This is a genomic window from Demequina sp. NBRC 110053 (assembly GCF_002090095.1).
Taxonomy (GTDB): domain Bacteria; phylum Actinomycetota; class Actinomycetes; order Actinomycetales; family Demequinaceae; genus Demequina.
Genome location: NZ_BBRJ01000002.1, coordinates 1287731 through 1343597 on the forward strand (window position 1 = coordinate 1287731; position 55867 = coordinate 1343597).

At 71.3% G+C, this 55867-nt stretch carries 54 protein-coding genes and 1 tRNA gene (2 of these 55 cut by a window edge); 17 read left to right on the plus strand and 38 right to left on the minus strand.

The window, feature by feature from the left end; translation table 11 throughout:
• Positions 1-229: the 5' portion of a hypothetical protein gene (locus B7K22_RS06110; RefSeq protein ID WP_084039071.1), read on the minus strand. The gene continues 44 nt to the left of window position 1, outside the view; 229 of the gene's 273 nt are visible here — the first part of the coding sequence; it begins with the start codon at positions 227-229; the stop codon falls past the left edge of the window.
• Between the two features lie 127 nt (positions 230-356).
• Here B7K22_RS06110 and gcvP point away from each other — a divergent pair, with 127 nt between their 5' ends.
• From gcvP to B7K22_RS06140, 6 genes are all read left to right on the plus strand, one after another.
• Entirely contained in the window at positions 357-3224 is a 2868-nt protein-coding gene (gcvP, locus tag B7K22_RS06115; protein ID WP_084039072.1) for an aminomethyl-transferring glycine dehydrogenase, read from the plus strand.
• Positions 3225-3368: 144 nt separating this feature from the next.
• Positions 3369-5216: an FHA domain-containing protein gene (locus B7K22_RS06120; RefSeq protein WP_144276263.1), complete on the plus strand. Its 1848-nt coding sequence runs from the start codon at positions 3369-3371 to the stop codon at positions 5214-5216.
• Positions 5216-6019, plus strand: coding sequence for a PP2C family serine/threonine-protein phosphatase (locus B7K22_RS06125; RefSeq protein ID WP_084039074.1), 804 nt, complete (start codon positions 5216-5218; stop codon positions 6017-6019). The genes B7K22_RS06120 and B7K22_RS06125 overlap by 1 nt, the downstream gene beginning before the upstream one ends.
• Positions 6020-6076: 57 nt before the next feature.
• Entirely contained in the window at positions 6077-7210 is a 1134-nt protein-coding gene (gene gcvT / locus B7K22_RS06130) for a glycine cleavage system aminomethyltransferase GcvT (protein WP_144276264.1), read from the plus strand.
• Between the two features lie 53 nt (positions 7211-7263).
• Complete coding sequence (gene gcvH / locus B7K22_RS06135; RefSeq protein WP_084039076.1) at positions 7264-7647, plus strand: glycine cleavage system protein GcvH; 384 nt, start codon at positions 7264-7266, stop codon at positions 7645-7647.
• A 73-nt stretch (positions 7648-7720) separates the two neighbouring features.
• The gene (locus B7K22_RS06140) at positions 7721-8239 is read left to right on the plus strand and encodes a (deoxy)nucleoside triphosphate pyrophosphohydrolase (protein WP_084039077.1); all 519 of its coding nucleotides are present in this window, start codon (positions 7721-7723) and stop codon (positions 8237-8239) included.
• On the opposite strand, the gene B7K22_RS06145 is transcribed toward B7K22_RS06140, so the two are convergent.
• Both B7K22_RS06145 and B7K22_RS06150 read right to left on the minus strand, forming a co-directional pair.
• Entirely contained in the window at positions 8236-9876 is a 1641-nt protein-coding gene (locus tag B7K22_RS06145; RefSeq protein ID WP_084039078.1) for an HNH endonuclease signature motif containing protein, read from the minus strand. The genes B7K22_RS06140 and B7K22_RS06145 overlap by 4 nt on opposite strands.
• Positions 9877-9933: 57 nt before the next feature.
• Positions 9934-10497, minus strand: a complete 564-nt coding sequence (locus B7K22_RS06150) for a DNA-3-methyladenine glycosylase I (protein WP_084039079.1) — start codon at positions 10495-10497, stop codon at positions 9934-9936.
• A 134-nt stretch (positions 10498-10631) separates the two neighbouring features.
• On the opposite strand from B7K22_RS06150, the gene B7K22_RS06155 reads away from it, so the two are divergent.
• Positions 10632-11516, plus strand: a complete 885-nt coding sequence (locus B7K22_RS06155) for a methylenetetrahydrofolate reductase (RefSeq protein WP_084039080.1) — start codon at positions 10632-10634, stop codon at positions 11514-11516.
• Between the two features lie 3 nt (positions 11517-11519).
• Here B7K22_RS06155 and B7K22_RS06160 read toward each other — a convergent pair whose 3' ends face one another.
• Positions 11520-11945, minus strand: coding sequence for an OsmC family protein (locus tag B7K22_RS06160; protein ID WP_159448781.1), 426 nt, complete (start codon positions 11943-11945; stop codon positions 11520-11522).
• A 236-nt stretch (positions 11946-12181) separates the two neighbouring features.
• On the opposite strand from B7K22_RS06160, the gene metE reads away from it, so the two are divergent.
• The gene (metE, locus tag B7K22_RS06165; RefSeq protein WP_084039082.1) at positions 12182-14509 is read left to right on the plus strand and encodes a 5-methyltetrahydropteroyltriglutamate--homocysteine S-methyltransferase; all 2328 of its coding nucleotides are present in this window, start codon (positions 12182-12184) and stop codon (positions 14507-14509) included.
• A gap of 137 nt (positions 14510-14646) precedes the next feature.
• On the opposite strand, the gene B7K22_RS06170 is transcribed toward metE, so the two are convergent.
• From B7K22_RS06170 to B7K22_RS06200, 7 genes are all read right to left on the minus strand, one after another.
• A complete protein-coding gene (locus B7K22_RS06170) occupies positions 14647-16245 on the minus strand; it encodes a leucine-rich repeat domain-containing protein (protein WP_144276265.1) in 1599 nt (532 codons plus the stop codon).
• Positions 16246-16345: 100 nt separating this feature from the next.
• Positions 16346-16711, minus strand: a complete 366-nt coding sequence (locus B7K22_RS06175) for a VOC family protein (protein WP_084039084.1) — start codon at positions 16709-16711, stop codon at positions 16346-16348.
• Positions 16712-16765: 54 nt separating this feature from the next.
• Positions 16766-17254, minus strand: coding sequence for a GNAT family N-acetyltransferase (locus B7K22_RS06180; RefSeq protein WP_084039085.1), 489 nt, complete (start codon positions 17252-17254; stop codon positions 16766-16768).
• Positions 17255-17314: 60 nt separating this feature from the next.
• Positions 17315-18577, minus strand: coding sequence for a cation:proton antiporter (locus B7K22_RS06185; RefSeq protein WP_084039086.1), 1263 nt, complete (start codon positions 18575-18577; stop codon positions 17315-17317).
• A 3-nt stretch (positions 18578-18580) separates the two neighbouring features.
• Positions 18581-19060: a cation:proton antiporter regulatory subunit gene (locus B7K22_RS06190; RefSeq protein ID WP_159448782.1), complete on the minus strand. Its 480-nt coding sequence runs from the start codon at positions 19058-19060 to the stop codon at positions 18581-18583.
• 127 nt (positions 19061-19187) lie between these two features.
• On the minus strand, positions 19188-20084 hold the full coding sequence (locus B7K22_RS06195) for a phosphotransferase (protein WP_144276266.1): 897 nt from the start codon (positions 20082-20084) through the stop codon (positions 19188-19190).
• A gap of 77 nt (positions 20085-20161) precedes the next feature.
• A complete protein-coding gene (locus B7K22_RS06200) occupies positions 20162-21844 on the minus strand; it encodes an ABC-F family ATP-binding cassette domain-containing protein (RefSeq protein WP_084039089.1) in 1683 nt (560 codons plus the stop codon).
• 65 nt (positions 21845-21909) lie between these two features.
• Between B7K22_RS06200 and B7K22_RS06205 the strand changes: the two genes are divergently transcribed.
• Positions 21910-22335, plus strand: coding sequence for a hypothetical protein (locus B7K22_RS06205; protein WP_084039090.1), 426 nt, complete (start codon positions 21910-21912; stop codon positions 22333-22335).
• Positions 22336-22339: 4 nt separating this feature from the next.
• Here B7K22_RS06205 and B7K22_RS06210 read toward each other — a convergent pair whose 3' ends face one another.
• The 3 genes from B7K22_RS06210 to B7K22_RS06220 are packed head-to-tail and all read right to left on the minus strand — an operon-like array spanning position 22340 to position 24338.
• On the minus strand, positions 22340-22906 hold the full coding sequence (locus tag B7K22_RS06210; RefSeq protein WP_084039091.1) for a GNAT family N-acetyltransferase: 567 nt from the start codon (positions 22904-22906) through the stop codon (positions 22340-22342).
• Between the two features lie 33 nt (positions 22907-22939).
• Positions 22940-23518: a TetR/AcrR family transcriptional regulator gene (locus B7K22_RS06215; RefSeq protein WP_159448783.1), complete on the minus strand. Its 579-nt coding sequence runs from the start codon at positions 23516-23518 to the stop codon at positions 22940-22942.
• Positions 23484-24338: a redoxin domain-containing protein gene (locus B7K22_RS06220; protein WP_084039093.1), complete on the minus strand. Its 855-nt coding sequence runs from the start codon at positions 24336-24338 to the stop codon at positions 23484-23486. The genes B7K22_RS06215 and B7K22_RS06220 overlap by 35 nt, the downstream gene beginning before the upstream one ends.
• A gap of 102 nt (positions 24339-24440) precedes the next feature.
• On the opposite strand from B7K22_RS06220, the gene B7K22_RS06225 reads away from it, so the two are divergent.
• Positions 24441-25553, plus strand: a complete 1113-nt coding sequence (locus B7K22_RS06225; protein WP_084039094.1) for a DNA topoisomerase IB — start codon at positions 24441-24443, stop codon at positions 25551-25553.
• 20 nt (positions 25554-25573) lie between these two features.
• Here B7K22_RS06225 and B7K22_RS06230 read toward each other — a convergent pair whose 3' ends face one another.
• Together B7K22_RS06230 and B7K22_RS06235 are read right to left on the minus strand one after the other, a co-directional pair.
• Entirely contained in the window at positions 25574-26488 is a 915-nt protein-coding gene (locus tag B7K22_RS06230) for a phosphotransferase (RefSeq protein WP_084039095.1), read from the minus strand.
• 246 nt (positions 26489-26734) lie between these two features.
• Positions 26735-27142, minus strand: coding sequence for a MerR family transcriptional regulator (locus B7K22_RS06235; protein ID WP_084039834.1), 408 nt, complete (start codon positions 27140-27142; stop codon positions 26735-26737).
• Positions 27143-27275: 133 nt separating this feature from the next.
• Here B7K22_RS06235 and B7K22_RS06240 point away from each other — a divergent pair, with 133 nt between their 5' ends.
• Positions 27276-28343: an aldo/keto reductase gene (locus B7K22_RS06240; protein WP_084039096.1), complete on the plus strand. Its 1068-nt coding sequence runs from the start codon at positions 27276-27278 to the stop codon at positions 28341-28343.
• A 101-nt stretch (positions 28344-28444) separates the two neighbouring features.
• Here B7K22_RS06240 and B7K22_RS06245 read toward each other — a convergent pair whose 3' ends face one another.
• The 4 genes from B7K22_RS06245 to B7K22_RS06260 all read right to left on the minus strand — a co-directional run bounded on the left by B7K22_RS06245 (position 28445) and on the right by B7K22_RS06260 (position 32182).
• On the minus strand, positions 28445-29677 hold the full coding sequence (locus B7K22_RS06245) for a Dyp-type peroxidase (protein WP_084039097.1): 1233 nt from the start codon (positions 29675-29677) through the stop codon (positions 28445-28447).
• A 6-nt stretch (positions 29678-29683) separates the two neighbouring features.
• Positions 29684-30253 carry a copper chaperone PCu(A)C gene (locus B7K22_RS06250; RefSeq protein ID WP_084039098.1) on the minus strand — a complete coding sequence of 190 codons (570 nt, stop codon included), beginning with the start codon at positions 30251-30253 and terminating at the stop codon, positions 29684-29686.
• A gap of 107 nt (positions 30254-30360) precedes the next feature.
• On the minus strand, positions 30361-30969 hold the full coding sequence (locus B7K22_RS06255; protein WP_084039836.1) for a hypothetical protein: 609 nt from the start codon (positions 30967-30969) through the stop codon (positions 30361-30363).
• Positions 30970-31003: 34 nt separating this feature from the next.
• Positions 31004-32182 carry a MalY/PatB family protein gene (locus B7K22_RS06260; RefSeq protein ID WP_084039099.1) on the minus strand — a complete coding sequence of 393 codons (1179 nt, stop codon included), beginning with the start codon at positions 32180-32182 and terminating at the stop codon, positions 31004-31006.
• 105 nt (positions 32183-32287) lie between these two features.
• Here B7K22_RS06260 and B7K22_RS06265 point away from each other — a divergent pair, with 105 nt between their 5' ends.
• Positions 32288-33331, plus strand: a complete 1044-nt coding sequence (locus tag B7K22_RS06265) for a hypothetical protein (RefSeq protein WP_144276269.1) — start codon at positions 32288-32290, stop codon at positions 33329-33331.
• Here B7K22_RS06265 and B7K22_RS06270 read toward each other — a convergent pair.
• From B7K22_RS06270 to B7K22_RS06295, 6 genes are all read right to left on the minus strand, one after another.
• Positions 33328-33711 carry a hypothetical protein gene (locus B7K22_RS06270; protein WP_084039101.1) on the minus strand — a complete coding sequence of 128 codons (384 nt, stop codon included), beginning with the start codon at positions 33709-33711 and terminating at the stop codon, positions 33328-33330. The two genes, B7K22_RS06265 and B7K22_RS06270, sit on opposite strands and share 4 nt — an antisense overlap.
• Before the next feature lie 35 nt (positions 33712-33746).
• On the minus strand, positions 33747-34589 hold the full coding sequence (locus B7K22_RS06275; RefSeq protein ID WP_084039102.1) for a RimK family alpha-L-glutamate ligase: 843 nt from the start codon (positions 34587-34589) through the stop codon (positions 33747-33749).
• Entirely contained in the window at positions 34586-35374 is a 789-nt protein-coding gene (locus tag B7K22_RS06280; RefSeq protein WP_084039103.1) for a phosphotransferase, read from the minus strand. Before B7K22_RS06280 ends, B7K22_RS06275 begins: the two co-directional genes overlap by 4 nt.
• A 282-nt stretch (positions 35375-35656) precedes the next feature.
• Entirely contained in the window at positions 35657-36934 is a 1278-nt protein-coding gene (locus B7K22_RS06285) for an MFS transporter (RefSeq protein ID WP_084039104.1), read from the minus strand.
• Positions 36935-36961: 27 nt separating this feature from the next.
• Positions 36962-37837 (minus strand): hypothetical protein, encoded by an 876-nt coding sequence (locus B7K22_RS06290; protein ID WP_084039105.1) that lies wholly within the window; start codon positions 37835-37837, stop codon positions 36962-36964.
• The gene (locus B7K22_RS06295; RefSeq protein ID WP_144276270.1) at positions 37834-38772 is read right to left on the minus strand and encodes a hypothetical protein; all 939 of its coding nucleotides are present in this window, start codon (positions 38770-38772) and stop codon (positions 37834-37836) included. The genes B7K22_RS06290 and B7K22_RS06295 overlap by 4 nt, the downstream gene beginning before the upstream one ends.
• A gap of 106 nt (positions 38773-38878) precedes the next feature.
• Between B7K22_RS06295 and B7K22_RS06300 the strand changes: the two genes are divergently transcribed.
• Positions 38879-40723 (plus strand): cytochrome c oxidase assembly protein, encoded by a 1845-nt coding sequence (locus B7K22_RS06300; RefSeq protein ID WP_084039107.1) that lies wholly within the window; start codon positions 38879-38881, stop codon positions 40721-40723.
• Between the two features lie 955 nt (positions 40724-41678).
• Positions 41679-42737 (plus strand): DUF4190 domain-containing protein, encoded by a 1059-nt coding sequence (locus B7K22_RS06305; protein ID WP_084039108.1) that lies wholly within the window; start codon positions 41679-41681, stop codon positions 42735-42737.
• A 3-nt stretch (positions 42738-42740) separates the two neighbouring features.
• Here the strand turns inward: B7K22_RS06305 and B7K22_RS06310 are convergent, their stop codons facing one another.
• The 4 genes from B7K22_RS06310 to B7K22_RS06325 all read right to left on the minus strand — a co-directional run bounded on the left by B7K22_RS06310 (position 42741) and on the right by B7K22_RS06325 (position 47919).
• The gene (locus B7K22_RS06310) at positions 42741-44123 is read right to left on the minus strand and encodes a UTP--glucose-1-phosphate uridylyltransferase (RefSeq protein WP_084039109.1); all 1383 of its coding nucleotides are present in this window, start codon (positions 44121-44123) and stop codon (positions 42741-42743) included.
• A 147-nt stretch (positions 44124-44270) separates the two neighbouring features.
• Positions 44271-44341 (minus strand) — tRNA-Gly (locus B7K22_RS06315).
• Positions 44342-44388: 47 nt separating this feature from the next.
• Positions 44389-47001: an alkaline phosphatase family protein gene (locus B7K22_RS06320; RefSeq protein WP_084039110.1), complete on the minus strand. Its 2613-nt coding sequence runs from the start codon at positions 46999-47001 to the stop codon at positions 44389-44391.
• A gap of 9 nt (positions 47002-47010) precedes the next feature.
• Complete coding sequence (locus B7K22_RS06325) at positions 47011-47919, minus strand: aldose epimerase (RefSeq protein ID WP_159448784.1); 909 nt, start codon at positions 47917-47919, stop codon at positions 47011-47013.
• A 179-nt stretch (positions 47920-48098) separates the two neighbouring features.
• Here B7K22_RS06325 and B7K22_RS06330 point away from each other — a divergent pair, with 179 nt between their 5' ends.
• Positions 48099-48440 carry a YciI family protein gene (locus B7K22_RS06330; protein WP_084039112.1) on the plus strand — a complete coding sequence of 114 codons (342 nt, stop codon included), beginning with the start codon at positions 48099-48101 and terminating at the stop codon, positions 48438-48440.
• Positions 48441-48586: 146 nt separating this feature from the next.
• The gene (locus tag B7K22_RS06335; RefSeq protein ID WP_084039113.1) at positions 48587-48850 is read left to right on the plus strand and encodes a DUF6458 family protein; all 264 of its coding nucleotides are present in this window, start codon (positions 48587-48589) and stop codon (positions 48848-48850) included.
• A 66-nt stretch (positions 48851-48916) separates the two neighbouring features.
• Here the strand turns inward: B7K22_RS06335 and B7K22_RS06340 are convergent, their stop codons facing one another.
• The 8 genes from B7K22_RS06340 to B7K22_RS06375 form a co-directional block, all read right to left on the minus strand.
• Positions 48917-50245, minus strand: coding sequence for an MFS transporter (locus B7K22_RS06340; RefSeq protein WP_084039114.1), 1329 nt, complete (start codon positions 50243-50245; stop codon positions 48917-48919).
• 113 nt (positions 50246-50358) lie between these two features.
• Entirely contained in the window at positions 50359-51339 is a 981-nt protein-coding gene (locus B7K22_RS06345) for an NAD(P)-dependent alcohol dehydrogenase (protein WP_084039115.1), read from the minus strand.
• On the minus strand, positions 51336-52343 hold the full coding sequence (locus B7K22_RS06350; RefSeq protein ID WP_084039116.1) for an NAD(P)-dependent alcohol dehydrogenase: 1008 nt from the start codon (positions 52341-52343) through the stop codon (positions 51336-51338). The genes B7K22_RS06345 and B7K22_RS06350 overlap by 4 nt, the downstream gene beginning before the upstream one ends.
• A 24-nt stretch (positions 52344-52367) precedes the next feature.
• A complete protein-coding gene (locus B7K22_RS06355) occupies positions 52368-53102 on the minus strand; it encodes a DUF4386 domain-containing protein (protein ID WP_084039117.1) in 735 nt (244 codons plus the stop codon).
• 95 nt (positions 53103-53197) lie between these two features.
• A complete protein-coding gene (locus B7K22_RS06360; RefSeq protein WP_084039118.1) occupies positions 53198-53440 on the minus strand; it encodes a helix-turn-helix transcriptional regulator in 243 nt (80 codons plus the stop codon).
• Positions 53440-53937 carry a hypothetical protein gene (locus B7K22_RS12065; RefSeq protein ID WP_159448785.1) on the minus strand — a complete coding sequence of 166 codons (498 nt, stop codon included), beginning with the start codon at positions 53935-53937 and terminating at the stop codon, positions 53440-53442. The genes B7K22_RS06360 and B7K22_RS12065 overlap by 1 nt, the downstream gene beginning before the upstream one ends.
• Complete coding sequence (locus tag B7K22_RS06370) at positions 53934-54371, minus strand: hypothetical protein (protein ID WP_144276271.1); 438 nt, start codon at positions 54369-54371, stop codon at positions 53934-53936. The genes B7K22_RS12065 and B7K22_RS06370 overlap by 4 nt, the downstream gene beginning before the upstream one ends.
• The gene (locus B7K22_RS06375) at positions 54368-54781 is read right to left on the minus strand and encodes a hypothetical protein (protein ID WP_084039120.1); all 414 of its coding nucleotides are present in this window, start codon (positions 54779-54781) and stop codon (positions 54368-54370) included. Before B7K22_RS06375 ends, B7K22_RS06370 begins: the two co-directional genes overlap by 4 nt.
• Before the next feature lie 254 nt (positions 54782-55035).
• On the opposite strand from B7K22_RS06375, the gene B7K22_RS06380 reads away from it, so the two are divergent.
• Positions 55036-55867 carry the 5' portion of a GMC family oxidoreductase gene (locus B7K22_RS06380; protein WP_084039121.1) on the plus strand. The gene runs 1196 nt beyond the window's last position, so 832 of the gene's 2028 nt are visible here — the first part of the coding sequence; its start codon is at positions 55036-55038; the stop codon falls past the right edge of the window.

Here is a 55867-nt window from a genome sequence, read left to right on the forward strand (position 1 = left end):
TGCCGGCGATCACGGCGAAGAGCATCGCGCCCACGGCCGCGCCGGCGACCGCGGCGGGCCTGGGGGACAGCGCCGCGGTGAAGAGCCCGTCGAACCAGCTCGACCCGGCCCACCCGCCCAGTGCGCCGGCGACGATGCCCGTGATCGCGCCGCCGTTGACGAACGCGTGCGTCTTGGCCACGCCGTAGCCCAGGATCGCGCCGAGCACGACGCTGATCAGCTCCACCATGGACGCACCTCCTGCGCCACAGGATGGCACAACGACAGTGCCCGGCGGGGCAGCACGAGGCGGCGCGGTGTCCTGCCCCGGGATGACCACGGACTCGCGGGTGGCTCACCTATCGAGACCAGGGCGCATGCGCCACAATGGGCGGGTGACCTCCTTCGCTGACCGCCACATCGGACCCGACGAGACCGGGATCGAGGCGATGCTGGACGCGATCGGAGTGCCGTCGCTCGCGGTGCTCGCGGAGCAGGCGGTCCCGGAGTCGATCCGCCAGGACGACGTCCTGGTGCTGCCCGACCCGCTCACGGAGCACGCCACCCTGGCTGCGCTGCAGAGGTTCGCGCAGCGCAACCAGGTGCACATCCAGATGATCGGCCAGGGCTACTTCGACACCATCACGCCCATGGTGATCCGCCGCAATGTGCTCGAGAATCCCGCCTGGTACACCGCCTACACGCCGTACCAGGCGGAGATCTCGCAGGGTCGCCTCGAGGCGATGCTGAACTTCCAGACCATGGTGTCCGACCTCACGGCGCTGCCGGTCGCCGGCGCGAGCCTGCTCGACGAGGCGACCGCCGTCGCGGAGGCCGTGCTGCTCATGCGCCGCGCGGTCAAGGGCAAGGACGGCGGCGTCGTGGTGCTCGACGCCGAGTGCCTGCCGCAGACCATCGCCGTGGTCGAGGCGCACGCGGAGGCGATCGGACTGCGCCTCGAGGTGCAGGAGCTTGGCGAGGACTGGACCGCGCCCGAGGACCTCGTGGGCCTGGTCATCCAGCAGCCTGGCGTGACCGGTGTGCTGCGCGAGCCGGAGCCGTTCATCGAGGCCGCGCACGCCGTGGGCGCGCAGGTCACCATTGCGTGCGACCTGCTCGCGCTCACCATGATCAAGGCTCCGGGCGAGGTGGGCGCCGACATCGCGGTCGGCTCTGCGCAGCGCTTTGGCGTGCCGCTGTTCTTCGGCGGCCCCCACGCCGCCTTCATGTCCGTGCGCGAGGGCCTCGAGCGCCAGCTGCCCGGCCGCCTGGTGGGCGTGAGCGTGGACGCCGACGGCCGCCGCGCCTACCGCCTCGCGCTGCAGACCCGCGAGCAGCACATCCGCCGCGACCGCGCGACGTCCAACATCTGCACCGCGCAGGCTCTGCTCGCGATCATCTCCGGTTTCTACGCGATCCACCACGGGCCCGACGGCCTGCGCGCCATCGCCCAGCAGGTGCACGCGACCGCTGTCACGCTGGCGGACGCGCTCGCGGCCGCCGGCGTGACCATCAAGCACGAGCACTTCTTCGACACCATCGTGGCCGAGGTGGCCGGAGGAGCGGACTCCGTCATCGCCCGCGCCGACGCCCAGGGCATCAATCTGCGCAAGGTCGACGACGACCACGTCGCGATGGCGTGCGACGAGGTCACGAGCCTCGACATCCTCGACGTCCTGGTCGAGTGCGTCACCGCGACCAAGCGCCACGCCGTCTACACCGCGCCGCGCGTGGCCATCCCCCGGTCGCAGCGCCGCACGAGCGAGTACCTCACCCACCCGATCTTCTCGATGTACCGCTCCGAGACGTCGCTGATGCGGTACATGCGCCGCCTCGCCGACCGCGACCTCGCGCTCGATCGGACCATGATCCCGCTGGGGTCGTGCACCATGAAGCTCAACGCGGCAGTCGAGATGGCCCCCATCAGCTGGCCCGGCTTCGCACGCATCCACCCCTTCGCGCCGTCGAGCCAGACCGCCGGCTACCGCGACATGGTCGCCCAGCTCGAGGGCTGGCTCGCGGACATCACCGGCTACGCCGCGGTGTCCGTGCAGCCCAACTCCGGCGCCCAGGGCGAGTACGCGGGACTGCTTGCGATCCGCGCCTACCACCGCGATAACGGCCATGCCGAGCGCGACGTGTGCCTGATCCCCGCATCGGCGCACGGCACGAATGCCGCGTCAGCGGCGCTCGCCGGCCTGCGCGTGGTCGTGGTCGCGACCGCCGAGAACGGCGAGGTCGACCTCGCCGACCTGAACGCGAAGCTCGAGGCCCACGAGGGCCGCGTCGCGTGCATGATGATCACCTATCCCTCGACGCATGGCGTCTACGAGGAGCACGTGGGCGAGGTGTGCGCGGCCGTGCACGACGCCGGCGGCCAGGTCTACATCGACGGCGCGAACCTCAACGCGCTCGTGGGCCTGGCGAAGCCCGGGCACTTTGGCGGCGACGTCAGCCACCTCAACCTTCACAAGACCTTCTGCATCCCGCACGGCGGTGGCGGCCCCGGAGTGGGGCCGGTCGCGGTGGCTGAGCACCTGGTCCCCTACCTGCCCGCCCTGCGCCAGACCATCCAGCGCCCTGCCGAATTGCGCCGCCGCGGCGCCCCGGTGAGCGCCGCTCCGTATGGATCCGCGGGCATCCTGCCCATCAGCTGGGCGTACATCGCCCTCATGGGCCACGAGGGCCTCACCCGCGCGACGCAGACCGCGGTGCTCGCCGCCAACTACGTGGCGACTCGCCTCGAGGATGCGTTCCCCGTCCTCTATCGCGGCCCGCACGGCCTGGTCGCGCACGAGTGCATCATCGACGTCCGGCCGCTGGCCAAGGCCACCGGCATCACCGCCGAGGACATCGCCAAGCGGCTCATCGACTTCGGCATCCACGCGCCCACCATGAGCTTCCCCGTCGCCGGGACCCTCATGATCGAGCCCACCGAGTCCGAGGACAAGGGCGAGATCGACCGCCTCATCGAGGCGCTGCTGACCATCCGTGAGGAGATCGCCGCCGTCGAGCGCGGCGAGATCGCGGCAGAGGACACCGCGCTGCGGCACGCGCCGCACACGGCCGATGCGGTGGTCGCCGACGACTGGGACCGCGCATATTCGCGCGAGCAGGCCGCGTTCCCCGTGCCCGGGCTGCGGCAGGACAAGTACTGGCCGCCCGTGTCGCGCATCGACAACGTTCACGGCGACCGCAACCTCGTGTGCGCGTGCCCGCCGCTCGAGGCCTACGAGGAGACCTGACCCGGCGCTGCCGGTCGCTCACGTGATGCGTTCCACACGCGAGGTCGCCCCACGGCACGCGTGCGTATGGCACGCTGTGGCGAGTCTGCACGGGCGAGCGTGCGCTGCGCCGCCGGGAGCAGACGCGCACGGAGGTGAGGGATCGTGACTGGAGTGGCGCCCGTGGTGGCCGCCGCCGCCCTCGTCGCCGTGGTGCTCGCGGGCGTCTGGATCTGGATGGCGCTCGCGCTCGGCGCGCTGCTGGACAAGCTTCACGCACGGCCCGGCCTCGCATGGGTGCCCGTCGCGCGCTGGGTCGAGGCGGCGCGTGCGGCGCGCATGCACCCTGCTCCGGTCGCCGTCGCCCGTTCCGTGGGCCTGCTCGGATTCGTCGCGCTCGCAGCCGGACTGCTCATCGCGCTCGCCTCCACCACGGCCGACGAGGCCGCGTCACGGCTGCTGCTCGTGGGAGGCGGAATCGCGTATGGGCTCGGCTCGCTGGTGGGCTGGATCCTGTGGATCTACGGCGCGGGCACCATCGAGATGCGCCTGCGCGCGCCCGCGGCGCTGTCGTGGCTCGCGGCCATCAGCCCCGTCATCTGGGCCTCCGTCATGGGCTGGGGTCGGTACGGCCGTCCCGGCCCCGCCGTGGGAGTGGCCGATGCGCGGGTCGTCGACGAGCGCTCGGCGCCGCCTCCTGCCGCCGACGGCGTGAGCGATCCACAGGAGCCCGACCCGGTCACCGCACCTATGCAAGGGTTGTGGGCACAGGTTGACTGGCCCGACGCTGCCCGAGCCGACGACGCCAACACAGCCGGAGGAGGAGCAGTCATGGACATCGATCCTGGCTCCGCCGCGGACAGCGCGCGCGGCGGCGACCCTCATTCGCGCGAGTCTGAGGCATGGCGCGAGGCGCAGGCCGCGATCGACGCGTCCACGCGCTCGGAGCGTGAGGCCGAGGCGGCGAGCCATGCGGAGCACGAGCCCTACACCGGTCCCGTCTCGCCGTACGCGAACGCGGCGCCCACGCCCCCCGAGGCCGCGCCGGCACCCGACCTGGGCGGCGAGCCGTCGCCGTTCGACACCCCCATCCCGGCCACGGCTGAGCTGCAGGAGATCCCGTGGATGGCGCCAGCACCCCGCCCGCCGTCCGCGCACACGCCCGCAGACCCCGCACCCGCCCACCACGCGCCTTCGCACGAGCCGTCAGCGGCCGACCCGGCTGCGCCGCGACCCAAGCCCAACCCGTGGGACTTCGTGCACGAGGACCCTCCCCCCGCGACCCCAGCCTCCCCCGTTGGCGCATCAGCACCCGCCGAGACTCCCGCGCCCCTGCCGCGGCGGCAGCCCCCGACCCCGCCGGAACCAGCCAGCGCATCGGCCGTCCCCGGCGACGTCGCGATCCCCGGCCAGCACTCCGCGGATGCGACTCCCCGCCCGGCTCCCGATACCGATCCGCCGCCTCACCTGCCGCCGTCCAGTGACCGTGTCAGCGTCAGTGCACGTGCCAGCGCATCGGCCCCCGAGACGGCCAGCCCTGCCGCAGCCGCACCGCCGTCACCGTGGGCCCCCGTCGAGCGGAAGGCTCCCAGCGAGCCCACGGCACCCATGACCGCGCCCACTCCGCGCGACACCGGCGATGCGGAGGACGCGGACGACCACACCGTGATGGTCCAGCGGGGGAGGCCCACGTGGATGCTCGAGACCGCGGACGGCGTGCGGTACGCACTGCGCGACGAGCGCATCACCATCGGCCGCGCCGCCTCGCGGATCACCGCGGGAGTCACCGGCATCCAGGACCAGACACGCACGATGTCAAAGGTGCATGCCGAGCTCACCCTGGTCGACGGGCGCTGGCATGCGCGCGACCTCGGCTCCACCAACGGCACCTATGTGCGCGTGGACGGCACCGAGCGCCAGGTGCCGCAGGAGTCGGCGAGCGCCGTCGACGGCGACCTGCTGCTCGGCGACCTGGTCGCGCGCATCGTGCTGGCCGAGGAGGTCGCGCGCTGATGGCCCGCTGGAGTGCCGGGGGCGGGTTCACGGCCATCGGACCTCGGGCGCAGAACCAGGACGCATTCCTCAGCGAGGGCGGCGTCCACGTGGTCGCCGATGGCATGGGCGGCCACGCCGGCGGCGCGGAGGCGGCCGCCGCGGTGGTCGACGCATTCCGCCCTCTCGTGGACGCCGACCCGATCACGCCAGCGGAGGTCTCCGACGCCGTCGCCCGCGCGCGCGAGCTGGTCGAGGAGGTGGCGCGCTCCACCGGCGGCTATTCCGGGTCCACCCTCACCGGAGCCATCGCCATCGAGTACGACGGCGAGCCGTGGTGGCTCGTCATCAACGTCGGCGACTCCCGCGCGTACGCGATCGACGGGACCCACGCCCACCAGATCACCGTCGACCACTCCCACGTGCAGGAGCTTGTCGACGCGGGGCGCATCACCCCCGAGCAGGCGCTGTGGCACCCCGACCGCAACCTCGTGACCCGTGCGATCGGCGACGGGCGTCCGGGCTTCGACGGCTGGCTGATCCGCGCGCGCCCCGGCCTGCGCCTGGTGCTCGCAAGCGACGGGCTCATGAAGTCGGTGCCGGACGCGAGCATCGGCGAGATCGCGGCGAACGCCGGGCGGCCGCTCGAGGCCGCGCAGATGCTCGTGGACCACGCGATCGCCGAGGGCACCAACGACAACGTGACCGTCGTGATCGCGGACACCCTCGATGCGCGGACGGACCCCGACGCGAGCGGCGAGCCGTGGATCGTGTGGGGCGATTTCCTGGAGGACGTGGACACGACGGTGGAGCGGTCGGCGTAGCGCTCCGCCCACGTCGCCTGACTCCTCGTGAGACGTGACTCGCGTACCGTTGCTGTCGTGAGCACTCTGCACTCGCCGTTGCATGACCAGCACGTCGCCCTGGGCGCGTCCCTCGTCGACTTCGCCGGCTGGGAGATGCCGCTGCGCTACGGCGGCGACGTCGCCGAGCACCATGCGGTGCGCCGGGCTGCGGGACTGTTCGACCTGTCGCACATGGGCGAGCTGATGGTGCGCGGAGCCGACGCGGCGGCGGCTCTCGACTATGCGCTCGTGGGTCATATGAGCCGGATGGCGCTGGGCCGCGCGAAGTACACGATGATGTGCGCCCCCGACGGCGGCGTGCTCGACGACCTGGTGGTCTACCGCCGGGACTGGGACCACTTCATGGTGGTCGCGAACGCCGCCAACCGGGTGCAGGTCGCCGCGGAGCTGCAGGCGCGATTCGACGCCGCTGCGCTCGACGCCACGGTCGAGGACGAGACGCAGTCGATCGCGCTCATCGCGGTGCAGGGGCCGGCCTCGGCCGGCATCGTCGCGCGCATGTGCGGGGGCGGCGCCGGCGACGTCGACCCTATGAGGTACTACTCGGGCGTCAACCTGCTGCTCGAGGGCGGGATCCACGCCTACGCCGCCCGCACGGGATACACCGGCGAGGACGGCTTCGAGCTGTTCGTCGCGGCGGACACCGCGGGCGATGTGTGGAGGCTGGCGCTGCGCGAAGGTGCTGCCGCCGGGTTGGAGCCGTGCGGGCTCGCGGCACGCGACTCGCTGCGGCTCGAGGCGGGCATGCCGCTCTACGGGCACGAGCTGAGCCATGACACCACGCCGTTCGAGGCGGGGCTGGGCCGGGTGGTGTCCTTCGGGGTCTCCGGTGGGCCGGACCGCGGCGACTTCGTGGGCCGCGAGGCGCTCGCGCGGTTGAGCGAGGAGGGCGTCGCGAAGACGCTGGTCGGCCTGGTGGGCGACGGCCGCCGCGCTGCGCGCACCGGTTACGCCGTCACGGACGGCGACGACAATCAGGTGGGGATCGTCACCTCTGGCCTGCCGTCTCCCACGCTCGGCCAGCTCATCGCCATGGCGTACGTGCCGACTGCGCTCGCGGAACCCGGCACCGTCGTGGGCGTCGACGTGCGCGGCAGGCGCGAGGAGATGCGTGTGGTCGCGCTACCGTTCTACCAGCGGGACGCGTGACCCGGGACTTCCGAGTCCAGGGTCCGAACCGACCGAGCGAGAGGCAGGCAGCGATGGCGAGCATCCCCGAGGATCTCAAGTACTCGAAGGAGCACGAGTGGGTGTCCGGCGACGTGGCGGCCGGCTCAGTCGTCACCGTGGGAATCACCGCGCACGCCGCGGAGGCGCTGGGCGACGTGGTGTTCGTCGAGGCACCCGCAGTGGGCAGCGAGGTCACGGCGGGCGCGGTGTGCGGCGAGCTGGAGTCGACCAAGGCGGTCTCCGAGCTGTACTCGCCGGTGACCGGCACCGTCACCGAGGTCAACGCCGGTCTCGAGAACGCGCCTGAGCAGATCAACGCTGAGCCCTACGGCGACGGATGGATCTTCAAGGTCGAGCTCAGCGCGGGCGCCGAGGATCTGCTCGACGCCGCGGGCTACGCGGACGTCTCGGAGTAGGGCCGATGCGCGGGCGGCCAGGCGAGCATCGCGGCACCTCTCGCGACGGTCGTCCTGGCTGGGAGGCCCGCTGATGGGCGGCCACGCGTCCACGCGACTGGTGGTGGCGGCGGCCATCACGGATGATCTGCTGGTCCCCCGCACTCTGCTGGCGGCGCGCAGGTCGGCGCCGTCGGCGCTCGCCGGCTTGTGGGAGTTCCCAGGCGGCAAGGTCGAGCGTGGCGAGAGCGCCGACCATGCTCTGCGTCGCGAGCTGCGGGAGGAGCTGGGCGTGGAGGTCGAGATCGGGGACGAGGTCCTCGGCCCCGACGACGGTCGCGGCGTGGAGGACCAGTGCGGTGACCATCCTGTGTGGATGCTGCGCCCAGGGGATGCGGATGTCGAACGGCTCGTGATGCGGGTGTGGTGGGCGCGGCTGCTGCCGGGCGCGGACGGCGCACGCGTGGAGCCTCGACCGCTCGAGGACCACGACGCCCTGCGCTGGCTCGAGCCGGGCGGGTGGCGCGACGTCGCCTGGCTGCCGGCGGACAAGCGCATCGTCGAGGCGTTGCTCGAGGACGCCAAGGACCGCCACCGCCGCGCGTACTGCTAGGCCGGTACCGCAGCCCGGGCCCGGGTGGTCGACCGCCCGTCCGCACAGGAGGCGTCAGTGCGGCGGCGCCGAGCGCGTGGCGCACGCCCAGCGCTGCGAGCCGGTCGAGCGATGCCGAAGAGCGTCGCACGGGCGCGGTCGGCCTCGAGGGTCGTAGGCGACTCCGTCGCCGTGGCCATCGGGTCCTCCGCAGATGCGAGTGCGGCGGACTCGCTCGATGCGTCCCGCGACCCGCCGGGCATGTCCTCCCCGCGCGGCCCGGCCGGGCTGGCGGCGGGCAGAGTTCTCCCCAGGTCATCTGGATTGGTTTCGATCTCGTCGAGCTGAGCCTTGCCGCCAACCCTGGGCGTACGGCTCGGGTCCATCGACGCGGGCGGCGTGAACCACACCTCGTTCCCGATCACCTCCACGGCCCAGCCGTCGTTGTGGATCCGGTGATGGCACGCCGTGCACAGGAGCACGCCGTTGGCGAGATCGGACGCGCCGCCCTTGGACCACCACTCGATGTGGTGGGCTTCGCAGTAGCTGGGCGGGGCATGGCACCAGGAGCAGCCGCCGTCGCGCTCCGCGAGGGCGAGCCGCTGTGCCGCCGTGAAGAGCCTGTGCGTGCGCCCGACGCCGAGCGGAAGGCTCGCGCCGCCCATGACGACCGGGATGACGCCTGCGTCGACCGCCATGGCGCGCAGCGTCTGGACCGCGATGCGACCGGCGAGCTGGTCGCACTCGGCGACGCCAACGCCGGCCTCCAAGTCCTTGACGTCGGCTCGCAGGACCACCGTCGTCTTGACGCCGGAGGTGGGAGCGGAGCAGTCGAGGCCATGCTGGGCGAGCATCACCAGAGCGTCGAGGCGCATCTGTCCTGCGTCACGGTCGTCGCCCCCGGGCTCGTCCCGCTTGCGTTGCAGCGCGTCGCGCACCTGCGCGTCGACCCAGGCACGGATGGGTGCCGCGCTGATGGGATCGAGTCGCCCGTGCATGATGACCATCCCGCTGGGGTCGTCGGAGAAGCTGAGGAACCGATCGCGTCGCAGCCGACGGTCGCGCGCCGCGAGGTCGCGAGGGGATCGGAAGGCGACCTGCCGCTGACAGGCGCGTCGCAGGTCCCTCAGCGAGAGCTTCTGAGCCTTGGCCACGAGTTGGCGCTCGAGTGCGTCCAGGTCGCCCGCCTCCGGTGTCGAGGGGTCGAGCGTGTCGAGGCACTCGGTGACCGTGCGTGCCGCCTCGATCCCGATGAGGCCCTCGCGCAGCGCAGCCGCGATGTGGGGATGTGGCACGACGTCCTCGGCGTGGAGGGCAGGCCTGCCCTGCTCGGCGTCCTCCGCCCGTCGAAGGGTCTCGCCGATCCTGATGAGGCGTCCGGCCTCGCCCGGTCCGACGCCCAGGTCCTCCGCGACCATCGACTCCGGGCGCCGGTGCCCCTCTCGACGGGCGAGGCCGTCCACGCCGAGGTTGGGATCCGAGCGCCGCGCGGCCTCGCCGGCGACGCAGGCGACGAGGGCGTCGAACGACCGCTTCGCCTGACCGACCGCCGTCCGCAGCGCGACGAAGTCCTCGGGCGACAGCTCTGCGACGTCTCTCCCATCGAACGCGCGCACCACCGCGGCATCGCGATCGAACGTGGCGGTCGAGAACGTCATGGCCCTAGTCCATCATCGAGGTCTGACAACGCGGCGAGGTATGGCGAGGCGCCATCATCACTGCGCCGCGACGCAGCCGACGATGTGGTCGTCGACGAGCCCGCAGGCCTGCATGAGGGCGTACATGGTCGTGGGACCCACGAACACGAAGCCCCGCGACTTCAGGTCCTTGGCGAGCGCGGTGGAGTCCTCCGTGGACGCCGGGACCGCCGTCCAGTCGGCGGGGCGCGCCGCGCGCGGCGGCTGGTGCGACCACACGACCTCGTCGAGTGAGCCACCGGACTGCTGCAGAGCGACGACGGCGCGCGCGTTGGTGATCGCCGCCGCGATCTTGAGGCGGTTGCGGACGATGCCCGCATCGCTCATCAGGCGCTCCACGTCGTCGTCGCCGAACTCCGCGACCGCGACCGGGTCGAACCCCGAGAACGCCACGCGGAAGGCCTCCCGCTTGCGCAGGATCGTGAGCCACGACAGCCCGGACTGGAAGCCTTCGAGCACCATGCGCTCGTAGAGGGCGGCGTCGCCATGCACCGGCAGACCCCACTCCTCGTCGTGATACCGCTCGTAGAGCGGGTCCCCGGTTCCGAAGCAGCGGAGGAGATCGTTGGTCTCGGTGATCATGATGCCCAGTGTGGCGGCAGACGGACCCAGCCCGCGCATCGGCCCTTCGGAGGCTGAGGAAGGCCCATGGCGGTGCGGTGCTGGGGACGACTGCCTCGCGCGCACGCGCGGCAAGACAGTAGGGTGGCCCCGCCATGACCATCCGTGACCTCCTGCGCGACAACGCGCCCACGCTGAGCTACGAGCTGTTCCCGCCGCGCACGCCCGCGGCCGAGGAGACGGTCGAGGCCACCATGCGCACGCTCGCCGCGACGGATCCGGACTTCATCTCCATCACCTATGGCGCGTCCGGGACCACGCGGAGCACGTCCCGCGGGGTCGTGCAGCGCCTCGCGGAGTCGCACACCATCCCCCCGCTCGCGCACCTCACCTGCGTGGACCAGTCGCGTGCCGAGCTCACCGAGGTCATCGAGGGCTACCTGGGCGAGGGCGTGCGCGACTTCCTCGCGCTGCGCGGCGACCCCCCCAAGGGCCAGACGGACTGGCGTCCCCACCCTGACGGGCTGCTGTACGCGAGCGAGCTGGTCATCCTGCTGCGCGAGGTCGCCCACGCGCACGGCGTCGACGACCTGAGCATCGGCGTCACCGCCTTTCCTGCCCAGCACGCGATGGAGCAGTGGCGACAGCAGGGCCTGGACGTCCTCGCAGCCAAGCAGGATGCCGGCGCGGACTTCGCGATCACCCAGGTGTTCTATGAGGTCGACCATTACGTGTCGCTGGTGCAGGATGCCGCGGATCAGGGGATCGGGCTGCCGATCATCCCCGAGGTGATGCCGCTGGTCAGCGCCCGCCGCGCCTCCCGCGCCGCGCAGCTCACGGGCGTCGCCACGCCAGAGGCGCTGGTCGCCGACCTCGAGGCGGCCGAGAACGACGATGCCGCGCGAGCAGCCGGCGTCGCGCACGCGGCCAGGCTGTCGCGCGACCTGCTCGACGATGGCGCGCCCGGCATCCACGTCATCACCTTCAACCGCCACGAGGCGGCGATGGAGCTCGTGTCGCAGCTGCCGCTGCGCGGCTGACGCTCAGGTGGTCTTGAGCGTCACCGGCACGCCGGCGGCGACGGTGCGCGACACGGTGCAGGTGCGCTCCTCGGCGGCCTTGAGCGCCGCGCCCACCCGCGCACGCGCCTTGTCGCCGGCCTCGCCCTCGGGGAACGCCACGTCGAACAGCACCTCGATGTCGCGCAGGATCGCGGGCGTCGAGCCGCCAACCTTCTCCGCTGTCGCGGTGACGTCGAACTTCGTGGGCTCCGCGCGGCGGGAGGTCATCATGTCGAGATCCGTCGCGGAGCAGCCCGCGATCGCGACCATCAGCAGCTCGACGGCGCCGAGCGCGCCGTCCACGTTGTAGCCGAACCGGTACTCGGCGCCATCCATGTTGCGGGCGACGTAGACGCCCTCGGCCTCGCGCGTGAGGGTGACCTGCTTGGGAGTGATCTCTTCAGCCATGGCTCCATTCTCCCATCGCCGCCGGGTGTCACCTCTCCGGCCACAGGTCGCAGCGCGCGACATCGCTCTCCGCGGCGGAGGGTGCGCCGTCTCACGATGTGGACGCAGCGTCTCAGGCGTCGGTGGTGACTGAACCGGCAACGCGCTAGAATCGCGAGAGCACGCATCGGCGCTGACTGCACGCGTCGACCAAGCGCAATGGCGAGCCCGCCGCGCACCAACCTCCATGAGGACTCATGACTGACACCACGAATGCTTCTGCCCCTGCGCCCGCCTTCCCCGGCGGCACCATTCTCGGTTACCCGCGCATCGGCCGAATGCGTGAGCTCAAGCGGGCACTCGAGCAGTTCTGGAAGGGCGCGACCTCCGAGGCCGACCTCGAGGCCGTCGCCGCCGAGCTGCGAGCGGCCAACCGCGACCGCCTCGCCGCGCTCGGCCTGGGCCGCACTGACTCGTCCATCCCGAGCAACTTCTCGTTCTACGACCACGTGCTCGACGCCGCCGTCGCCTTCGGCGCCGTGCCCACCCGCTTCGCTGACCTGCGCGACGAGGACGGCTCCGTCGACCTCGCGGGCTACTCGACCATCGCGCGCGGCGTGGGCGACAAGGCCCCGCTCGAGATGACCAAGTGGTTCGACTCGAACTACCACTACCTGGTGCCCGAAATCGGCCCCGAGACCCGCTTCGCGCTCTCCAGCACCCGCTGGGTCGACGAGTTCGTCGAGGCCAAGGATGCCGGCTTCGTCACGCGCCCGGTCATCACCGGCCCGCTGACGTTCCTCTACCTCTCCAAGCCCAGCGACGATGCGCCCACGGGCTTCCAGCCCATCGAGCGCCTCGACGACCTGGTCGCCGTGTACGTCGAGCTGCTCGCCGCGTTCAAGGCGGCGGGCGCGGAGTGGGTGCAGATCGACGAGCCCATCCTGGTTCAGGACATCGACGCCGACCGCGCGGACGTGCTCGCGAACGCCGCCAAGGTGTACGAGGCCCTGGTCTCGGCGGAGAGCCGCCCCGCGCTGTTCGTGGCCGCGCCCTACAACGACCTGGGCGACGCGCTCCCGGTCCTCAAGGACGCTGGGGTCGACGCGATCGGCATCGACCTGGTTCGCGGCGGAGTTCCGACGGGCATCGACCTCGCGGGCACCACGATCGTCGCCGGCGTGATCGACGGCCACAACATCTGGCGCGCCGACCTCGACGCCGCGCTCGCGAAGGCCGATGCGGTCGCCGCCCTGGGCGCGACCGTCACCGTGTCCTCGAGCACCAGCCTGTTCCACGTGCCGCACACGCTGCAGGGCGAGGAGCACCTGGGCGAGGAGCTGCTCAGCTGGCTCGCGTTCGCGGACGAGAAGGTCGCGGAGATCGTCACTCTCGCGACCGCGAGGGCCGAGGGCGAGGGTGCCGTCGCCGGCGCCCTCGGCGAGGCCCGCGCCGCGCTCAAGGCCCGTGCTGAGCACCCCGGCACCAACCGTGCCGACGTGCGCGAGGCGATCGACGGCGTCGAGCCGAGCCACTTCGAGCGCAGCCCGTACGCGGTGCGCGCCGCCGCTCAGGAGAACCGCTTCCACCTGCCCGAGCTCGCGACCACGACCATCGGCTCGTTCCCGCAGACTCCCGAGATCCGCAAGGCCCGCGCCGCGTGGGCGAAGGGTCAGATCTCGGACGCGGACTACGAGCAGGCGATGAAGGACGAGATCGCCTCCGTGGTGAAGCTGCAGGAGGACCTGGGCCTGGACGTCCTCGTCCACGGCGAGGCCGAGCGCAACGACATGGTGCAGTACTTCGCCGAGCTCCTCGAGGGCTTCGATGTGACCAAGAACGGCTGGGTCCAGTCGTACGGCTCGCGCTGCACGCGCCCGTCGATCCTGTGGGGCGACGTCGCTCGCCCCGAGCCCATGACGGTGCGCTGGGCGCAGTACGCGCAGTCGCTGTCGGACAAGCCGGTCAAGGGCATGCTCACGGGTCCGGTGACGATCCTCGCGTGGTCGTTCGTGCGCGACGACCAGCCGCTGGGCGACACCGCCAACCAGGTGGGCCTCGCGCTGCGCCAGGAGATCGCGGACCTCGAGGAGGCCGGCATCGGCATCATCCAGGTCGACGAGCCCGCGCTGCGCGAGCTGCTGCCGCTCAAGAAGGCGGACCAGGCCGCGTACCTCGACTGGTCGGTGAACTCGTTCCGCCTGGCCACGTCCGGCGCGAAGGACGACACGCAGGTCCACACGCACCTGTGCTACTCCGAGTTCGGCGAGATCATTGACGCGATCGACGGCCTGAACGCTGACGTGACCTCGATCGAGGCCGCCCGTTCGCGCATGGAGGTCCTGCCCGCCATCCGCAACCACGGCTACGAGCGCCAGGTGGGCCCCGGTGTGTGGGACATCCACTCGCCGCGCGTGCCCTCCACGCAGGAGGTCACCGAGCTGCTGCAGTTGGCCAAGGACTCGATCCCCGGCAAGCAGCTGTGGGTCAACCCGGACTGCGGCCTCAAGACCCGCGGCTACGAGGAGACCACGGCGTCGCTGACCAACATGCTCGAGGCCACTCGCGCGGTGCGCTCCGCGTAGCGCACGACGGCGTCATCAGGGCCCGGCTCCCCTTGGGGAGCCGGGCCCTGTCGTCGTCCATGGGGCCGATGCGCGGGCTGAGTACGGCGCGGCAGCGCCAGTCGAGCGGCGGGTCGCCGCCATGCGCGAGACCGCGCCTAGGCGTCAGCGCCGGCGCGGGAGCGGCGTCGGACCATCCACACCACGATCGCGACGGCCACGACGAGCGCGCCCACCCCGAGGAGCACGAGCTCGACGGTCTCGATGCCCGTGGCCGTCTGCTCGAACTCGCCGGAGAACACGAAGCCCTCGGGCGTGACGGTCTGCCATGCGCCGGTCGCCACGCCCCGCGACGTGTACGTGGCGGTGTTGGCGGACGGGTCGTACTCTTCGTCGGTCGTCGACAGCGGAACCGTGGATCCGTCGATGCTCGTGACGGGATTGGCGAACTCCGTGCGCAGGGGCACGTCCTCCCAGGTCACCGCCTGGAGCTCGAACTCGGCCGTGGTGAGCGACGTGAGCGACGCGAGCGGCGAGAGGTCGCTGATCGCGTTGGCGGACAGGTGCAGCTCGGTGAGCGCGGTCAACCCGGCCAGGGGAGTCACGTCGGACACGGCGGCATGGCTCACATCCAGCGTGGTCAGGCTCGTCAGGCCTGCCAGGGGCGAGAGGTCGGCGACGTCGGTGCCCCCGAGCTCGAGGTCGGTCAGGCTCGTGAGGGAGCTCAGCGCCGAGATGTCGCTCACGGGGGTGTTGGTGGCGACGAGCGACGTGAGGCTGGGCAGCGACGCGAGCGGCGAGAGGTCGTCGACGTCCGTCTCCCACACGGCTAGGTGCGTCAGCTCCGGCAGGCCTGCCAGGGGCGCCAGGTCTGCCACGTCGGTGTGGAAGAGGTGCAGCCTGGAGAGCGACGTCAGCGAGCTGAGCGGCGACAGGTCGCGTATCGCGGTGTCGTTGGCGTGGAGCTCCTCGAGAGCGGTGAGCGAGGCGAGCGGAGTCAGGTCGCTGATGGCGGTGTCTCCGATGGCCAGCCTGGTGAGGCCGGTGAGCGAGCTCAGGGGTGCGACGTCGCCGACGGCGGTGCGCGTCAGCGTCAGGTCGGTGAGGCCGGTGAGGGAGCTCAGCGCCGAGACGTCGCTGACGGGCGTGCGCGCCAGGCTCAACGTGGTGAGTCCCGCGAGCGTCTCGAGCGCCGAGATGTCGCTGATGCCGGTGCTCGCGAGGCTCAGGCTCGCAAGAGACGGGAGCGAGGTCAGCGCCGAGACGTCGCTGATGGCCGTGCCTCCGAGGCTCAGGCTGGCCAGATCTGTCAGGCCCTTCAGCGGCGACAGGTCGTCGACCGAAGTGCTCGCCAGCTCCAGGGACGTGAGGGCGCTCAGGGTCGCGAGCGGCGAGAGATCGTCGATGGGGGTGAACGCCAGGTTGAGATCCGTGAGTCGGGCGAGCGAGGCGAGCGCGGACACGTCGCTGAACGCGTTGAGGCTGAGGTTCAGCGCGGTGAGGTTCGTCGCGTGCTCGAGGCCCACGATGCTGTCGATCTCGGCGCCCGAGCAGTCGAGAGACGTGAGCGTCGCGAGCTGCCCGGGCGCGACGTCCGCCGCGGGGTCGGCAGCCAGGGCCACGTTGACGCATCTGCGCAGGTTCTCGTCCGGCACCGTCATGTCCTGAGCCTGCGCGGCGGGGGCGCTGAGGAGCGCGGCCGCCGCCACGAGAACCGGGAGCAGCGCTCTCGCGCCGCTGCGAATCACTGACTGCATGGGCGTCACCCTACTGTGCGCGCAGACGGCTCGGGCACGCCTCCCTGGGCACGGCGCGCGACCTGAGCCGGCCGCACGTCGCGCACCTCTCGCGCGGGCGTCACCGCGGCGACAGCACCCCGATGAGGTTGCCCTCGGTGTCGAGAAACCGGGCCCAATAGCCGCTGGTCGCGTCGACGGTCTGCTTGGGCTCCACGATCTGGCCGCCCGCCGCCGTGACGCGGTCGAGCACGTCCTGCAGGTCATCCCCGCCATCGAAGTAGACCAGCGTGCCTCGATTGCTCGGAGTCCAGTCTCTGCCCTGCGCCACGGCTCCGATCGGGCCGTCGGCACCGGGGATCAGCGACTTGGGCAGGCCGTCGCCGATGTCCTCGGGGATGAGCTCGGCCTCGAGCACGCGCTCGTAGAAGGCGGTCGCGCGCGCCAGGTCGGAGGCGGGGATCTCGAACCAGTTCACGGCAGCCATGTGAACAGTGTTAACCGCGCCGGCCCAGAGCGCAAGGGCACGGCGTCGGGGTCATCAGGGGATCGGGCGCTGCAGGTACGCGACGTCGATCCAGCGGTCGAACTTGCGGCCCACCTCGGTCAGGACGCCCACGTCGCGGAAGCCCACCGCGCGATGGAGCCCGATGGATGCCTCGTTGGGCAGCGCGACGAGCGAGATTGCCGAGTGCGCGTCGGTGCTCTCGAGCCGCTCGAGCAGCGCCGTGTAAAGCGGCCGCCCTAGGCCGCGCCCCCCGTGCCCCTGAGCGAGGTAGATGGTGGTCTCGACAGAGTGGAGGTAGGCGGCGCGAGGGCGGTAGGGCGCGGCGTACGCGAACCCGACCACCGCATCGGCTTCGAGCGATACCAGCCAGGGGAAGCCCTGTGACTGGACCTTCGCGATCCTCGCGCCCATGTCCTCGACAGCCACCTCGTCGTACTCGAACGTGATGACGGTGTCCCGCACGTAAGGGTTGTAGATGGCCGCGATGGCGGCGGCGTCATCGGGGGAGGCGTCGCGAATCATGGAGACATTGTGCAGGGCCGATGCGCAGGCCGGGTTCACGTCGACGCGCAGCCCTCCGCATCAGGCCAGGGGTCGGTGCGGAGGCACGGGTTTGTGCTCGGGGATGGACTTCCACGCGCTCTGGCCGCGCAGCCTTGGCGACGGGATGCGGTCCGCGAAGCGCATCAGCAGCGAGCCGGCGACCGCGAGGATCAGCACGTAGGCCGCGGCGAAGGGACCCAGCTGTGACTGGGCGCCGGCGGCGACGCCCAGCCCCGCGATGACGATCGAGAACTCCCCGCGCGGCACGAGCGACAGGCCGGTGCGCCACTGGCCCTTGGGCCCGATCCCGTTGCGCCTGGCGGCGAACACCCCGGTGTAGATCTTGGTGATCGCGGTCACGACGGCGAGCCCCAGCGCTGGCAGCAGCACCGGCAGCAGGTCGCGCGGGTCGATGGTGAGACCGAAGAAGACGAAGAACAGCCCGCCGAACACGTCGCGCAGCGGCGGCAGCAGGCCGCGGACGTCGTCCGCGACCTGGCCCGAGAGCGTCAACCCCAGCAGGAAGGCGCCCACGGCGGCGGACACCTGAACCGCATCGGCCAAGCCCGCTACCAGGAACGTCAGCCCCAGGACGGTGAGCAGCAGCAGCTCGCGCGAGTGGGAGTGGACCAGGGCGGACACGCGCTCGGACAGCTTGATCGACACCACGAAGGCGATGGCCACGAGGCTCAGCGCGATCGCGGCGGCGACCGCCCCCTGGATGAGCGTCGCGCCCACCAGCAGCACCGCCATGAGCGGCAGGAACACCGCCATGACGATGTCCTCCATGACCAGCAGGCTCAGCAGCACGGGCGTCTCGCGGTTGGCGACGCGGTCGAAGTCGTCCAGCAGCCGCGCGATGATGCCGGACGAGGAGATGTAGGTGACGCCGGCGAGCAGCAGCGACGCGGTGAACGACCAGCCCATCATGAGGCCGACGGCGAACCCCGGGACGCCGTTAGCGACGCCGTCCACGAGGCCGGCCACCCAGTTCGATCGGAGGCCGTTGCGCAGGTCCAGGGGCGAGTACTCGAGGCCCAGCAGCAGGAGGAGCAGCACCACCCCGATCTCCGCGCCCACCTCGAGGAACTCCTCGCCGGCGCTGACGGGGATGAAGCCGCCATCGCCCATGAGCAGCCCCGCGAGCAGGTAGAGCGGGATGGAGGGGATGCCGATGCGCTGCGCGAGCCGTCCCAGCAGAGCCAGGACGAGCAGGATGATCCCGAGCTCGATGAGCACCGAGCCGGCATGACTCGGCTCCGGCTCGGGGAGCACCTCGAGTGGCAGCGCGGCGGCGAGCATCGGCTAGCCCGCGAGGATCGCCGTCGCCTGACGCACCGCCTCGGTGCCGCCCATGACGAGCACCGTGTCGCCCGCCTTGAGAATGAAGTCCGGCTCGGGCCCGGGGATGCCGGTCGAGCCGCGGATCACCGCGACCACGGAGGCGGATGTCTCCGTGCGGATGCGTCCGGCTCCGATGGTGCTGTCGGTGAGCCCGCCTGACTGGGGCATGGTCACCCACTCGATCGCGAGGCCCTCGACCATGTGTCTCAGCGAGTCGAGCCTCGCCGTGATGTTGGTGCCGCCCAGCAGCTCGGCGACCTTCGACGCGTCGCCCTCGGACAGCTCGACGGTGCCGCGACACGAGTCGGGATCCTCGCGGTCGTACAGGGCGATGTCGCGCTTGCCATCGCGTCGCACCACCACGCCCACGTGGTCGCCGCCCTCGGCCTGGAACTCGTACCGGACACCGATGCCCGGCAAGGGAGTCTCGTAGATGTCCATGGGCATCAGTCTGCCACCCTCCTTCCGTGCGCGAGTTGGGCCCAACTCGCGCACGAAGGGCCTTAGGCGAGCGAGTTGGGCCCAACTCGCGCAGCTCAGGGGCGATGCGGCCGATGCGGCGGCTGGCTCAGGCCTCGTGCGCCAGCTCGAGCTCGATCAGGCGCTCCCAGGCGACGCGCAGCAGGAACGGGTCGTCGACGTGGATGTACTTGAGCGCCGCCCACAGCTCATAGGCCGCCGCGCGCGTCGCCGTGGCCGGCGTGATGGGTCCATAGCCCGTCCAGAACTCGTCCCTCGAGTCGATGGGCACCATGGTCGACGCGAAGCCCAGGTCGCCCGCCACGTCCCCCGCGCCAAAGTTGTGCCAGAGCAGGATGCCCGCGAAGTCGCCCCGGTCGGACATGATGGCGCGCGGCTCGAGGCGTCCGTGCGTCCACGAGGGCGCCACGTCGACCGGCGCTGACGCGCCGGCATCGTAGGCGGCCCGCACGGAGGCCTCGTCGATCACCCGGTTCTCGGGAGCGCCCTTGGCGACCGCGAAGGAGAGCATGAGCTCGAACTCGGCGCGCATCGCTTCCAGCCCGATGCCGGTCACGGGGTTGATGGGCGCCTGGCGGGGAGCGCCCTCGTGAATCTGCCTGATCGCGGCTCCCAAGGCGCGCACGGAGGACCCGTGCAGCGGCACGAAGGCGCTGGACGACGCGGAGATCCACCTCACCAGCGTCCAGTGATAGGGAAAGCCATGGCCCGGCACGCCCCTCGCGATGGGCAGACTCGCAGGGAACGACCACCGTGCTGCCTGCGCCGCGACGAGCTCGGTCACCCGCGCGTAGGCCGCGTCCTTGTCCGAGGTACGAGGGAAGATCGCGCCATAGTCGTCGCCGATCCGGATCGCGAACTGATCCTCGAGCGTGTAGCGCCGTCCGAGCTCTTCGTGTGCGAATCGAGGGAACTGCTCGTCGATCAGAGCGCGGGCCATCTCGTCGGAGATGTAGATCGGCCGCTCTCCCTCGCTCCCCAGCATGGTCGTCACTGTAGCGGCGTTCTCGTCCCTCGATGTCCGCTTTGTCCCTCCCCGGCGGGCGCGGCGGTCGGCGCGGATCAGCGCGCGCGCTCGACCCGCCCCAGGTCCCAGCGCGGCTCCGCGCTCTCCGTCACCACGCCATCCGCGCCGAACAGCAGGAAGCGGTCGAATGAGCGCGCGAACCACCGGTCGTGCGTCACGGCGATGACGGCGCCCTCGAAGGCCGCGAGGGCGGCCTCGAGCGACTCGGCGGACTCGAGATCGAGGTTGTCCGTGGGCTCGTCGAGCAGCAGCAGGGTCGCGCCGGCGAGCTCGAGCAGCAGCACCTGGAACCGCGCCTGCTGGCCGCCCGACAGGGTGTCGAAGGACTGATCCGCCTGGCCGCCCAGGCCGTAGCGATCGAGCGACGCGATCGCCGCCTTGCGCACGAGTCCGCTGCGATGCTCGTCGCCGCGGTGCAGGATGTCGACCAGGGGCTTGCCGTGCCACTGTGGGTGCGCGTGCGTCTGGGCGAACCACCCTGGCCGGACGCGCGAGCCCAGGCGCACGGTGCCCGTGTGTGCGACGGGGTCGGGGCGCACGTCGCCCACGGGCTGGTGCTCGACGTCAGGGTCGCTGCCGCCCGCGGCGAGCAGCCGCAGGAAGTGCGACTTGCCCGAGCCGTTCGAGCCCAGCAGCGCGACACGGTCCCCGAACCAGATCTCGGCGTCGAAGGGCTGCATGAGGCCCGTGAGCTCGAGGCGCTCGACCACGACCGAGCGCTTCGCCGTGCGCCCGCCCCCCAGCCGCATCGACACCGACTGCGCGAGCGGCACCGGCTCGGGCTTGCCCGCCTCCTCGAACTTGCGCAGCTTGGTCTGCGCGGCGGCATAGCGGGAGGCCATGTCGGGCGAGATCTTGGCGCGCGCCTGCATCACCCGCACGTTCTCCTTGATCCGCTCGTGCTCCTCGTCCCATCGGCGCAGGTCCTCCGCGAGCCGCTCGTTGCGCGCCTCGCGCGCCTCGCGGTAGGTCGACCACGGGCCGGCGTGGGTCCAGAGGGTGTTGCCGTTCGCATTGGTCTCGAGCGTCGCCACCCGGGTGGCGGCTCGGTCGAGCAGCTCCCGGTCGTGGCTGACGAGCACGATGGCTTTGCGCGACGCGATGAGCTGATCCTCGAGCCAGCGCTTGCCGGGCACGTCCAGGTAGTTGTCGGGCTCGTCGAGGAGCAGCACCTCGTCGTCGCCACGCAGCAGCGACTCGAGCGCGAGACGCTTCTGCTCGCCGCCGGAGAGGGTCGTGACCTTGCGGTCCCGCGCCCGCTCGAACGGGACGCCCAGAGCGGCCACCGTGCACACGTCCCACAGCGTCTCGAGCTCGTACCCACCGGCGTCTCCCCAGGCGATCACCGCATCGGCGTAGGCCATCTGATCCTTCTCCGCGCCCGTCTCGTGCATGCGCGACTCGGCTGCGGACATGCGCGCGGCGAGGTCCCGCAGCTTCTCCGAGGCCAGCGACAGCAGCAGGTCCGCGACGGTCGAGTCGTCGCGCACCGAGCCGATGAACTGCCGCATCGCGCCAAGAGAGCCCGTCACCGCGACGGTGCCGTCGTCGGCCTTCAGGTCGCCCGTGATGAGGCGCGTGAGGGTGGTCTTGCCGGCGCCGTTCGGTCCGACGAGCGCGACCACGTCGCCGGCGCCCGCCTTGAACGAGACGTCGCGCAGCAGCACCCGCCCGTCGGCCAGGGTGAAGTGAACGTCGCTGAGCTGGAGGTGTCCCACCGGTGAAGTGTAGGGCGGCATGGCCGCGCGCACTCGAGTGCCTCTGACCCGATAGCCTGCGACGCATGAGCGAACGAGCATCGGCCGTCATCGTCGACCTCGACGGGACCCTCGCCCACATGGGTGAGCGCCACCCCTTCGCGACCAGCGGCTACGACCTCGACACCCCCAACAACCCCGTGATCGAGGTGGTGCGTTCACTGCACCTCGCAGGCCACACCATCATCATCGTGTCCGGACGCAAGGAGGTGTCGCGCACCGAGACCGAGTGGTGGCTGGGCACCCATCTGCCCGTCCCGTTCGAGGGCCTGCACCTCCGGCCCGACGACGACGATCGTGCGGACGGCATCGTCAAGCGCGAGATCTACGAGCGGGAGATCGCACCGCACTTCGAAGTGCTGTGCGTGCTCGACGACCGCAATCACGTGGTCGACATGTGGCGCGACGAGCTGGGGCTCACGTGCCTGCAGGTGGCGCCGGGAGACTTCTAGCTCGCTAGTCCTGGGCGCGCCGCGCCTTCCACTCGCGTGCCAGGAGTCCGTACATCGCGTCGTCGGAGACCTCGTCCTCGACCCAGTAGCGCTCGCGGCGGATGCCCTCGGGGATGAAGCCGATGCGCTCGAGCACCTTGATGGAGTCGACGTTGTGCGGGTGGGTGGAGGCCTCGACGCGGTGCACCTCGAGGTCGAACACGGCGTAGTCCACCAGGCGCGCCGTCGCCTCGGTCGCGTAGTAGTGGCCGCGAGCCCACGGGTGCAGCGTGAAGCCCACCTCCGCGGTGCGGCCGTTCTCGGACAGGTGGATGGCCACGTCGCCCAGCACCTTGTCGTCGCGGCGGCGCACCACGGCCAGCTGGTACCAGTGGCCGGGCTGCGGGCCGGGGCGGCTCGTCACGTCCTGGATCAGCTCTCGCGCTCGCTCGACCGGGTACGGAGCGCGCCACGCCTGGTACTGCGCTGTCGTCGTGTCGGAGCGGCGCTCGGCGAGGTCCTCGGCGTCGTCGAGCGTCATGGCCCTCAGGACCAGGCGTTCGGTCACCAGCGGCTCGAACGACGTCTCCATGTATCGACACTAGTCCGCGGCGGCATCGGCTGCTCAGCGGGTCAGGCCCGCGAGGCCGCTCGCGCGCAGCCGCGCAAGCCTTGTCGTGTCGGGAGTCGCCCCGGCGAGGGCGCGGTTGAGCTCCGCCCCCTGCAGTGCGCCGATGAACTGCTCGGCGCGTGCGGGAGCGTCGTCCTCATCGCCGTCGACCTCGGCGATCAAGGGTGTCACCAGGCCAATGACGTAGTCCACGACGGTCTGATTGAACGCCCGCCCGAAGTCGGGCGACTCGTTCGCGGTGCCGATGACGAACCGGTACATCGCGAGGCATCTCTCGGAGAAGAGCACCTGCTGGTAGGCGGCCGCGAAGTCGGCGAGCCGCTCGAAGGCGTCGCCGTCGCGGGAAGTCGCCTCGCGCATCGGCCCGATGACCCGTTCGAGCTCGAGCTCCATGGCCGCGCGAGCGAGCCCGTCCCGGCCTCCGAAGAACTTGTAGAGGGTCTGCTTGGAGGCTCCCGCCGCGGCGGCGACGTCGTCGATCGAGACGCCGAAGCCGCGCTCGAGGTAGAGCTCGAGCGCGGCTGCGGCGATCGCGTCCCTACGCGTGTCGCCTCGCGCTCCCGATCCCCTCACGATCGATGACCTCCAGGTAGACGGACGGCTCGGGGCGGATGCGGTGGTCGTCCGCGTGATGCAGCCATGCGACCGTGCCGTCCTCCCGAGTGATGATGACGGTGGGGACCACCGTATCGCCGCCGGTGCCGCCGTCGTACGTGACCGGGGTGCCGCCGGACTGGACGATGTCGAGCGCCTGCGCCGCGGCGCCGCCAGCGTCGACGTAGAAGTCCATGGGCGCGTCGAACCGACGTGAGAGGGCCTCGGTCTCTTCGGCGCGTCGGTTCGAGATGAGCGCGACTCGCACGCCCCGCGAGGAGAGCTCGCGGTATTGGTCGGCGATCGCGGTGATCTGCGCGACGCAGAACGGGCACCACTCGCCGCGATAGAACAGGATCACGTGAGGCTGGTGGGTGAGCGCCGCGGAACCCACCTCCTCGCCCTCGACGGTCTGGAGGGGGAAGGCGGGCAGCGGTGCGCCAAGCGCGACCACGGGCGACGGCGTGTGCTGTCGTGCGAACCACGCGGTGTAGCCCAGCGTCGTCGCCAGGCCCGCGGCCCCGATCGCGCCTGCGCGCCAGTCCGCGGTGAGGGCGGCCGATGCGCTGGCCGCGCTGAGCCCGTACAGCCACCAGGGGTGGCGGCGGAAGCGTCGCACCCTGGCCGCGGGGAGGGCCTTGGACGCGCCGATGAGCCCGAGCGCGAGCAGCCATGGGATGGCGCCCGCGAGCGCGCGCCAGCCGGCGGGGCCCGTGGCCAGCCATAGGGACGCGGCCACGGCAGCGAGCGTGAGGAGGCCAGCGGCCTCCACGTAGATGCGGGTCAGGCGTGTTCTCATGATGAACTCCTTCGGTGAAGTGTACGACTGCGTACACTTTAGCGCGGGAGCCCGCCACCGCATTCCCGGGACTTTCAGAGGCCCGCCGCGCGTTCCCCCCGCATGCCGCGACTGCGCCGTTCCCGCCCCTCCGAACCCGGGTTCACGCGCCGCCGTGCCGGCTCGGGCTGGACGTATCGAGACCAGGCCGGCGCGCGCATCGGCGACCCGGAGGTCATCGAGCGCATTCGAGCCCTCGTCATCCCTCCCGCGTGGACGGACGTGTGGATCTGCCCGTGGCCCAACGGGCATCTGCAGGCGCTCGGCACCGACGAGGCCGGCAGGCGCCAGTACCTCTACCACCCCTCGTGGCGCGAGCGCCGCGACCGCGCCAAGCATGAACGCGTGCTCGACGTGGCAGCGGGGCTGCAGGCAGCGCGCGCCGTCGCCGATGCGGACGCCGCGCGCGGCGACATGTCCCGCGAGCATGTGCTCGGCATCGCCTTCCGACTCCTCGACCGCGGACTGTTCCGCGTGGGTGGAGACTCATACGCCGCGGACAACGGCTCGTACGGGCTGGCGACGCTGCGCCGCGACCATGCCCGCGTCACCGACGAGGGCGTGGTGTTCGACTACGTCGGCAAGTCCGGCAAGGAGCAGCACGTCGTGGTCCGCGAGGACGCCATCGCGCAGGCGGTCACCACGCTCAAGCGGCGCTCCGGCGATCACCCCGAGCTGCTCGCGTGGCGGGAGCCAGGCTCGCCCGCCGTCTGGCACGACATCGCGAGCGACGACATCAACGAATACATCCAGATGGTGGTCCAGCCCGACGCATCCGCGAAGGACTTCCGCACCTGGCACGGCACCGTCATCGCCGCGCACGCGCTCGCGGGCGCGGGAGACGCGTCGGAGATGAGCGTGACGGCGCGCAAGCGGGCCGTGGCGGGCGCGATGCGCGAGGTCGCCGCACAGCTGGGCAACACCCCCGCCGTGGCACGAGCGTCCTACGTCGATCCACGGGTCATCGACCTCTGGGAGGACGGGCACTCGATCGCGCCGGTCGTCGAGGCTCTCGGCGAGCACGGGGAGGACCTGTCCCCCGGCGCTCGCGACGTGGCGATCCAGGCCGCCATCGAGACCGCCGTCATCGAGCTGCTCACCACCTCACCGGTCGCGCTCGACGCGAAGCTCCGGCGCGAGGCGCGGCGCGCTCGCCGCATCGCGGCCGCGGCCTGAACGGCGCGTCGGGGGATCTGTCAGGCGCGCTCGATCGCGATGAGCTCGCCTGTGGCCCGCAGCCCGGCGGAGCGGTACGGCTCGTCCGCGATGCACGCGAGCGTGACCGCGTAGGCCGCGGCACGCGCGAGCACCCGCGTGCGCCCGGCGCTCCCGGCTCCCACCCGCAGGGTGCCCTCGGCCGTGCCGTAGGCCTCGAGCAGCGCAGCCGCGTGGTCCGCTCCTACGAGGGTCCACGCCTGGCCCAGATCGGTCGCCGGGTCGCCCGCCGCCGAGTCGCCCCAGTCGAGAATGCCCGCAAGTCGACCATGCATCGTCAGCACGTTGCCCCCGTGCAGGTCGAGGTGAGTCCAGGTCGGGTCGGTGTCCTCGGTGGCGGCGCCGGCCTCGAAGAGCGCCCGGAGCGCATCGGCGTCGCGTGCCTCGATGGCGCCCTCGTCGCCCAGGCCCGTCACGCGCGCATCGAAGACCTCGGCAACGTCGGCGAGCGTGCCGCTGCGGAAGGGGTTGAGGGGGGCGTTCGCCGGGGGCCGCCTGTGCACCTGCGCTAGGGCCGCTCCCAGATCGCGGGCGCCGGCGTCGCTCAGCGGCTCGTCGAAGGCGCGAACGCCCTGGAGCCACGGCACCACCGACCAGCGCCACGGGTACCCGCACCCGGGCTGGCCTATCCGCACCGGGACCGGCGCGGGGAACGTCCAATCGCGGCGCATCTGAGGGAGCCAGTCGAGCTCCACCGCGGAGATCTGCGCGCCCATCTCGCGGCGGGGAAGTCGCACCGCATGCGTGGCGCCCAGCCGAAAGGTGGCGTTGTCCCAGCCGTCCATCCGCTCGCCGACGGTCTGCTCGGCGAGGTCGGGGTGCTGCTCGGTCAGCAGCGCGCGGACGAGGTCGGCGTCCAGGTGGACCTCCGCCTCGGGGGTGCGCGTCGTTGTCACGCCTTCAGCGTAGGCACGGTGGCCGCCAGGTTGACGCACGCCTCGCCGCGCGTTCCGCCACCCCTGTCATCAGCCGCAGGTTGGTCACTCTGGCGGAGAATCGCGGCGCATCCGGCGAGACCTGGTCACGTGTGGCACGTTCGGCGGTGGGCACCGTCAGCACGGTCGCGCCGCAACGCGCGCACGGAACTGCCAACCTTCGCGGCGCGGGGGCCGGAGGGCCGTACAAGCGACCAACCGTGGAGGTCAGGCGCGGACGTTGCCCGTGATGTCCTCCGGCACGGCGTCCGCGGCGGCGAGCGCGCCGCGGTAGTAGTCGAGCTTGTGCTCGAGGCGTTGCAGGTGCTCCCTGTCGGCCGCCATGCGCGCCAAGAGAGCCTCGCGGTAGTGGGCGAGGACCGCGACGCGGTCAGCGATGGTGTGGTCGCCGGCGTGCGTGAGGGCGACGAACTCCTTCATCTCACGAATGGGCATGCCCGTCGCGCGCAGCAGCTGCAGGAATCGGATTCGACCGACGTCGTCCTCGGAGTAGCGGCGATGGCCGTTGGCAGCCTTCGCCACCGGGGCGAGGAGCCCCTCGCGCTCGTAGTACCTCAGCGTGTGCTTGGAGCAGCCCGTCTCTCGCGCGGCGTCGTCGATGGTGAAGGACTCCATGCCGACACCGTAGGACTTCGAGTGCACTCGAAGTCAAGAGCATGACATGACCTGTTGACTTCGAGCGCGCTCGAACTCCTAGCGTCGAATGCGAGCGGCGCAACACGCGCCGCCCCGACCACCAGGAGGAGTCATGACCACGACCATCACCGCCACCAGCGCGACCAGGGTGAGTGACAGCGACGTTCACGTCGTGCCCATCGCCCTGGGCGCGATGCTCATGGGCACCCGCACGCCGGAGGAGGAGTCGCGCCGGATCCTCGACCACTACCTGGGCGAGGTGGCGCCGCGGTTCGCCCGCCCCGATGGCACACCCGCGCTCGCGATGATCGACACCGCCGACTGCTACTGCTGGTGGGAGGCGCCGGGCGAGGAGGGCGGCCACAGTGAGAGCCTCCTCGGCCGATGGATGGCCGATGCGGGAGCCAGGGACCGCATCCTTCTCGCCACCAAGGGCACGGGGTGGGTGAACGGCGTCGAGAACGCGTGGAAGGACGGCGAGGCCGACTGGGAGTACGCGCGAGCCCACTTCGCCGGCGCTTCAGCGCCCGTGCTCGAGCGCAGCGTCGAGGCGTCCCTCGACAGGCTCGGCACCGACCACGTCGACCTCTACTACGTGCACGTCGACGATCGCTCGACGCCCCTCGAGGAGTCCTTGGAGACCCTCGCGGGCTTCGTGGCCGACGGGCGCATCGGCGCGTATGGCTGGTCCAATGTGCGCACGTGGCGGCTCGCGCAGATCCGCGCGCTGTGCGCGGCGAACGGGTGGCCGCAGCCCGTCGCATTGCAGCAGCAGCACTCGTACCTGCACCCGCGGGCAGGGCTGCGGCACGGGTCAATCGTGAGCGACGAGCAGCTCGACTACCTCGAGTCTCACCCCGACCTGCAGCTGGTCGCGTACTCGCCCATCCTCAAGGGGCTGTTCTCCGAGGCGGGCAAGCGGGGCGACGACTTCTGGGCGATGGGAAACTACGCGGGTCCTGATGCCGACGCTCGGCTCGCAGCCGTCGATGACGTCGCGCGCGAGACGGGCGCCACCGGCAATCAGGTGGTGCTCGCGTGGATGCTCGCGCAGGACGCGCCGCGCGTGCTGCCGCTCATCGGGCCCCGGACCTACGACCAGTACCGCGAGAACATCGCGGCGCTCGACGTGGAGCTGACCACCGACCAGGTCGAGCGCCTGGACGCGGCGGGGGCCTAGCCACTGGCCCGCCTTCGCGCTGGCAGGTCCTCAGTGCCCGATTCGGCGTGCGATGAGCACTGAGGACCTGCTGGGGCGCGAATGCGGGGGATGCGGCGCGGCTACGCGAGCAGCGTGTCCCCGATGAATCCTCCGGGCGAGCAGCCGGGCGGGATCGCGAACACGGCGGACCCGATGGGCGTGGTCCACGTGTTCAGCAGGTCCACCTCCGCGAGGCGAGCCTGGATGGGCGTGAACTGGCGCGCCACGTCCGCCTGATAGCTCGCGAAGATGAGACCGGACTCCGACACCGATTCGCCGGACGGCGCCAGGTCGTAGTTGTAGGAGCGCCGAAAGATCACCTCGTGGTCCTCCACGGGGCGCGCTCGCGCGATGTGAGACACCGGCGAGATCACGGTCAGGCCGGCGGCGTTGACCGCCTCGAAGTCGGGCTCGTCGGACTCGCGTGAGCCGGTGAGCGGAGCCCCGTCGTGGAGGCGGCGCCCCACGGAGAATCCGCGCGCGACGGGGTCGACCTCGTCCCACGTGTCGAGGTCCAGCCGGGTGCGCCGGATCACCATCGAGGTGCCGCCTGTCAGCCAGCGATCCGAGCTCCACACGACGCGATCGAACTCGGGCGTGCCGGGCTCGGGGTTGGTGGTGCCGTCGATCTGGCCGAACAGGTTGCGCATGGTGGTGCCGGACGCCTCAGACCCGTATGCGCGTCGGAAGCCGTCCTGACGCCACCGCACGGTCGCGAAGGCGCGCGAGTCCTTGAGGAGCATCCGCACGGCGTGCGCCACCGTGACGGCATCATCCGCGGACACGACCATGAGCAGGTCGCCGCCGTTCCACGCATCCTCGAGGGCGTCGATGCCGAAGGCGGGCAGCGGCGCGAGCCACGACGGGACCGCGGTCGCACCGCCCGCACGACGCACCAGCTCGGGGCCGAACCCGAACGTCACCGTCAGCGCAGCAGGGACGGAGGCGAGCTCGGGCTCGGTGTCCGCGAGCGCACCCTCTCCCGTGGTCAGCCGAGCCGCGTCGTCGGTGAGCAGGCGCATCATCCGGCCGAGCGCGTCGGCGTTCGTGCTTGGCAGGAGGTCGAGCGCCACGAAGGAGGCCTGCGCCGCGATGGGGGTGTCGATGCCGGCCTGATGCACGCCGTGGAACGGCACGGTGCGCTCGCCGTTGAGTCCCACGGCGTCAAGCTCGGCCTGGCGCGACTGCGGCAGCGCGCCCGTGCGATCGGCGGCGAGAGCGATGGCCGCACCGGCACCGGCGGCCGCACCTCCGAAGAGGAGCGACCGCCGGCTCAGACCGGAGCGGCCAGTCTGGGCCTGATCGTCAGTCATCGACGATCAGTGGTCGTGACCCTCGTGGTCGCCATGACCCTCGGCGTCGTCGCCGTGGTCCATGTCGCCGTGGTCCATGTCGCCGTGGTCTCCCTCGTACTCCTCGTTCGCGCCGGAGAACTCCTTCGCGACCGCGGTGAACTCGAAGGTCTCGCCGTCCTCGAAGGACAGCGTGAAGTCGACCTCGGCCCCCACCTCGATGGGCTCCTCGACGCCCATCAGCATGATGTGGTTGCCGCCGGGCTCCATGAGCAGGGACTCGCCGGGCTCGATGGTGAAGCCGGCCTCCTTCTGCTGCATCATCGCGGCGCCGTCGTCGCCGGTGACGGTCTCGTGAAGCTCGATCATGGGTGACGCGTCGGTGGACGCGGCCACGAGCACGATCGCCTGGTCGGTGCCGTTGGTCAGCTCGCCAAAGGCCGCGGTCATCCCCTCATCGACCGCCTTGACCCAGGGGTCGGTGATGGTGATCTCGCCGGAGTCTCCGGCAGCGTCGTCGGACGCGGAGGCGCATCCTGTGAGCGCCGCCACTGTCAGGGCGGCGAGCGCTCCGAGGCGCGTGGTGGTGTGAAGCATGGGTGTCTCTCTCTGTCTGCTGAGCGCGCGGACGCGCTGAAGGGTGGAAGGCATCGGGCTGCGCCGATGCGCCCGGCCGGTTCCATGGGGAACGCCGGGGCTGTTGCTCAGGCCGAGAGAGCGGGCGGACCGCGAACGGTGCGGACGCCACGAGCGTCGTCGCGGAGAGGACGGGCGGACGATGCGGGGGCAAGGACCCGCGGTCGCCTCACCGAGGGTGCCGAGTGGGTCGGTACGACGGGGAGGATGCGCGCGCGCAGCCACTCCAGTCCGCGGGCGGCGCGCGCAAGGAGCCACGCGGCGTGGTGGAGCGCGACGGTCGTCACGATGGCGGCGACGATGTGCGAGGCCATCATGAGCGCGCCGCCGTGCGATGCGTGCGCGGCGCCGCCGGTCACCACCATCTCACCGCCGGCCGCGCCGGCCCCGCGGTGCGCATGGCCGGGGTCGGACACGGCCGGCGTGCCCGAGCCGAGCGTGAACAGGGTGTGGAACAGTGCCTGGCTGAGGGTCACGGCGACGGCGCGCCGCCACAGCGACAGAGGGCGGCCAGCGAGCTGAAGGCACACGGCGAACGACAGTCCGAGCGGCACGAGCACGCCCGCGGCGGCGGGGACGTGCCCGCCCGCGACCACGTGGGAGCCCAGCGCCACGAAGGTCGCAACGGCGGCAGCGAGCGCCGCGCGTGCGATGCGTGGGTCGCGGCTCCGGGACATGGGCATATTCTCACACGCCGTGGAGCGCCGTGGTTCAGCCCTGGTGCGTCGAGGCCCCCATGCGTCGCACGGCCTCGGTGATGATCTCCGGGTGGGTGGCGATGTTGAGTCGCACGTGGCCCGCGCCGCCGGTGCCGAAGGTCGGACCGGAGTTGACGGCCACGCGAGCGTGCTCGAGGAAATGCGCCGAGGGATCGCCTTCGATGTCGAGCTCGCGGCAGTCGATCCACGTCAGATAGGTCGCCTCGGGCAGACGGTAGCCGGCACCGGCCAGGTGCTCGTCGATGAGCGTCGCGAGGAGCCTGCGGTTGTGGTCGAGCCCTGCCAGGAGCGCGTCGAGCCACGGTTCGCCATCGCGGTAGGCGACGGTCTGAGCGAGCACTCCGAAGTGCGTGGGCCCGTGATGGGCTGATCGCGCGTACCGCGCCAGCTCGGCCGTCACCCCCGTCCCGCCGACGACGATCGCGGCCGGAATGCCAGCCAGGTTCCATGACTTCGACGCCGCGTGCAGCGCGAATCCGGACTCCCCGCCCGGGACCGACAGGTAGGGCACGAACGCGTGGCCCTCGTAGACCAGCGGCGCGTGGATCTCATCCGACACCACCGCCACCCCGTACTGATCCGCGAGCGCGGCGACCCGCGTGAGCTCGGCTCGCGTGTGCGTGACGCCCGTCGGATTGTGGGGGTTGCACAGCAGGTAGGCGGCCGCGCTCCCGCCTGCGGTCGCGGCCGCGAAGCTCTCCTCGAGGGAGGCGAGGTCCAGGCGCAGGTCCTCTCCCAGCGGCGCCTCGGTCACCACCCGCCCCTGCGCGCGCAGGTACGAGTAGAACGGCGGATAGACCGGGCTGTTGACGATGATCTGGTCGCCGGGCTCGGTCACCGTGCACAGGATGTCGGTGTAGCCGGTGATGACATCGGCCACCGTGGTCAGCTGGCCGGGAGCGATGGACCACCCCCACCGGGACTCGGCGAAGGACGCGAACGCCTCCGTGTACGCGTCGCCGGCGGCGTAGCCCAGGTCGCCCTCGGCCACCGCCTGCTCGAGGGCCTCGCGGATGGGCGGCGCGAGCGCGACGTCCATCTCCGCGACCCACAGCGGCAGCACGTCGGGGTCGTACTTGCGCCACTTCGCGCTGGTCCGGCGGCGCAAGTCTGCGAGCGTGACCTGGGTGAGTGGGTTGGGGTGAAGCTGTTCGGGGGCAGGAAGGGCCATCGTCACACTCTGGCAACGGCGCCCGGGCGACGCAAGTGCGCGCCCGAGCGGGCGCATCGGCGCGGAAGGCACGGGGCCTGTCTTCGCTGGCATAGCCTGGCGTGCATGCGGAGACTGCGAGGAGATGAGGGCCGCTTCCCCATCGGAGCCGTCCTGGCGGTGCTCGCGGTCGCCGGAGTCGGGTACGGCGTGTACTGGTTCCTGGGCGACCAGGGCTACCTTGGCGAGCCTCAGGCGGAGGCGTCGGAGACGACCGAGGCCATGGGTGAAGGCGAGGACGACACCCGTCCGGAATGGCTTCAGGACACCGACCGTCAGCTGCCGGGCATCGTGGTCCCTGAGGACGACCGCATGCCCGAGGCTCGCAACCTCGAGCCGTGGATCTGGGACCAGGTGGACGAGGACTGGGGCCTCACGGTCGTCCGCGTCGGCGAGGGCGACCAGTACACCTGGTTCTCCGACGTCCAGGAGCTCTACCTGGTCTCGCCGTCAGACGACCATTTCAAGGTCGCGGAGTTCGACACGACGGTCAACCGTGACGTCGTGCACTGGGATCCCGAGCTGCTCACCTCGTGGATCAAGCGCAGCGACGGCGCGGCCTGGGAGCAGGTGATCGAGTTCGACCTGCGTGACGAGGAGAACACCTACGACTTCGCGGCGTCCGCCGTCTCGAGTGCGAACAGGGTCGAACGGGGAATCGCGAACATCGACGTCATCGGCGTCCAGCCCGATGGTCTCGAGCTGTGGGTGTCCTACGACGAGCGCGGCGACGCGACCGGGGTGCTGTGGCGCGACGGCGAGGAGTGGATCGGCAGCCTGGTCGACAGCGAGATCAAGCGGAAGGTGCAGCAGGGCTTCTCCGAGGATCGCGGGCTGCCGGCCTGGTTCGACCATGTGACGGGCCGTGCCGTGTATCACGGGCGGTACGTCGACCCTGACCTGGGCACCGTGACCGAGCATGTGTGGCTGGTCCACGATCTGCTCACGGACTCGGTCACCGAGGCCGTGGTGGACGTGCCCGCTGCGGGCTGCAACCCGCTGGGCGGGGGCCACGGCGGCGAGTTCGAGGGCGACCGGATCGTGGCCGTGTGCGACGGCACGGAGTGGCTGCTCGACCCCTATGCCGGTGGCGAGGCCGTCGAGCGCTAGCTGAGCGCGCCGCGCTCGCGCAGCGCGGCGAGCAACGTGTCGCGGAAGCGCGTCACGTCGCCCTGGACCGCCTCGAGCGCCTCGGGGCCCAGTACGACCTCCCACGAGCCATCGAGACGCGCGGCGACCAGCGCGAGCTCCTCGCCCGCCATGGCGTCACGAAGCTCGAGGTCCAGCTCATTGCGGTGCAGCAGCCGCATGGGCGCGGGAAGCGTCGCGGCCATCCGGTCCCACTCTGGCTTGCGCCGCACCGGCGAGTGCGTGACGTCGCACAGCGCGCAGTGGGCTCGCCCGAGCATGTGGCCGATGACGTACGCGACCTCGCCGCGCACGCCGCCGTCCGCGTCATAGACGCCAGCAAGGTCGGTCAGCTCTGTCATGCCCGCTCAGCCTGCTCGGCCACTTCGATGCGCCGTCAGTCCAGCAGCGCGCGGAACGCTGCGGCCGCCCTCTCGGGAGCGCCGTCTGACACCCCGAGGAACAGGCTCGGCTCCGTCAGCTCGAGCTCCAGCAGCACGGGCCCCTCGTCGCCGGGGAGCAGGTCGACCCGGATGTAGGCCAGGCCTTCGAGACCCGCGACCACGAAGTCCGCGAGCTCGCGCTCCGCGGGCGTGGCCTCCGTCGCGACGACCTTCTCGTCCGCGTACAGGCCCGTCGACCAGGACATGCCCTGCGACAGGATCGCCGCCTTGCGCGCCGCGTGAGAGAACTCGCCATTGAGGTAGATCAGCGCGGTCTCGCCCGCAGCATCGACGGCGGACAGGTACGGCTGGATCATCGCGGTGCGGCCGCCTTGGTGCAGCTCGGCCAAGTGGGCCGATGCCCCGGCTGGGTCGTCCTTGAACATCTTGGCTCCCCAGGAGCCTGCACCCACCGAGGGCTTCACGACCACGTGGCCCTCAAGGGCCTCCGGCGGTGCCGTCTCACCCGGCGCGAGGAACGTGGTGGGCACGGTCGGCACGCCACGCCCGGCGAGATCCAGCAGGTAGCGCTTATCGGTGTTCCAGCGCACGGTTTCGAGGGGGTTCATCAGCCGAGTCACGGCACTCACGCGCTCGGCCCAGGCGAGGAAGTCCTCCAGGTGCTCGGTGTAGTTCCAGGTGCTGCGCAGCACCACCACCTCGTACGAGGCCCAGTCCACGGCCGGGTCGTCCCAGCCCACCAGCTCCGCCTCGGGCAGAAGGGGAAGGAGCAGCTCCTCGTCCGCATCGGGGACGGGCAGCTCGACGGTGGTGGCGATGGCGATCCGGGGGGTCATGCCTCGAGCGTATCGAGCAGTGCGCCGCTCGCGATCCAGCGCGCATGCGCCCGATACATGATGCCGTCGCGCAGCCGGTCCGGGTCGGTCTGCTGATCGCACCAGTCGGCCATCGCCTCGAGCCGCTCCGGCAGGCGCGCGAGCACCGCATCGGCCGTCGTCGCCCGCCCCTCGACGGCTCCGTACGCGTCGCAGAAGAGCCCGAGCCGTCGCTGCTGCTCGGCGTGGCCGAAGCGCGACCGATCCGCGCCCTCCCCGTCAGCGACAGCATCGTCCCTGTGCGGGCTGAGCGGGACGTACCGGTACGCCGTGTACGCGAGATCCCACGCGCGTGGTCCCGGGTAGCAGAGGTCGTAATCGATGGCACTCACCCACGCGCGCTCCCGGAACACGTGGTTGTACGGCGCGAAGTCGACGTGGCAGATGACCTCCTGCGGCTGCTTGCCCGGCTGCCACCACCAGACGTCCGCGTCGCTGCGCGGGAAGCTCGCGGTCGCGTCATGCCAGCGACGCAGCTCGCGCGCGACGGTGAGCAGGATCGCCTCGTCGAACAGCCATTCCGGCTGGTCGTGGACCACGTCACCTGGGATGAAGTCGAGCACCTCGCGGCCCTGATCGTCGAAGCCGTGGACCCGCGGCACCCACGTCACGCCCTGCGAGCGGACGTGCTCGAGCAGGCGGTGGACCGTGGGGGCCTGCGGCCCGGCCGTCCTGTGCACCCGGTCGCCCGAGCGCACCACCGCGGCGTTCATATTGCCGGCGGTGAAGATCTCGTCAGGCTGCATGGCACGAGAGTAGGCGGCCATGCCGCGGGTTGCCCGCCCGGGGGAAGGAGGGACGGGCGGGCGGGTCCCGGCGCACAGTGGTCCGGCCTCGGCGCCTCCAGGGGGAGGGGGGTGAGGCGCCGTGGCCGGAAGGGGGCGACGCAGGCGATCTCGTCCCCGGATGATCGCCTGCGTCACTTCGGTGGCGGCGACCTCGGTGGCGCCTCTCGACTCTTCCACGATAGGGGCGCCCTGTGCACCCCGCACGGGACGTTGGTCCCGCGATGGGCCTGCCGTGTCCGGCTACACGTTGGGAGGCGTGAACGGCTGCTCGACCCACTCGTCGGCGTCACGCTGCGACGGCGGGTGCACGTCCTCGGCGTCCGCGATGCCCGGCCTCTCGGTGTCCCGGCGAATGACGGGCGCCGCCACGAGCGCCATGCCCACCATCGCAACGGCTGCGCCGGCGGACGTGTACAGACCAGCGTGCGCGCCCACATTGTCGACCAGGTAGCCCGCGATCCAGGCACCCGACGCCACTCCCACGCCCATGCCGATGCGCAGCCACGACATGCCCTCGGTGATCTGGTCGCGCTTCACCACGCGCTGCACGATCGTGTCCGCGTTGGTGAGCGTGGGCGCGATGGCGGCGCCCGCGAAGAAGCCGATGATCGCGAACACCACCATGCCGCCTGCGAGGGTCAGGATGCCGAATCCCACCGCGAGCACCACGGTGCCGATCACGGTGCGCTTCCACAACGGCATCGACCAGTGGCGCGCACCGTAGAGCAGGCCGCCGGCGAACGAGCCGGCGGACACGATGCCGAGCAGCACTCCCGACAGCGTCTTGTGGCCCAGCTCCTCCGCGAAGCCCACGACGGAGATGTCGAACGCCCCGAACATGGTCCCGAGCCCGAGGGCGATGAAGGCGGCGCCGAGGACGGCGGGCGGCACCCTCAGCCCCAGGCTCGACCCCCCGGAGGCTCCCCGAGGTGCAGGCTCGGTCGCCCGCAGGGACAGCAGGATCAGCAGTCCCACCACGGTGCCGATGGTCGACACCACGAGCCCGGCTGGCGCCCACACCGCCGTGGCGAGGATGGTCGCGAGCGCTGGACCTGCGATGAACAGCACCTCGTCGAGCACGCCCTCGAGCGCGAACGCGGTGTGAATGTCCTGGTCCGAGTCGAGGATGTTCGACCACCGAGCGCGGGTCAGCGAGCCGAGGGGCCCCGACAGCGAGGCGACTGCGACGGCGATCCACAGGATCCACTCGGCGCCGTTGTTCACGGCGGCGACGATGCCGATGGTCGCGCCGGTCACGTGCAGTCCGAGCAGCGGCAGCATGGCTCGCCGCTGACCGATGCGGTCCACCAGCCGGGACGTCGGCACCGTCTGGAGAGCCCACACCACAATGCCTATCGCGGCGACGCGGCCGGCCATCTCGTAGCTGTCGTACTGGATCTGCACCATGAGGATGAACGAGATGTTGAACATCGACATGGGCAGGCGCGACAGCAGGCCCGCGAAGGCGAAGGCCTTCGCGCCGGGGTGGTTCAGGATCGAGCGATAGGGAGCGAGCACGCCCTCATCGTCTCACTTTCCAAGTGGTCAGGAAGGCCGATGCGGGGGCTGGCCTGCGTCGCCGTCGTCGCCCTCGAGAGGCCGGGCTGCCGGCGGCGTCGGCTCGGCGCCCAGCATCCCCGGCCCGTGTGGATCGGTCGAGGTCAGCGGCGGCGGGAGCGTCGACTCGCGGCGCTTGCGCCGGTCCTGGATCACGAGGGCAGTCGCACCGCCGACGATCAGCACGAACGCGAGCGCGAAGCCGCCCCACTTGAGCCACGGGCCCCAGTCGAACTGGTCGCTCGCCCCGGCGACGATGCGGATCTCGGGGACGGTGGCGAGGTCGACGAGCGACAGCGTCACGGTGTTCCCGGAGATGTCGCCCGCGTTCGCCTCCTCCACCAGGCCGGGGAAGGTGTAGGTGACGGCGATGTCGACGGCGGACGCGGCGAGCTCGAGGCTCGACTCGGTGACGCCCATGTCCGACAGGTCGAGCTGCTCTGGCCTGCTGAGGGTCACGACGTAGTCGTCGTCGATCACCTCGATGGAGGCTGCAGCGCCCAGCCCGGCGGCCTCCTGGGCGGCGGTCTGCAGCTCATCGATGGGCAGATCGGTGATCGTGATCTCGACGCCGGTGAGCTCGCCGTCGTCGTACTCGGCGACCTCGATCGCACCGGGGTAGCGCTCCTGCAGGTCCTGGAGCTCAGGCGAGTCCTGGGCGTCACCGGCGAGCGACTCGAGGTCGAGGCCCAGTCCCTGCTGCTCAGAGAACTGCGAGGCGACGGACTCGTCGAATGCGACAACCGCGTGCTGCGAGAACGTCAGGTCCTCCGTGAAGGTGGTGTCCGAGGTGACGCGCACGCATCCGGTGAGCGCCACGGCGACCACCGCGGCGACCCCGGCCCAGCCCGTGGCGCGCCTCACGACGGCTTGTGCTCCTCGCCATCGCCATCGCCTTCCGCCGCGACGCCGTTGCCTGTGCTTGAGGCGGCGTCGGGGGCGGCACCATCCGCGCGCAGCGGCAGCTCGGGCTCGGCGTCCTGCTGCACGGAATTCTGCTGCTCGGCGTCCTGCTGCACGGAATTCTGCTGCTCGGGGACCGGCTGCCCTGCGAGGTCGGGGGCGCCGTCGTCGTTCGACCCCTCGCCGGCGACGGGCGCGCCGGCGCCCTCATCGGGGGTCGGGTGCGTGAGGAATCCGGCCTCTCGCTCGGCCGTCAACGACGCCTCGTTCTCCGGCGCCTTGCGCCTGGTGGACGTCACGAGCACCACGGCGATCCCGATGCCGATGCCCATGACGGCCAGCACGAGCACGATGATCCACACCGGGATTCCGCCGCCCTCGACCGCCGCGCCACGCGCCTGAAGCTCATCGGGGGCGGTGATCAGATCCCATGTGACAGTGGTGCCGTCGAGGGTGCCGTTGTGCTCGGTCACCTCGCCAGGGAATGTGACCGCGAGGGTCGCCGTCGCATCGGCGGGGATGTCCACCTCGCCGAGCTCGGCGCCCAGGTCTGTCGGTGTCCCGCTGACGACGAACTCGTCGCCCTCGCGAGTCACGGTCAGTGTCTCGTCGGCGAGCTCGGCGATCGCCAGGTCCTCGAAGGTCGTGCGCGTCCCCACGAAGTCCTCGTCCTCGTACGGCTCCTGCGTCGCGCCCTCGATCGTCTCCGACTCGAGCGCGCCGGCCAGCTCCTCCTCGCCCATGACGTCAGCGAGACCCTTGCTGACGGCCATGACGAATTCGCCGCTCGCCGTGTCGTCCTCGTGGAGCGTGACGGACATGTCGACCTTGAGGCAACCGGCCAGGACTGCAGCGCTGACGACGGAGAGCGCGGCCACGCGCATCGCATTCTTCATGGGCCTACTCTCCCACAGCGCAAGGGCCGATGCGGGGGCCCGGCAACGGCGCTGAGCGACCCTCGGCGGGGCCAGCGACGCGCCTGCCCGCGCGTACCCTTAATCCATGCCAGCCGAGACCCTCGTCACGATGGCCGGCGGCATCCGCGATGTGGCGCTGGCGTTCACCGTTGGGGGGCTCCTGGCCATCGCGACGCTGCTGCCCGTGGGCCACCGCGCCGTCGCCAGGGCCGCCGCGATCGCCCGATGGGCGTCTGTGGCGTGGGCAGTTGCCGCAGTCGCGTACGTCTTCGTCTCCTACGCCTTCATCCGCAACTCGCCCGTCGATCCCGAGCGGTTCGTCGAGGAGGTCTGGGCCTTCGTCACGACCATCGACGTCGGCGTGGCCTACGCCCAGATGGCGCTCGGCGCGATCGTGGTGTCGGTGCTCGCCGCCCTCGTGCGCACGCCGGTCGCGGCGGCGTGGTCGCTGCTTCCTGTGGCCTGGGCGCTCGGGTGGCAGGCGCAGACCGGGCATGCCGCCGGCGCCGCCGACCACCACCTGGCGGTGTCGTCGCTGTTCCTCCACATCAGCGCATCGGCGCTGTGGCTGGGCGTCATCGGCGCGCTGCTCCTCATGCGTGGCCCGCTCGGCGGCGACGCCAAGCCGGCCGTGCTCCGCGGTTCGCGGATCGCGCTGTGGGCGGCCGTCGGGATCATCGTGTCGGGAGCGGCGAACGCGTGGCTGCGCCTGGCGCACGTCTCCGACCTCTGGTCCACCACGTACGGGCGACTGATCGTGCTCAAGATGCTCCTCATGTCGCTCGCCGTCGCGCTTGCGGCGCGGCACCGTCGGGTCGCGCTGCCGCGGCTCTCCGATGAGCAGGTGAGAGAGCGCTTCTGGCGCGTGATGATGGTCGACGTCGGCGCGCTGGTGGCGGTGGTGCTCACAGCCGTGGTGCTGTCGGGCACCGCGCCGCCGGTGCCGATCGAGGCCGTCGAGGAGCCCTCGCCGGCGTACTTCCTCACCGGCTACGAGCTGCCGCCGGCGCCGACCTTCCTGAACTGGCTGACGCTGTGGCGCCTGGAGATCCTCAGCGCCTTCGCCGTGGTGACTGCCGGCGCGGTGTACGTGAGGTGGGCGACGCGCCTGCGTCGCCGCGGCGATCGGTGGCCCTGGCACCGCACCGCATGGTTCCTGCTGGGCATCGCGGTCATGGTGTGGATCACCCAGGGCGCGCCGATGGTCTACGGCATGGTGACCTTCTCTGGCCACATGGTCGAGCACATGCTGCTGGTGATGGTCGCGCCGCTTCCCCTCGCCCTCGGCGCTCCGGTCACGCTCGCGCTGCGCGCACTGCCGGCGCGCACTGATGGCTCACGCGGGCCGCGGGAGTACCTGCGGGGCGTGATCGACTCGCGGGTCCTGCGGTTCCTGTCAAACCCGATCGTCGCGGCCGTGAACTTCGCTGGCTCGCTGGTGGTCTTCTACTACTCGCCGCTGTTCGAGTTCGCGCTCACCAACCACGTCGGGCACCTGTGGATGCTCGTCCACTTCACGCTCGCGGGCTACTTCTTCGCAAACGCCCTGGTGGGGATCGACCCCGGGCCTAACCGCCCGCGGTATGCGCTGCGCATCGTGATGATCTTCGCGACCATGGCCTTCCATGCGTTCTTCGGTGTCTCGCTGATGGCCTCCGAGGTGCTCCTCGCACCACGGTGGTTCGGGCTGATGGGGCGCGACTGGGGACCCGACGCGATCACGGACCAGCAGTATGGCGGCTCGCTGGCGTGGGGGATCGGTGAGCTTCCGGTGGTGCTTCTCGCGATCGGAGTGATCATCGCGTGGCGGCGTGCGGACGAGAAGGAGGCGCGGCGCAAGGATCGCCAGGCGGAGCGCGACGACGACGCCGAGCTCCGTGCGTACAACGCGATGCTCGCTCGCACGGCTCAGCGCGATCGCGATCGGTGATCCCCAGCGGTTTCCACAACTCGACGGTTGTCCACAGATTTCCTCCACAGGCCTGTGAAGTTCGGGTAAACGCGGAGCAATACCGGTGGACAACGCTGTGAAGAAAAGGTGGATGAAAAAAAGTCCGTGATTGGGCTTGCGCGCCCCCGCGGACCCGAGTACGACTAGTCCCATCGGAACTGCAGTTCCACCGCCTCGGGCGGGTCGCAGGACCCGAATCGGGGCCGATGGATCAGCTGCGCGACTCGGGTCACCCGGGTCGACATGCCTGGTACATCGGTAGGTGGGGCTGGAGAGCCGGACGCTTCGGACAACGTCGGTCCGCGTCGTCAGGATCCGCCTTCTGGCAGAACTTGGCGAACTGTGGGTGACGGCACAGGGGCTTGGCGGCCCGGAGCGTCGACCGGAAGGACACCACCCTTCGGGGGGTGTAGCCGCATCGTCAATCGCGGCCGTCGCGGTCGGGGAGTTATCCCCAGATCGCGAGAACTTCTCGGTCATGGCAAGGCCCCCCGCACTCCAATTGCGGGGGGCCTTCGCCTTGCCCGGCCGCCCTCGAGTGGCCGTTATCCCCAATCTACGACGGGCGCGCTCGCGCGTCGGGGACCGACACGCCTGCGGGGCTCCGTCCCGGCCGTCGCAGCTTTGGGGGCCTCGCGCGTGAGCGCGGTTCCGCTCGCCTCCGGCGCACGTACCCGCGTCCGTTGTACGTTGATCCACGAGGGTGCGACCCTCGACTGGAGGTGCGATGCCCGACCCGCAGCAGCCCGACGAGGGTGCTTCCGCAAGCACGCCCCCCGGCGTGCCATGGGCCGACGTCGTGAGGAGCGCTTCTGGCGCCAGCGCGCCCAGCGCGGGCGAGCCGAGCCCCTCAGCGCCGTCGCCCGCCGGTCTGGATCGCGTCGCCGATTCTGGAGATGACGGCTCGAGCGAGGCGGCAGGGCCACACTCGGATGTGGAGGGCTCCGACGAGATCGACGGCGCCGGATCGGGCGAGGACGACGGCGCGCATGCGCCGCTGCTCGACCCGAGCACGGGCGGGGCGGCCGTCCTCGCGGGCACTGCGGCGACGGCGCCCATGCGAGGCGAGCCGATGGCTGCCCCACCTGGCGAGGACGACGAAGCAGGAGATGCCGGGTCGCAAAAGCCCGCGACGGACGCCGGCGAGTCCGATCACGCCGCGATCGGCAATGAGGAGGCCGGCGATGGCGACGCGGCGGACGGCGAGCACGACGCGGTCGCTCTCGACGATGCCGCCACGGACGATGCTGTCGCAGAGGAGGCTGCCCCCGGCGAGGCTGCCACCGACGGTCCCGCCCCGGACGAGCCTGCGCGGCAGCCGGACGGTCAGGGCGACCAGCAGCGGACGGAGGTGCTTCCCGCCGTCGATGATCAGGACGATGGCGCGACGCAGGTCCTGCCGCCGGTCGTCGCTCCGGCCAGCCCCACGCCCCCCGAGGGCGCTGAGACGTCAGAAGCGGTCGACGAGGATGCCGGCGAGCCCGAGGTCGACCGCGAGTGGATGGGCATCGCCTCCTTCGTCACCGGAGCGCTGCTGCTCAGCCCCGTCGCCATCGTCCTCGGCCACCTGGGACTCTCAGCCGCGAACAAGGGGCGCGCCCGCCACCGTTCCTTCGCGCTCGCCGGGGCGATCCTGGGCTGGGTGGGGCTGGTCGCGCTCGGACTCGGCGCGTACTTCCTCCTCGCCGAGGGCACCTCGCCCGAGGAGATCGACGTCCAGGCCCAGCAGGACGTCAGCGCCCTCGGCGCGGCGGCCGCCACGGTGGCCGTGGAGACGGGCGCGGCGCCCGAGATCGATGCCGTCACCGGGGGCTACTCGGTGGGCGGCGCGACCATCGTGTCCGAGCTGTCGAGCGATTCCACGATGACGTACCGTGGCACGACTGCGTCGGACTGGTGCCTCGACCTCACGTTCGACGGCGGAACGGTCGAGGCGTACAGGTACACCGCCACGGAGGGCATGTCCGAGGGGTCGTGCGCAGACCTCGAGTAGGTCTCAGCCTTCGAGCGTGACGGCGTCCCCGACCGTTCCCGGTGCCCCGGCGTCCTCGAGGGTGGCGTCGCCCGTGACCACCGCATCGGCGCCAAAGGTCCAGTCGCCGCGGACGGTGAGCGAGGCGGCGGCCCGCAGGGATGGCGCGCCCTGGGGGAACCGCGCGTCGAAGTCGCCTACGGTCTTGTAGAAGCGCGGGTCGAGGTCGACGAGCGGCGCCTGGTCGACGGCGAGGCGCAGGGCGCCGTCCTCGTCGAGCCGGTACGCATCCGAGCGCAGCAGCAGCAGGTCGTTGGTGGTCTTGACGGGAAGGAACCTGTCGCGGCCCACGACGATGGAGGTCGCTCCTTCGAACACCTCGATCGCGGCGCCCATCGCGGTCTCGATCTGGAAGACCTTGGGCGAGCTCGCGTCGGTGGGGTCGACCGTCTTCTCGTTGCGGATGAGCGGCAGTCCCAGCACGGCGCCGCGCTCGGTCAGCGCCGCGTGAAGCTGCTCGAGGTCCCACCACAGGTTGTTGGTGTGGAAGTAGGGGTGGCGGTGCTCGTCGGTGAAGTAGTCCATCTGGTCCGGCGGGGTCTGTGCCGTATCGCGCAGGATCAGCTGGCCGTCCGCCTTGCGGATGGCGAGGTGCCCTCCCTTGCGGTCTGCGGCCGTCCGGCGGCACAGCTCGGCCGCGTACGGTGCGCCGGATGCCGCGAACCAGCCCGCGATGCGGGCGCTCGGCACGGCGCCCAGGTTGTCGCTGTTCGACGCGCTTGCGTACCTGTACCCGGCGTCGAGCAGGCGCTCGAGCACGCCCGATGACAGCAGCGCGGTGTAGATGTCGCCGTGGCCGGGCGGGCACCATTCGAGCGTGGGGTCAGCTGGCCAGGACACCGGCGTCATGTCGTCCACGCGGATCTTGGGCTCGCGGTTCTGCAGGAAGTCCAGCGGGAGGCCGTCCACGGCGATGTCGGCGTGAGCCGCGAGCGCCTCCAGCGAGTCCTCGCGCGTGCGGAAGGAGTTCATCAGCACCAGCGGGAGCGGAGCCCCCGTCGCCTCGCGGGCCTTCCGGACCTGGCCCGCGATGAGGTCGAGGAAGGTCTTGCCTTCGCGCACGGGCAGCAGGGACTTGGCGCGGTCCATGCCCATCGAGGTGCCGAGCCCGCCGTTGAGCTTGATGATGACGGTCTTTGACAGGGCCTGCGCCGCCGCGTGGTCGTCGATCTCGATGTCCTCGAGCCGGTCCGGCTCGAGCAGCGGCTCGATGGTCTCCTCGGGTATCAGCCCTGTCGCGCCCGCCTCGAGGGCCGCGTAGTAGTGGCTGAATACGTCGATCGCGGCGGGCGAGACGCCCCCGTCGCGCATCTTCTGCTGGGCCTGTGCGAGTCCGTCGGCGCTCATGGCTCCACTGTAGAGGGCGCCACCCCTCACTGTGACCGGTCACAGCGCTGAACTTTGAGTGACGCTGGACTTTGAGTGTCGCTCCGGCGGCTCGGCCCCGCGTCGCCCCGTGACGAAAGGCCCTCCCGCGAGAGGGCCTTCCATGGGAGCGGGTGACGGGAATCGAACCCGCGCTGTCAGCTTGGGAAGCTGAAGTTCTACCATTGAACTACACCCGCGCGCACCGCCCGAGCGATCGAGTCCACCGGCGGTGCAGGCCACCATACTAGCGGGGCGCGGCCTCGCCGCTCGAACCCGCATCGGCCCTCTGCCCCTCCCGGTGCCCGAGCTCCTCGAGCCAGCGCACGAGCTGGCGGTGCACCGCGTCCGCGCCGTACAGCCTCCCCGTCGGGTCGACGAGGTCGCGCCCGATGCGCCACGCGGCCGGGTAGACCAGCAGCGGCCGGGTCTGCCAGCCGCCCACGCCGCCGTGGCAGCCCACGAGCTCCTCGAACGCGGCGACCTCGTCCATGCTCGCGTTATACACCGAGTTGACGTAGATGTCGGGGGCATCGGGGAAGGCCGATGCGCGGGCGAAGTCCGCGGCCGTGTGCGCCGGGTAGCCCGCGAGGGGATCGTCGCCGGTGATGACGCCCGTGTGCAGGTCGCGCGTGCCACGCTCGCCGATCGCCAGCGGTCCGTCCTCCGTGCGCACCACCGCGAAGCCGATCGCAGCGTGCGCCGCGAGCGCGCCCACGAGGCCCGGGTGACGGCTCTCGAGCTCCGGCAGGGAGAGTCCGTGGTCGTGGTCGGTGAACCAGATCCCACCCAGGTTGCCCGAGCCGACGACGGCCAGGGAGGGGGTGCTCGCCGCCGCGTCGGGGCGGGCGGTTCGAACTCGCAGATCATCTGCATCGGTCGGCTCCTGGCGTGCGAGATCGTGCTCGGCGGCAGCAGTTGGTCTGTGACTTCGGCGCACAGCAACGGGCGCGGGCGGTTCAGCGGTCTCGTCGGTGCGGGCATCGGCGCGCGCGATTGCTCGCTCCGCCACCCGCGCAGTGCGCGAGCCGGCGCCGGCGAGCTCCGCGACCAGCAGCTCGGCGGGCGCGCCGGCGCCCTCGCGATCCCGCGCGACCGCCACGGCCCGACCTCCCGTGTGTGCCGTGACGAACCCCTCGAGGGATACCCCGGCGCGCTGCAGGAACGTGGCTCCCTGGCTCTGCCCGTGATCCGACACCAGCACGATGTCGTACTCGCGCGCCGCGATGCCGGACGCCGCGAAGCGTTCGATGGTGGCCACCACCGCGTCCAGCCCGGCGAGCGACGCGAGGGATTCCGGGCGCGCGACTCCCGCGTGGTGGGCGATCTCGTCGTAGTCGACATAGTCGACGTAGATCGACTTGGCTCCCGTGGCCATCGCGCCGACCACCAGCGAGGTGTTGAGGTCGCGCAGCATCACGTTGGTGACCCCACGCAGCAGCACGTAGGCTCCGCGGCGGTGGACGCGCGGACGCACGTCGCGCCGCACCTGCCGCCTGCCCTGGACGAGCTCCTTCACCATCTCCCCGAGCGTGAGCACGAGGGCGCGCGAGAACCCGGCCGGGTGCGCGAAGAACGTCGCATACGATCGCGAGTCCCCGAGCGCCGCTCCTGCGCCGCCCGATGCCGACATGGTCAGGTGCGACGTGGGAGCGTCGCCTGAGAACAGGTTGGAGATCGCCACCCCGCCGTCGGCGAGCAGCCCGCGCCCGTCCGAGATGCGCTGCTCGATGACCGCCGCATCGGCGGGCCTGTTGGCGACGAGCAGGCGACCCAGCGACCGGTCCCACCACCGGAAGGCAGGGATGTTGTCAGTGGAGCCGTGCAGGATGCCAGCCTGCGAGACCGGGGTGGTCGAGGGCACGCGCGCGGTCCACTCGGTCCCCGCGTGCGAGCCGTCGCGGATCCACCGCGAGATGGTCGGCAGGTTGCCGGCGCGCATCTGCTCAGCGAGCAGCGGCGCCGGCACGCCGTCGAGCTGGACGAAGACCACGCCGCGATGGCCGTCGTCCGGCAGGTCACTCGGGTCCGGCGCCATGCGGGACGCGTGCACCAGCAGGTAGTCGTCGGTGCCGACGGAGAACGCCCACGCGAGCACTGCGGTCAAGCTCGCGAAGACCCACGACGCCACGAGGGCCCACCACACCGAGTCGACGGTGATGCCAGGCGACAGCCACAGCGCGAGCCCGATCGTGATCGCCTGCGCGAACAGCGCCATCGCGAGCGCGCCACCCCAGCCGAACCGGCCCGCGACGAAGAGCGCGGAGGGCTGCAGCGCCCAGGAGACCACCGCGACAGCGACGGCCGCGAGCACCACGGAGTACCACGCATCCGCGCTCACCCCGGGCGTCGCCCAGATGGTCAGGCCCAGCACCGCGACCTGCGCGGCGATCTCGAGCGCGCGCCGCATCGGGCTGCGGGTCGTGCTGGCGACGGCGCGGCCGATGCGCCGGTCGCGCTCAGTCTGGAACCAGGCTCGGGTGGGGGCGTCCCAGGCAAAGAACAGGAGCAGCGCGTTCAAGGCGACCGCGGTGAGCGTGAGGGAGTCGTCCTCCTGGCGCCCGCTCAGGCTGTCGTAGGCGGTGGTCAGCATGCTGAAGGCGAGCACGACGGTGAGGATCACGCGAGCACCGTTGCGCCGTCGCGCCAGCGCGACGGCTATTCCCACCTGAGCCGTGCCCACGGCCGTGAAGACCACCCCGACCGCGACCGCATCGGCCGCGCGCCGCACCGGCTCCTCCGCGAAGGCCACGGCGGCGATGATGAGGAGCCCGAGGGCCAGCACCAGCAGTCCGCCGGCGACCGTGAAGATGATCAGCGCGGTGACGGTCCATGGTCTGCGCCGCCCGTGACCGTCCATCGGGTGGTCTCAGGCGTCACGCACGGTGAGCGTGAAGGTGGACGACCGCGTCTCGCCCGGCTGAACCAGGAACAGGCCGGTGCCTGGCACGTGGGCCTCGTCGAGGTTGAAGGCGTCGTTCGCGTTGGACACTGGCTCGAAGGCGAAGTAGCCCTGGCCGGGCGGTATGTAGAGGACGGCATGCTCGAGCTCGGCATCGGCGTGGACATCGACGGTGACGGCGCCCGGCCACTCGATGGTCGCGAGACGCTCGCCGCGCCTGTCCGTGAAGCAGTCGTCGACGAACTCCTGCCCGATCTCGCGTGCCTCGCGGAAGTCCGCTGCCGGGCGGATCTCGCCCGCGGCCTCGGTGGGCATGCAGTCCACGAGGTCGTAGGCCTTGTCGACCTCCATCTGGAGGCGTGCCTCGGGCGACCCGGCGACGGAGCGCTGGAAGTAGGGGTGGTGCCCGTAGCCTGCGGGGAACGTCTCGTGGTCGGTATTGGTGAGGCCGTACGTCCATCGGAACACCGGGCCGTCGAGCTCGTAGGTGAAGCGCGCAGTGAAGGTCCACGGCCAGTTCACGCCGTAGACCTCCCGAGAGGCGAGCTCGAGGACCACGCGGGTGTCGGTGTGCTCGACGACGTTCCACGGGTAGTCCCAGCCGGCGCCATGGATGGCGGTGCCGTCTGGGAAGTTCACGCGCAGCTGGTACGTGCGCCCGGCCCAGCGCAGCCTGCCGGCGCGGATCCGGTTCGACCACGGCACCAGCGGGTACGACGCGGTGTCGTTGGGTGCGGCGGCATCCGCCGGGCTCGGACGCAGCACGTCCGCCCATGCGCCGTTCACGCGCGCCTGCCCGAAGGCGACCGAGCCTCCCACCTCAGGCAGGAAGCCGATGCGCCAGTGCTCGTTCTCGATCGTCACGTCGTCGCTCATGCGGACATTGTTGCGTACGGCCTCGGGTGCTGACAGGCGACCCGCGCGGCGCCGGCGGAGCGCGCGCCGCGCGCCACAGCCCGCCATCCCAGAGAATGAGGTCACGATGTCGTGCATGGACGCTGTGATTCGTGGCGGTGACGGAGGGCGCACGGGGCGCCGCTCCGGAAGGAGGAGTCATGCAGTTCTTGATGCTGGTACTGGCGGAGCCGGTGGGAGCGGACGCGTCCGAGAGCGAGAGGCCGCCCATCGAGGAGTGGGGCGACAAGCATGTGAGCTCCGGGGTGAACCTGATGGGATCCCGTCTGCGTCCAGCGCCGCAGGCGCGCGTGGTGCGGCAGCGGCGGGGTGGGCTGGTCGTGACCGACGGCCCGTTCGCGGAGGCCCACGAAGTCATTGCAGGCTTCGATGTGCTCGAGTGCGACACGTGGGATGAGGCCGTGGCTGTGGCAGCCGAGCACCCCATGGCGTACGACGGCGCGATCGAGCTCAGGGCCTTCTGGCCGTTCGACGAGGACTGATACCGCCTCGTACATCGCCGATGCGCGGGCTTGGCGGGAATGTGGCGCGCGTCGAACGGGTTGGGACAGGTGCAAGCGTCGCCGTGGGGACAGTCCCCGGCGCACTCGCGCGAGTGGCGACGTTGCCCTACGGGAGGAGACCAGTCATGGCCATCGGCACCGGCATTTTCCTGATCGCAGTGGGCGCGATCCTCGCCTTCGCGCTCAACGAGAGCGTCGACGCGGTGAACCTGTACCTCGTCGGATGGATCCTGATGGGAGCGGGGCTGCTCGCCGTCATCATCTCGCTCATCGTCAACGCGCAGAACCGCAAGCGCACCACCGTCACCGAGCAGCGCTCGACCACCGCTCCCCAGCAGCAGGGCGGCCAGGTGTCCGAGCGTCGCGAGGACACCGGCCCCGCCGTGTGACGCCGCGAGTCCCCAGCCTGGAGCCGCGTCCCCGAATCCGGGGGCGCGGCTTCTCGCATGACCGGATCAGGGCTGGCTGGACGAGTCCTCGATCTGCTGGGCCCTGAGGCGCACCAGGGCGTCGTCGCGCGGGTTGGACGCATCCGGGTACGTGAACTCGAGCAGCGGACGGTGGCGATGTGCGGTCACCTCGAGGTTCCAGTGCCGCACCGACCAGATCACGGCCAGCACGCCCACGAGGACGGCCGCCACTGCGCCAGCCCCGATGGCCCATCGCGGGCCCACGTGCTCCCCGATCCATCCCACGAGGGGAGAGCCGAGCGGCGCGCCCCCGACCAGCACCATCATGTACAGCGCCATCACCCGGCCGCGCATGCGCGGCTCCGTGGTGGTCTGGATCGCGGCATTCGCGGTGGTGAGCATGGTGAGCGCCGCGAAGCCCACCGGGATGCATGACAGCAGGTACAGCGGGTAGGTGGGCATGAGCGCCATGACGCCGCTGGCGACGCCGAACAGGATCGCCGCGCCCATGATGAGCCGCAGGCGCGGCTGGCTGCGCCGTGCGGCGACGAGCGCTCCCGTGAGCGAGCCGATCGCCAGCACCGAGCCGATCAGGCCGTACTCCTCAGGTCCGCGGCCGAACTCGATGCGCGCCATGAGCGCGCTGGTGAGCTGGAAGTTCAGCCCGAAGGTCGCGACCACGCAGACCACCACCATGACGACCACGATGTCGCGCCGGCCCCGGACGTACCGCAGCCCCTCGCGCACCTGGCCCTTGCCGCGCTTGGCGCGTTCGATCCCGCGCAGCTCGCGCGCGCGCATCAGCAGCAGGGCGACGATCGTGGCGACGAACGTGAGGCCGTTGATCATGAACACCCAGCCCGGTCCCACGGCCGCGACCGTGAGGCCCGCGACCGCGGGGCCCAGCAGCCGCGCGGCGTTGAACGAGGCGCTGTTGAGTCCCACGGCGTTGGGCAGCGACTCCGGAGGCACGAGCGACGCGACGAAGGTCTGGCGCACGGGAGTGTCGAGCGCTCCCACGATGCCGAGACCCAGGGCGAAGAGATACACGTGCCACAGCTCGACGTGCCCGAGCAGCACGAGCGCTCCGAGGCCCGCGCCGAGCGATCCTGCAGCGGTCTGGGTCACCAGCAGCAGTCGGCGAGGGTCGAAGCTGTCGGCGAGCAGGCCCGCCCATGGCGACAGGAGCAGGAAGGGCAGGAACTGGAGCGCAGTGGTGATGCCGACCGCGACGCCCGAATCCGCCGTCAGCGTCGTCAGCACCAGCCAGTCCTGGGCGACCCGCTGCATCCACGTGCCCACGTTCGACACCAGCGCCCCGGCGAACCAGAGGCGGTAGTTGAAGAAGCCCAGCGACGCGAACGTGCGGCTCATGAGACGGTGCACGAGCGTCGACTGGCCATGTCTCCAACCTAAGCCACCGCACGCATCGGCCTTGCCGCCAGCGCCCCTCGCCCGCAACGCGGAGGTGCGTGGCCGATGCGCGCTCAGGTGATCTGGAGCACCAGCTTTCCGGCGACGTGCTGCGATTCGAGCCGAGCCATCGCCGCGGCATGCTCCTCAAGCCGGTAGACCCTTTCGACGATGGGGCGCACCGCGCCGGCCTCGACCCATCCGAGCGCCCGGGCGAGGTCGTCCGCCGTGTGATCCTCCCGCGCCGCCACCAGAGCCACGCGCTGGCGGACGGTCCATCCGGCGACCACTGAGCGGTACATGCCCCAAGCCGGCCCGAGCATCGGCCCGCCTCCCAGCGCTCCCGCCGGGGCATAGACGCCGTCCGGAGCCATGATCCGCCGCAGGCGCCGCAGCGGCGTGGTCGCGACCGTGTCGAAGACGATGTCGAACGTCTCGCCGGCGTCGAGAACGGACGCTCGGGTGTAGTCGATGACGCGGTCCGCGCCGATCTCGGTGACCATGGTCGCGTTGCGGTCCGAGCACACCGCGACCACGCGCGCGGCGCCCAGCACCCGGGCGAGCTGCACGGCCATGTGGCCGACTCCGCCCGAGGCTCCGATGACGAGCACCCGCTGTCCCGCGGGGGCGAGAGGTGCGAGCCCGTAGAGGGCGGTGAGGGCGGCGATCGGAGTCGCGGCGGCCGCCTGGTCGCTCAGCGACGGCGGGATGCGCGCGAGGCGGCTCTCGGGCACCACCACCGCCTCCGCCGCGCCGCCGAACCCGGCGAAGCCGCACACGCGGTCTCCCACCGTCAGGCGCTCGACGCCTGACCCGACGGCGTCCACGACGCCGGCGATGTCCGAGCCCGGCGTTCGCTCGCCGGGACTGCGAAGCCCGAAGCGGAGCCGGGCGAGCCACGGGTCGCCCCGGTACACATGCCAGTCCCACGCGTTGAGCCCCGTCGTGCCCACGCGAATCCGGACCTGTCCGGGCGCGGGGTCCGGCTCCTTCACATCGTCGCGGAGCACGTGGCTCTCGGGACCGCCGTACCGGTCGTAGGTGACCGCTCTCATGGCGTCACGACCACCTTCCCGCGTGCGTGGCCCGATGCGACGCGCGCCATGGCCTCGGAGCCGCGGGCGAGCGGCAAGACCTCGTCGATGAGGGGAGTGACCGCGCCGTCGGCGAGCAGCCGTGCGATCGCCTCGAGCTTCGCGGTCGAGGGGGTCGACACGAAGCCTCGGTAGCGCCGGCGCAGCAGGAGCCGCCGCGCATGGGTGCGCACCACGCGCATGAGCGCGCCCCCGTCGGGACCGTCGAGCCCGCTGTTGGGCAGCACCACGCCGGTGGGCGTGGTGAGCGCATGGAGCGACTCCATCGGAACGGCACCCACGTTGTCGAAGATGACGTCGAACCACGCGGGCAGGTCCGTGACGGCCTCGCGGGTGTAGTCGAGCACGGCGTCGGCTCCCAGCGCTCGCACCGTGTCGACGTTGCGCGTGGAGCACACGCCGGTGACGTGCGCGCCCGCGGACTTCGCCATCTGGACCGCGAACGAGCCGATTCCGCCCGAGGCGCCGATGACGAGCACGCGCATGCCGCTCGCGTCGGTTCCCGCGGGCATCCCCGCAGCGTCGAGGCCGTCGCGCGCGGCGAGCGCCGCCATCGCCGATGCAGCCGCGTCGACCGCACCCACCGAGGCAGGGATCCGGGCGATGCGATCCGCGGCTGCCGTTGCGTACTCGGCGAGGGAGCCGCTCGCGGCCTCGCCGAACACTCGGTCTCCCCGACGCCAGTGCTGCACCCGGTCCCCGACGGCCACCACCTCGCCCGCGACGTCGTGGCCGCGCACCGAGGACTTGGGCCGCCGGAGCCCACCGTCGAGGCGGACCATGCGCGGCACGCCGCGCACGTAGAAGACGTCGGCAGGGTTGAGCGCGGCGGCCTCGACGCGAATCAGTACGTGGTCGGGTTCCGGCGCCGGGAGGGGCAGCGACGCCGAGGTGAGCACGTCGGCCTCGCCATAGCGGGTCTGGACGATCGCCTTCATGGTGGTGGGGAGGGTGCGAGTGGTCATGGCGGTGCTCCTGGTGAGGACGCCTCAGCCGCGCGCGACGGCGGCTGAGGTCGAGGACGGGGACGGGGCCGATGCGCGTGCGGCCTCGCGGGGCCGGATGCCCTTGACGAGCAGGTAGCCGATCATCCAGAACTCGCCCACGGTCGCGACATAGGCGAGGCCCTCCACGAGCGCGCCGGGCGCATCGGCGACCCCGTACGCGAGCAGGCCGGACGCCACGTAGCCGGCTCCACCGGCGATCAGCAGCCACCCGAGCACGACGGGGAAGCGGCGCGTCGTGACCGCGACCCAGCCCATCGGGATCAGCCACAGTCCGAAGAACAGGTTACCCATGCCCCATGCCCCCGTGCTCAGCTGGACGAGCGTGCCAACGGCCGTCGACGCATCGGCCGTCCCGACGAGACCCGGGTCGCCGGCGATGGCGACGGCCGTCGCCATCGCCGCGCCTGACGTCATGATGGCGGCGGCGTTCATGAGCCCGAAGGTCGCGACCGCGAAGGCGGCGACCGGGCGGACGTCGCGCAGCAGTCGGTAGAACCACACCGCGACGAGCGCCTGGGTGAGGACGGTGAGCATCTCGAGGCCCACGGCGGCCGCGGCGAGCTCGGGCCGGTCGGCGAGGTTGCCGAGAGTCTCGGCGGGGTCGTCGGTGAACAGCTGCGGGCGCACCACGAGGAAGCCCAGCATGCCGCTGAGGCCGAGCCCCAGGTAGGCGAGGCCGGTGCCGCGGGCGGTGCGGATGGTGTCGGTGGTCGTCATGTCTTCTCCTTGTCGCACCCTGGCAAAGGGTGCACTCGCTAGAGGTCACGTGCCGTGACCTGAGTGGTGGAAGGGGAGTGAGCCCCGAGGGCGGCCTAGGCCTGCTCCTCCTCGGGGTGGTCGAGCTCGGGGTACTGGAACACGTCATCGAGCGGCACCTGGAAGGCGCGCGCGATCTGGAAGGCCATCTCGAGCGAGGGCGAGTAGCGGCCCTGCTCGATGGCGATGACCGTCTGCCGGGTGACGCCGATGCGCTCCGCCAGATCGGCCTGAGTGATCTCCCCATGCGCGAACCGGAGGGCTCGGATGGAGTTGGTGACCTTGGTGGAGCGGCCCATCAGAAGCCTCTCCTGTACGCGCGGATCTTGACGATGGTCTCGACCAGGCCCGCGATGGCGCCGGTCACGAACAGCGCGTTGCCGATCCAGAAGCTGTCCGCGTCGACCATCGCGAGGACGAGCGCCGCGAGCATCCCGGCGCCGATGACGCCCTGGGTGCTGCGATTGCCCAGGCGTTCGATCTCCTTGTCGCGCTCGTCGGAACTGAGGTCGGTCTCGGGGTCGCGGCCGCGCGCGGCGAGCCCCACGGCACTGCCGATCGCGCCCAGGATCGAGCCCACCACCGTGCCGACGATGGAGATGCCGATCGCCCAGATCATGGGCACGACCCACTCGACGTCCTCGATGGGCCCGGCCAGCGCGCGCGGGATCACGACGGCCGCGTAGGTGACGGTGGTCGCGATGAGGACGACCAGGTAGACCCACACGGAGCGCTCGTCGAGCGTCATGGGGCCGCGCTCGTCCTCGGCGGGCTCGCGGTAGGCGTGCTCGGTCATGCATCGAGTCCTTCCCGGTAGGCGGCGATCGCGGTCGCGGCGCCGGCGAGGGAGCCGAGCCAGGTGACGAGCAGCAGCGTGTTGGCGACCCAGAACGCGTCCACGTCGAGCGCGAGCATGACGATCGCGGCGAGCACGCCCAGGCCGGTCAGCCCGCTCGAGGCGAACTCGGCGCGCAGCTCGATCGCGCGGGTGCGCTCGTCCTCGAGCCGCTGGCCGCGGTGCTGCCACCGCACCACCGCGTACACCACGGCGTAGGCGGCGGCCCCGAGGCCGACGCACCACAGCATCGGCCCCTGCCACGCCACCTCGGCCAACGGCAGCCCGTCGCTGATGGCGCGCACGGTGACGATCACCAGGTAGGTGCCGACGGCGGCCAGGCTCAGCAGTGTCCCGACCAGTGTGTGGCGCTGCGAGAACTCCATCGCGCTCACGCCCCTCTCGCGTACAGGACGGACTTGGCGATCACGCCGAACACGGCTGCGATCGCGAAGGCGAGAAACAGGGTGTTGGTGATCCAGAACGGCTCGACCTGCAGCAGGCCGAGCGCCAGCGGCACGGCGGCGAGGGCCGAGAAGACGTAGAACGTGAGCGCGTCGCCGCGGGTGGTGACGGCGCGGTCGCGCTCGTCGCTGCGGCGATCCTGCGGGCGGCCGTAGGCCATGCCGCGGCCGAGCGCGTGGACGATGAAGGACGCGAGCAGCGTCCACAGCAGCGCGGGCACGTAGTTCACCTGAGCTGCTGCGGTGTCACCCAGCTGGATGGCCAGCCAGATCACGTAGACGAGCGTGGTGGCGCCCGCCGCGAACCCGTAGGCCCACTGGAGCTTGTGCTCGTAGGTCATGTCCCCTCCCGATGTCAAAAGTTCTTGACACGGAGAATGTAAGCCACGCCTGACACCATGTCAAGAGTTCTTGACACGGCTCCTCCCGCCGCAGTTGCGCGAGTTGGGCCCAACTCGCTCGCTTAAGCGCCTAGACGCGCGAGTTGGGCCCAACTCGCGCAGGTTCGCGGGTGGGGAGGGCGAAGGGACGATGCTCCCTCGGGCCGGCCCCGCCACGAAACGTGGTCGTCACGCGGGCGGCTTAGGCTGACGACATGACGGGGGTCGATGACGATGCGCTCGCCGCTTGGGCGGACGCGATCCTCCCCGCCTCCGAGAGCCGCGCAGCACGCCAGGACGGCACCGTCGCCGAGGTGGCGCACGTCCTGCGCACCGACCACCCTGACTGGGCGCGCCGCTTCGCCGAGCTCGACCGCCGCGCCAAGGGCTCCGACGCGGCCGCTCTCGCGCACGACCCGGACGCACGCTGGCTCGCACGCCTGATCGCGCAGGTCCACGTGTCGCGGCCCGCCACATGGAGGTCGATCGGCTGGCGCGACGCCGCCGGCAGGCACGCAGAGCGTGCCGACCTGCCGGACGAGGTCCTCGCCTGCGTCACACCCCGCACTGAGCTGAGGCGCCGCTACGACGCCGTCGTGATCGGCTCCGGCGCGGGAGGCGGAGTGGCCGCGCAGGAGTTCGCCGAGGCGGGTCGCACGGTCCTCGTGGTAGAGCGTGGTGACGTCCCCACCACGGCGGCGCTCGCGACCGATCATCTGCGCAATCCGCGCTCCGACTCCCGGCTCGACGTGCTGTCGGGACCGCCCATCGGTGGCAACCCGCGCATCGGCGCCGACGGGGCGGAGCTCGACCCGTCCGACCCGCGCTGGGGCAACAACGCGATGACGCTCGGGGGCGGGACGCGCGTGTATGGGGCGCAGGCGTGGCGGTTCTGCCCCGAGGACTTCCGGATGGCCTCGACCTACGGAGCGCCTGAGGGCTCGGCGCTCGCCGACTGGCCCGTCACGTACGAGGACATGGAGCCCTACTACGCGCATGCGGAGTTCGAATGGGGCGTGAGCGGCGCCTCCGGCAACGCGGTCAGCG

Excerpts from the sequence above, each read along its gene's own strand:
- gcvP (WP_084039072.1), top strand. The coding sequence starts at position 357 with ATGCGCCACAATGGGCGGGTGACCTCCTTCGCTGACCGCCACATCGGA.
- B7K22_RS06125 (WP_084039074.1), top strand. The coding sequence starts at position 5,216 with ATGGCCCGCTGGAGTGCCGGGGGCGGGTTCACGGCCATCGGACCTCGG.
- gcvH (WP_084039076.1), top strand. The coding sequence starts at position 7,264 with ATGGCGAGCATCCCCGAGGATCTCAAGTACTCGAAGGAGCACGAGTGG.
- B7K22_RS06140 (WP_084039077.1), top strand. The coding sequence starts at position 7,721 with ATGGGCGGCCACGCGTCCACGCGACTGGTGGTGGCGGCGGCCATCACG.
- B7K22_RS06145 (WP_084039078.1), bottom strand. The coding sequence starts at position 9,876 with ATGACGTTCTCGACCGCCACGTTCGATCGCGATGCCGCGGTGGTGCGC.
- B7K22_RS06150 (WP_084039079.1), bottom strand. The coding sequence starts at position 10,497 with ATGATCACCGAGACCAACGATCTCCTCCGCTGCTTCGGAACCGGGGAC.
- B7K22_RS06155 (WP_084039080.1), top strand. The coding sequence starts at position 10,632 with ATGACCATCCGTGACCTCCTGCGCGACAACGCGCCCACGCTGAGCTAC.
- B7K22_RS06160 (WP_159448781.1), bottom strand. The coding sequence starts at position 11,945 with ATGGCTGAAGAGATCACTCCCAAGCAGGTCACCCTCACGCGCGAGGCC.
- metE (WP_084039082.1), top strand. The coding sequence starts at position 12,182 with ATGACTGACACCACGAATGCTTCTGCCCCTGCGCCCGCCTTCCCCGGC.
- B7K22_RS06170 (WP_144276265.1), bottom strand. The coding sequence starts at position 16,245 with ATGCAGTCAGTGATTCGCAGCGGCGCGAGAGCGCTGCTCCCGGTTCTC.
- B7K22_RS06175 (WP_084039084.1), bottom strand. The coding sequence starts at position 16,711 with ATGGCTGCCGTGAACTGGTTCGAGATCCCCGCCTCCGACCTGGCGCGC.
- B7K22_RS06180 (WP_084039085.1), bottom strand. The coding sequence starts at position 17,254 with ATGATTCGCGACGCCTCCCCCGATGACGCCGCCGCCATCGCGGCCATC.
- B7K22_RS06185 (WP_084039086.1), bottom strand. The coding sequence starts at position 18,577 with ATGCTCGCCGCCGCGCTGCCACTCGAGGTGCTCCCCGAGCCGGAGCCG.
- B7K22_RS06190 (WP_159448782.1), bottom strand. The coding sequence starts at position 19,060 with ATGGACATCTACGAGACTCCCTTGCCGGGCATCGGTGTCCGGTACGAG.
- B7K22_RS06195 (WP_144276266.1), bottom strand. The coding sequence starts at position 20,084 with ATGCTGGGGAGCGAGGGAGAGCGGCCGATCTACATCTCCGACGAGATG.
- B7K22_RS06205 (WP_084039090.1), top strand. The coding sequence starts at position 21,910 with ATGAGCGAACGAGCATCGGCCGTCATCGTCGACCTCGACGGGACCCTC.
- B7K22_RS06210 (WP_084039091.1), bottom strand. The coding sequence starts at position 22,906 with ATGGAGACGTCGTTCGAGCCGCTGGTGACCGAACGCCTGGTCCTGAGG.
- B7K22_RS06220 (WP_084039093.1), bottom strand. The coding sequence starts at position 24,338 with ATGAGAACACGCCTGACCCGCATCTACGTGGAGGCCGCTGGCCTCCTC.
- B7K22_RS06225 (WP_084039094.1), top strand. The coding sequence starts at position 24,441 with ATGCCGCGACTGCGCCGTTCCCGCCCCTCCGAACCCGGGTTCACGCGC.
- B7K22_RS06235 (WP_084039834.1), bottom strand. The coding sequence starts at position 27,142 with ATGGAGTCCTTCACCATCGACGACGCCGCGCGAGAGACGGGCTGCTCC.
- B7K22_RS06240 (WP_084039096.1), top strand. The coding sequence starts at position 27,276 with ATGACCACGACCATCACCGCCACCAGCGCGACCAGGGTGAGTGACAGC.
- B7K22_RS06245 (WP_084039097.1), bottom strand. The coding sequence starts at position 29,677 with ATGACTGACGATCAGGCCCAGACTGGCCGCTCCGGTCTGAGCCGGCGG.
- B7K22_RS06250 (WP_084039098.1), bottom strand. The coding sequence starts at position 30,253 with ATGCTTCACACCACCACGCGCCTCGGAGCGCTCGCCGCCCTGACAGTG.
- B7K22_RS06255 (WP_084039836.1), bottom strand. The coding sequence starts at position 30,969 with ATGTCCCGGAGCCGCGACCCACGCATCGCACGCGCGGCGCTCGCTGCC.
- B7K22_RS06260 (WP_084039099.1), bottom strand. The coding sequence starts at position 32,182 with ATGGCCCTTCCTGCCCCCGAACAGCTTCACCCCAACCCACTCACCCAG.
- B7K22_RS06265 (WP_144276269.1), top strand. The coding sequence starts at position 32,288 with ATGCGGAGACTGCGAGGAGATGAGGGCCGCTTCCCCATCGGAGCCGTC.
- B7K22_RS06270 (WP_084039101.1), bottom strand. The coding sequence starts at position 33,711 with ATGACAGAGCTGACCGACCTTGCTGGCGTCTATGACGCGGACGGCGGC.
- B7K22_RS06275 (WP_084039102.1), bottom strand. The coding sequence starts at position 34,589 with ATGACCCCCCGGATCGCCATCGCCACCACCGTCGAGCTGCCCGTCCCC.
- B7K22_RS06280 (WP_084039103.1), bottom strand. The coding sequence starts at position 35,374 with ATGCAGCCTGACGAGATCTTCACCGCCGGCAATATGAACGCCGCGGTG.
- B7K22_RS06295 (WP_144276270.1), bottom strand. The coding sequence starts at position 38,772 with ATGAAGAATGCGATGCGCGTGGCCGCGCTCTCCGTCGTCAGCGCTGCA.
- B7K22_RS06300 (WP_084039107.1), top strand. The coding sequence starts at position 38,879 with ATGCCAGCCGAGACCCTCGTCACGATGGCCGGCGGCATCCGCGATGTG.
- B7K22_RS06310 (WP_084039109.1), bottom strand. The coding sequence starts at position 44,123 with ATGAGCGCCGACGGACTCGCACAGGCCCAGCAGAAGATGCGCGACGGG.
- B7K22_RS06320 (WP_084039110.1), bottom strand. The coding sequence starts at position 47,001 with ATGGACGGTCACGGGCGGCGCAGACCATGGACCGTCACCGCGCTGATC.
- B7K22_RS06325 (WP_159448784.1), bottom strand. The coding sequence starts at position 47,919 with ATGAGCGACGACGTGACGATCGAGAACGAGCACTGGCGCATCGGCTTC.
- B7K22_RS06330 (WP_084039112.1), top strand. The coding sequence starts at position 48,099 with ATGCAGTTCTTGATGCTGGTACTGGCGGAGCCGGTGGGAGCGGACGCG.
- B7K22_RS06335 (WP_084039113.1), top strand. The coding sequence starts at position 48,587 with ATGGCCATCGGCACCGGCATTTTCCTGATCGCAGTGGGCGCGATCCTC.
- B7K22_RS06340 (WP_084039114.1), bottom strand. The coding sequence starts at position 50,245 with ATGAGCCGCACGTTCGCGTCGCTGGGCTTCTTCAACTACCGCCTCTGG.
- B7K22_RS06345 (WP_084039115.1), bottom strand. The coding sequence starts at position 51,339 with ATGAGAGCGGTCACCTACGACCGGTACGGCGGTCCCGAGAGCCACGTG.
- B7K22_RS06350 (WP_084039116.1), bottom strand. The coding sequence starts at position 52,343 with ATGACCACTCGCACCCTCCCCACCACCATGAAGGCGATCGTCCAGACC.
- B7K22_RS06355 (WP_084039117.1), bottom strand. The coding sequence starts at position 53,102 with ATGACGACCACCGACACCATCCGCACCGCCCGCGGCACCGGCCTCGCC.
- B7K22_RS06360 (WP_084039118.1), bottom strand. The coding sequence starts at position 53,440 with ATGGGCCGCTCCACCAAGGTCACCAACTCCATCCGAGCCCTCCGGTTC.
- B7K22_RS12065 (WP_159448785.1), bottom strand. The coding sequence starts at position 53,937 with ATGACCGAGCACGCCTACCGCGAGCCCGCCGAGGACGAGCGCGGCCCC.
- B7K22_RS06375 (WP_084039120.1), bottom strand. The coding sequence starts at position 54,781 with ATGACCTACGAGCACAAGCTCCAGTGGGCCTACGGGTTCGCGGCGGGC.